The organism is Pseudomonas vancouverensis (assembly GCF_004348895.1).
Lineage (GTDB): Bacteria > Pseudomonadota > Gammaproteobacteria > Pseudomonadales > Pseudomonadaceae > Aquipseudomonas > Aquipseudomonas vancouverensis.
In genome coordinates this window covers 228,473-284,330 of record NZ_RRZK01000028.1, presented here as the reverse complement: position 1 = coordinate 284,330, position 55,858 = coordinate 228,473, and the positions used below count along the sequence as shown (strand labels likewise).

Sequence of the window (55,858 nt, the reverse complement as noted above, 5' to 3'; positions counted from 1 at the left end):
GCCGGGTCATGAGCCAACCCTGTTCTATTTTTATGCGAGTACAGACAAGTTTCTAATCAGCGTCGGAGACATGGACAATAAACAGCGCGTTGCATTGGACAGCGATGGATACCTTTGCATCAGCGACCGGGCTGAAAGTTTTACCCTGAGGACACTGGATCAGCAGTTGCTAAGCAGAAGTCCATCCAAAGGAGGGGTGGTGATCAATGCGTATGCAAAGTCTTCCGCGGCGGTCATTCAATTTGATGGGGATGACGCATTTGACGATCAGGATACACTTTATAACTTTCTGATTGCTGCAATGAAATTAGAGCGAGTAGATTCAAATCGTGATGTTTACTATAAGGTCCCGACGGGAACCGGTACCTGGAAAAAACACCCTGCCGATAAAGCCTTTACAGCCAAGCCGGTGCCTATCGTGTTGAACGTCCAATAATCATTGGACGTCTTTGCCAAGAAACGTATCTGATAAGAACATTATTTGCAGGCAATACAGCTCGGCTCTTGCCCGAGCTGTATTGGTTGTACTACACCTTATCCGGGTCGCCTCCCGCCGTCACGACCTGAACACTCATTCTCGGTGTGGCCAGATCCAGCCCAAGCTCGTCCATGTATCGCTTGAGCGACAGGTTGAACGCCCGGGAAACCTCCCATTGCTTGATCGGCGCCGTCTTGAACCGGGCGCGCAGAATGGCGTTGCCGGATTCGAAGCTTTCCACGCCCTGAAACTCCAGGGGCGACCAGATGTTGCGTCGCTGCAACGGGTCGGTGCGCATTTTCTGGCCGACCTCGCGCATCATCTTGATCGCGTTGTCGATCTCCATGTTGGCCGGTATTGCCACACGGAAGATCGCATAGCCGAACTCCCGGGAGTAGTTCTTGATGCTTTTGATTTCGCTGAACGGGATGGTGTGCACGATCCCGTCGATGTCGCGCAGGCGCACGGTGCGGATCGTCAGGCCTTCGACGGTGCCCAGGTGGCCGCCGACGTCCACGTAGTCGTCGATGGCCAGTGAGTCCTCGATGATGATGAACAACCCGGTGATCAGGTCGGCGACCAGCGACTGCGCACCAAAACCGATGGCCAGACCGATGACACCGGCACCGGCCAGCAACGGTGTGACGTTCATGCCCATGTTCGCCAGGGCGACAATCAGGGCAATGATGAAGATCGCCACGAACAGCACGTTGCGGATCAGCGGCATCATCGTCTGTGCCCGCGCATTGGCCGGGCCTTTGCGTGAGCGCGTGAGGGCCAGGTGCACGGCGGTGTCGCTGAGAATCCAGACCAGCCAGGCAAACAGCAAGGTGCCGGCCAGGCCGAACACCTTCATGGTGACCTCGTGGCCATCACCTTCGGTAATCCGTATCAGCGACATGCCCCAGACCCGCAGGCCGAGTTCGATGAAGGCCAGCCAGACCAGCAGATGCGCGATGGTGTAGCAAAAGTTCTTCAGACGCTCCGAATACAGGGCGTGGCGCTTGATGCCGCGCTGGGGCCTGAGGGCGTGGCGGCGAACCAGGCCGTTGATGACCATGCACAGCACCAGCAACACCGTACAGATCAGCGATTGGCGCAATGCCGTGCTGGTGTCGCCGGCCGAGATGAATGTGGCGAACAGCGAGATGCCGACCAGCACCAGGGCGGGGACGAACCAAAAGGTGCCGAGGATCGACAGCGTGTCATTGAATGCGCGCCGGGTCAGGCGCCGGGACAGTGGCTGGTTGCGGATCAGGTGGGCAATCGGCCGGCGGAAACGCAGGATGAACAGCCCGGTGGACAAGGCTGCCAGCACATTGGCGACGGTCGCGGCGGTGTGGGCCAGGTGGCTGCCGAGACTGCTGACCAGTTGCGGGTCGCTCAAGGCTTCGCCGAAGGCGGCGAAGCTGCCGATCAGCCACAGTGGCCGGAAGGCCTGGTGCCGCAGGATGTACAGGGCACGGTGTCGGTGCGGACCGTCGAGCAGGGAGAAGGCGATCACGCAGATCGCCGAGAAACAGGTGCCGACCACCAGCGCATAGGCCAGTACCATGGCCAGGCTTTTGCCCAGGGATGAGGGCAGGGCGTAGCTCATGTAGACGGTGATGACCAAGGCAATCAGCCAGGGACCGAGTTTGCGCAAGGCAAAGCGCAGCATGTCCAGCGCCCTTGGGTGTTGCGGCAACTCCTCGGTCAGGCCGAAACGCATGCGTACCCGATGGCTGAGCCAGATCAGCGCGGCGGCCAGCAGGCTCCAGACCGCCAGGATCATGGCGAAGGCAAACAGCATCGGCAGCCATTCATTGGCCGGCAGCGCCAGTGCGACCAGCTCGTCACCGGCCTGATCGAGCTCGCTGGACCAACGGGTGAGCGGGCTGTCGTCGCCGGAAAGTTTTTGTTCGATATTGGCCAGGGTCCCGCCAATCAGGCTCAAGACACCTTCTTCGGGGGCCGGCTGGGCTTTTTTTGTCACATCACGCAGTTTTTTCAGGTCCGCCAGCAGTTTGCTGCGTTGCTGGTCGTTCTCCAGTGACTTGATCACTTCGTCCAGGGATTGCCCCAGCGGTTCCTGTGCTTCGGGCTGGGCCTTGGCCTGGTTATTGAGCAGCCCGGGCAAACCTACGGCCTGGGCAGGCGCCATCGGCAGCAGCATCATCAGGCAGACAAGGAAAAAACACGGCAGGGCAAAAAGTCGAGCGAACACTAGGCGGTCAACCTCGCAGGGAGCGGATCGACCGAGTGTACGAGCCCGTCAAAGTCAATGCGAGTCGGCAGAGCGGATTTATTCGTTGAGTTTGGCGAGGATCTTGATCACCACGGTCGCAAGAATCGTCAACATGCCGATCCACATGGTGAACACGCCGGCATTCTTGTCGCGAAAATTGAAGCCGATCGCCAGCAGGATCATCCCGGCAAGAATCGGGATCAGCATGGCTTGGAAGGTAGACATCGAGATCATGGGACGGCCTTGTCGTAAGGATACTTTAAGTCTAGGAGGCTTTAGCGGCCCGCGCAGTGATGTGTATCAAGAATGAAGCAGTAAAACCATGAAACTTGCATTGTCTGAGCAGGCGCGCTCCCACAGGCAGGTGTTGAGCCCTGTAGGAGCGAGCTGGCTCGCGATGATCTGCAGGTTTACGGCAATTCGCGGCAGGCGTAGAACGCGCTGAGCACCTTGACCAGGTGTGCCAGGTCATGACTGCCACACAGTTCGCGGATCGAGTGCATGGCGAAGGTCGGCAGGCCGATGTCCACGGTGCGCACGCCCAGGTGACTGGCGGTGATCGGGCCGATGGTCGAACCGCAACCCATGTCGCTGCGCACCACGAAACTTTGCACCGGCACCTCCTCGGCCATGCACAGGTGACGGAAGAAACCCGCGGTTTCGCTGTTGGTGGCATAGCGCTGGTTGCTGTTGACCTTGATCACTGGGCCAGCGTTGAGTTTCGGGCCATGGTTGGCGTCATGCTTGTCGGCGTAGTTGGGGTGCACGCCGTGGGCATTGTCCGCCGAGACCAGCAGGGATTTCTGGATGGTGCGGACGAACTCGTCACCTTCGGGCAGCAGGCGGCGCAGGGTCTGTTCGAGCATCGGGCCATCGGCGCCGCAGGCCGAGCAGGAACCGACTTCCTCGTGGTCGTTGCACACCAGCACGCAGGTTTCGTCGGTGTCGGCGGTCAGCAAGGCTTGCAGGCCGGCGTAGCAGGACAGCAGGTTGTCCAGGCGTGCACCGGCGATGAAGTCACCGTGCAAGCCGATGACCGCCGCGCTCTGGGTGTCGTAGAAGCTCAGCTCGTAGTCGAGCACGACGTCGGCATTGAGGCCGTGTTCGCGGGCGAGCTGGTCGGTGAGCACGGCGCGGAAGTCCACGCGCTCGTCACCGGCAAACTGCGCGAGGATCGGCGGCAGTTCGGTTTGGGCGTTGATGGCCCAACCCATGTTGGCTTCGCGGTTGAGGTGAATGGCCAGGTTGGGAATGATCGCGACCGGTGCCTTGAAGTCGATAAGCTGGCTTTCGACCTTGCCGTCACGACGGAAGGTGACGCGACCGGCCAGGGACAGGTCGCGGTCGAACCACGGCGCCAGCAGCGCGCCGCCATACACCTCGACGCCCAGTTGCCAGAAGCCCTGGCGTTGCAGCTCAGGCTGTGGCTTTACCCGCAGGCACGGGCTGTCGGTGTGGGCGCCGACCAGGCGAATGCCGCCATGCAGTGGCGAATGACGGCCCATCTTGATGGCGACAATCGAAGAGTCGTTACGGGTGACGTAGTAGCGACCGTTGGTTTCGGTGTTCCACGGCTCGCGTTCGTCGAGACGCTGATAACCCGCCGCTTCCAGGCGTTGAACGAGACTGGCGGTGGCATGAAACGGGGTAGGGGAGGCCTTGAGGAAGTCGATCAGGCCTTGGTTCAACTCTTCGCGCATAACATAGCTCCAGACAGCAATGGCGCCAGTTTAACGTATTGGTCGGGGAATTGGCGGTGGGCGGTCAGTTGCTGTCGAACGCGAATGACTGTGGCGAGGGAGCTTGCTCCCGTTGGAGTGCGAAGCGCTCCCAGGCGATGTATCAGGTGCACCGCGTGCGCAGGTGTTGCGGCTGCTGCGCAACCGAACGGGAGCAAGCTCCCTCGCCACAAAAGCTGTTCAAATCCTGTTGATTAGAACGGCGCCGGACACTCGAAGCGCAGGCGTTCACCTGTCTGCGGATGGGTGAAGCTGAGCATGCTCGCGTGCAGGCACAGTCTCGGCCATGCCGCCAGCGCCTGTTCATGGGCATAGAGCCCGTCACCGAGTAACGGATGCCCAATCGACAGCATGTGCACGCGCAACTGGTGTGAGCGGCCTGTGATCGGGGTCAACTCGACGCGGCACCAGTCGCCGCAACGCTCCAGGACTTTCCAGAAGGTCAGGGCGTGCTTGCCGAATTCATGGTCGACCACGTGCCGAGGCTTGGTCGGCGGATCGTAGCGCAACGGCAGGTCGATGCTGCCGCTGTCCAGTTCCGGCTGACCCCAGCACAGGGCGGTGTAGGCTTTTTCCGTTTCGCGGTCGTGAAACTGCCGAGACAGTTCGCGATGGCTGTCCGGGTCGCGGGCCAGCAGGATGATGCCGGAGGTTTCCCAGTCCAGGCGGTGGACAATGCGGGCTTCCGGGTAGCCGTTTTCCTGCAGGCGAGTGATCAGGCAGTCCTTGTTGTCGTCGGCCCGGCCGGGGACGGAGAGCAACAGGGTCGGTTTGTTCACCACCAGTACGGCGGCATCCTGGTGGAGGATGTGGATATTGGACAACGGCATTAAAACAGCCTCGTAACAAACGCCAACGGCGGCTCAGGTCCTTCGCCGCCCCTGGTGGGAGCGAGCTTGCTCGCGATGGTCCATCAGTCGACATCAAGGTGACTGACACACCATCGCGAGCAAGCTCGCTCCCACATCAAGGCCAGAAGGATCTGAGCCGCCGTGGCTCCTGCCGGATCGACTCAGCGATCTGGCAGGGTGATATTGAGTTCCAGAATCGAGCAGCTGCCCTGGCTTTCCAGTGCGACATGCACGTCATCGGACCCGATATTGACGTACTTGCGGATCACCTCGACCAGTTCCTTCTGCAAGGCCGGCAGATAATCCGGGGTGCTGCGTTGGCCGCGTTCGTGCGCCACGATGATCTGTAGACGCTCTTTCGCTACCGACGCGGTGCTTTGCTTTTTGTTGGCACGAAAGAAGTCAAAAAGGTTCATTGCTTAGTTGCCTCCAAACAGGCGCTCGAAGAATCCCTTCTTCTGTACATCGAGGAACCGATGGTCCACGGTCTTGCCCAGCAGGCGATCTACGGTGTCGCTGTAGGCCTGGCCGGCATCGCTCTGGTCGTCGAGAATCACCGGCACGCCCTGGTTGGATGCCTTGAGCACCGCCTGGGATTCCGGGATCACGCCGAGCAGCGCTACCGAGAGGATTTCCTTGACGTCTTCTACGCCGAGCATTTCACCTTTGCTGACACGCTCCGGGTGGTAGCGGGTGATCAGCAGATGTTCCTTGATCGGGTCTTCGCCACGTTCGGCGCGACGGGACTTGCTGGCCAGCAGGCCGAGCATTCGGTCCGAGTCACGTACCGAGGAGACTTCCGGGTTGGTCACGACGATCGCTTCGTCAGCGAAGTACATGGCCAGGTGGGCGCCTTTCTCGATGCCCGCCGGGGAATCGCAGACCACGAACTCAAACTGTTCCTTGAGCTCCATCAGGACTTTTTCCACGCCTTCGACGGTCAACGCGTCTTTGTCGCGGGTCTGGCTGGCGGCCAGTACATAGAGGTTTTCCAGGCGCTTGTCTTTGATCAGGGCCTGTTGCAGGTTGGCTTCGCCGTTGACCACGTTGACGAAGTCATACACCACGCGGCGCTCGCAACCCATGATCAGGTCGAGGTTACGCAAGCCCACGTCGAAGTCGACGATAACTGTCTTGTGACCACGCAGAGCGAGGCCGGTACCGATAGCGGCGCTGGTGGTGGTCTTACCCACACCACCCTTGCCGGATGTAACCACGAGAATCTTGGCCAAGGTGTTTCACCCCTAAGGAAAAAGGACTTTTAGCCCCTGAAAAACATCTCTTGAAAACTACTGCAGTCGGACAGCCTTGGCTGGAATTCGGTTTCTGGCGGCGTTTACCCCCGGTAAACACTGCTTTTGCCTGTTTCCTACTTCGTTTGAGCCGTTTTCGCTACGTTTTAGAGATGCTTGGAAAATGCGGCAGTATCCGTTAAAGCCGAATGATGTTCAACACGTCGCCTGACAGGCTGACCTGCACGCCCGAACCCCATAACGGGTCGCGGCGCAGATCTTCGGAAACCTTGTAATGACCGGCGATGGAGATCAGTTCAGCGCTCATCTGCTGGCAGAAAATCCGTGCCTTGGTATCGCCCTTGACGCCGGCCAGCACACGACCACGCATGGGGCCGTATACATGGATGTTGCCATCGGCGAGAAGTTCCGCCCCCGGGCTGACCGATGAGATCACCACCAGATCGCTGCCCTGGGCATAGATCTGTTGTCCGCCACGCACAGGCGAGGTGATGATTTTCGTCGGTTTGATGGTCGGCTCGGGTGGCTTTTCCGGTTTTTTCTTCGGTTCGCCTTCGCTCAGGTCCAGTGGACGCTCACGAGCGCCCGATGGCGGCAGCACCGGCAGATCGACGGCAATGGCCGCAGCGATGTCTTCGATTCGGCTGGCACGGATCGCCAGGGTGCGCAGGCCATGCTGACGGCAGACGCGCATCAGGCCTGGCAGGTCAACTGCGCCCTCGTTGGCCGGGAGTTTGTCCAGAGCCAGTACCAGCGGCGCGTTGCTGAAAAAGTTGGGCGCCTGGGCGACCTTGGCGGCCAGTTGCCGATCGAGGCTTTCGAGGTCGTTACGGGCCAGCTCCAGCACCGTAATGGCCAGCATGCTGCCCTTCAACTGGAACACGGGATCTTGGTCTAGCAGTTCGGTTTGGCTCATGGTCGGCGTACAACGACTTGTCACTAAAAGTGCCGAGACTTATAACGAGAACGCCCGCAGGCCGCAAGCCGGGTCGAACGATGTAGAATGCGCGGCCATTGTCATTCCGGAAGCTTTAATGGACCGCCCGCGTTTTCAAAAAGCATTTTTATCGCCACGTTTCTGGCCGCTGTGGTGCGGCCTGGGGCTGTTGTGGCTGATCGTCCAGTTGCCGTACCCGGCGTTGCTGTGGATCGGACGTGTCCTGGGTGCCGGCATGTACCGGGTGGCCGGCGAGCGGCGGCGCATTGCCAAACGCAATCTGGAGCTGTGTTTCCCGGAAAAGACGCCGGCCGAGCGCAAGCGTCTGCTCAAGGAGAACTTTGCCTCCACCGGGATTGCCTTCTTCGAGATGGCGATGAGTTGGTGGTGGTCGCGCAAGCGCCTCGCCAGCCTGGCCCATGTCGAAGGGCTGGAGCATTTGCAGAAGGCCCAGCGCGAAGGCAAAGGCGTGATCCTGATGGCGTTGCACTTCACCACGCTGGAAATCGGCGCGGCGTTGCTCGGCCAGCAGCACACCATTGACGGCATGTACCGCGAGCACAAGAACCCGCTGTTCGACTACATCCAGCGCCAGGGGCGCGAGCGGCATAATCTCGATTCGCTGGCGGTGGAGCGCGAGGACGTGCGCGGGATGCTCAAGTTGCTGCGTGCCGGCCGGGCGATCTGGTATGCACCGGACCAGGACTACGGCGCCAAGCAAAGCATTTTCGTGCCGCTGTTCGGCATCCAGGCGGCGACCGTGACCGCCACCAGCAAGTTTGCACGGCTGGGCAAGGCGCTGGTGGTGCCGTTCACCCAGGAGCGCCTGGCGGACGGCAGCGGCTATCGACTGGTGATTCATGCACCGCTCGACGGTTTTCCCGGGGAAACCGACGAAGAGGACTGCATCCGCATCAATCAGTGGATCGAAAGTGCGCTGCGTGAGTGCCCCGAGCAGTACCTGTGGGCCCATCGCCGCTTCAAGAGCCGGCCACCGGGTGAACCCAAGCTGTACAAAAAACGCGGTTGAACGATCGAACCCTATAAGCACCATGGAGTGTTGCGATGAGCCCAGCTGAACCGGTTACAGGCTTGATTCTTTCCGGCGGCGGGGCTCGGGCGGCGTATCAGGTCGGTGTGCTGGCGGCGATTGCCGAGTTGCTGCCACCCGGTGCGAGCAATCCTTTTCCGGTGATCGTCGGCACCTCCGCCGGGGCCATCAACGCTGTCAGCCTGGCCAGTGGCGCCATGGACTTTCGCAGTGCCATCGAACGCCTGACGACCTTCTGGCAAGGTTTTCGCAGCCATCTGGTATTGCGCAGCGACTGGCCGGGCGTGATACGCCAGGCCAGCCGTTTTGTCAGCCACAGCCTGCTGGGCCTGGGCAGCCACCTGCCTGTAGCGTTGCTCAATAGCTCGCCGCTGCGCGATCTGCTCCACGACAAACTGTCCATGCACGGCATCGAGGAAGCCATCGCGCAACGGCAATTGCATGCCGTGGCGGTGACGGCGTTCGGTTATGAATCCGGACAGGCGGTCACTTTCTATCAAGGTGGCGGCAAGATCGACGCCTGGTTGCGTCACCGACGCATCGGCGTTCCCACCCGGTTGTCCGTTGATCACCTGCTCGCCAGTTCGGCCATCCCGCTGCTCTTCGCGCCGGTGAAAATCGGCGAGGAGTATTTTGGTGACGGCGCGGTACGTCAATCGGCCCCCATCAGCCCGGCGTTGCACCTGGGCGCCAGTCGTGTGCTTGTGGTCGGAGTCAGCGGCAACCCCAGGGGTGTCGACCCGCAGCAACCACTGCAGCGTGCCTACACCGGTCAACAGCCGACCCTGGCGCAGATTGGCGGGCACATGCTCAACAGTACCTTCATCGACAGCCTGGAAAGCGACATCGAACTGTTGCAGCGCCTGAACCAGTTCAGTCACTTGATGCCCGACGGTACGCCGATTCGCGAACTGGGCGTGGCACCGGTGGAGGTATTGGTGATTTCGCCGAGTCAGCCGATCGATGAGATTGCCGCGCGGCATCGTCAGGAACTGCCAGCGGCGTTGCGTCTGTTTCTGCGTGGGCCGGGTGCGACCAAGACCAGCGGGGCAGGGGTGCTCAGCTATCTGTTGTTCGAGGCGGGTTATTGCAGTGAATTGATCGAGCTGGGCCGGCGTGATGCGCTGGCCAAGGGGCGCGAGCTTTGCCGGTTTCTGGGGATTGCCGAGGCGGCAGTTCCGGCCTGAAATTTGTGTTGCGGCCATCGCCAGCAGGCGGCTCCCACACAAAACCGGTGTGGGAGCGAGCCTGCTGGCGATGGCGCCCGTGAGGACGCCGCCGAATCAGAAGTGGAACTTCACCAGGAAGCTGGTCACGTTCTGGTTGGTGGTGAACGCGCCGGAATCTTCGATCCCGTACTTGTTTTTCCAGTAGTCGTACTCGACACCGACGTACAGCTGTTTGGCACCGAAATTCAACGCCTTGCCCAGGTCGTATTTGACCTGTGGGTTGAAGTGCAAGTTGGCGTGGTATTCGCCTTTGCTGTTGACGTCGTTGTCCATGACCCAGTCCATGTAACCGTCGATCAGGACGCTCGAATCGCCGACCGGGATGGTGTAGGACCACACTGGGGTGACCTGCCAGACGTTGTCGCCCGGACGGCTGCCTTCGGTGTGACGGTTGTAGAAGTTCAACTGGAAGTAGTCGAAACCAGGGATCGCCAGGTCGAAGCCAGGACCGATCAGGTAGGACTCGGTATCACCCTCGCCGAACTCGTACGTCATCGCCAGCAGCACGTCCTTGATCGGACCGAATTCGATCTTCTGATCGAGCACCTTGCCCAGGGAAATACGCGGCTGGAACTCGCCGTAGTAGGTGTTCGGACCGTTGTTGAAGTCCTTGTCACCGTTGTAGAAGATCTTGTCGACGAAGAAGAAGTTATCGCCGTACTTCCAGGCATCGGCGTGCTCGAAGGTCACGGTTTGCTGAATGTGCGGATTGACCTTGAAGTCTTTGCCGTAGAGGTAGGTCAGGCTGTTGTTCTGCCATTGCAGAAGATCGCCGGCCATGGCCTGGCCTCCGGCCAGCATTGATCCGGCCAGCATCAGGCTAGTGCACGTACGTTTCATTCGGTTGCTCCCAAACTGTAAGTGGTTCCACGTTATTTTTTTAGGCTCGGCGCTCTGGTGTGGCGCCTGTTTTTGCAGCGGTAAAAAATCATCCATTCGGTCAGCTTTGGTGCTGATAGCAAAAGCTGAGCCAAGGCTTTCGAAAAGCAAAAAAACTCCCGTTCGGCGGCTCTGGAGCCGTCGATTGAGAGGTGTTTTGGATTGCCTTGTGACTGACCAGTGCCTGGATAAGTTGGCCGGCTGGTCAGGTTTTACATCCGGGCTTTTTTTTAAACCGGATTCGGGCGGCCGCGGAGAATACTGACTCCCAGGCCAGGTCTCAAGTGCTCCGCAACGGCGCACCGACGACAGGTGTGGGGCACGGTTGCGGGCAATCATCAGAAATGCACCTTCACCAGCAGGCTGGCGGTGTTTTCATCGGTATTGAAGCGCGGGCTGTCTTCGATGCCGTATTTGTCTTTCCAGTAGCTGTATTCGGCGCCGACATACACCTGCTTCTCGCGCCAGCCCATGGCTTTGCCCAGGTCGTACTTGATCTGCGGGTTGACGTGGACGTTGGCGTGATAGGTGCCCCGGGCGTTCTGGTCGTTGTCGACGACCCAGTCGATGTAACCGTCGATCAGCAGGTTGGAGTTGCCCAGCGGCAGGGTGTAGGACCAGCCCGGGGTGATCTGCCAGACGCCATCCCCCGGGCGCGGGCCTTCGGTTTCGCGACGATAGAAGTTCAGGGTGACGTAGTTGAAACCCGGCACTGCCAGGTCGAAGCCGGGGCCGATCAGGTAGGCCTTGGTGTCGTCTTCGCCATTTTCGTAGGTCATGGCGAGCAGCACGTCCTTGATCGGGCCGAATTCGAAGCGACGGTCGAGGATTTTGCCGAAGGACAGGCGCGGGCTGAATTCGCCGTAATAGGCGTGAGCGCCTTTGTTGCGGTCTTGTTCGCCGTTGTACCAGGTGCTGTCGATGAACAGGAAGTTGTCGCCGTACTTCCAGCGATCGGCGTGTTCAAAGGTGAGCGTCTGCTGGATCGCCGGGTTGACTGAATAGTTCTTGCCGTACAGGTAGCTCAGGCTGTTGGTCTGCCACAGCAGTAAATCGCCGGCCATGGCTTGACTGGCGGCCAGCAGGCCGCCGCTCAACAACAGGTTGCTGGGTGTCCGAATCATCTGTTGCTCCCTTTTGTTTTTATTTTTGAGGCGCAAGTCGTCCCGATCCTGTGGGCGCGGGCAAGCCCGTTCCCGCAGGTTCTGGGGTAACGCTGTTAGTGCGAGTGCGCCTGACAGTCGTTGATGGCCGCGCGTTCGGCACCGCCAAGGATGTTGAACAGCAGGTTGAGGACCAGCGCGCTGATAGTGGCCATGGCAATGCCGCTGTGGGTGATCGGGCTCATCCATACCGGCAGGTGGGCGAAAAACTCCGGTCGTACCACCGGGATCAGGCCCATGCCGATGCTCACCGCCACCAGCAGCTGGTTGCGGCGGTCACCGATGTCGGCTTCCTGCAGGATCTTGATGCCGGTGGCTGCGACCATGCCGAACATCGCGATGGCGGCGCCGCCGAGTACGGCCGGTGGAATCGATGCCACGAGGAACGCGGCCTTGGGCAGCATGCTCAAGACGATCAGCAGCCCGCCGGCGACGATGGTCACCGAGCGGCAGCGCACGCCGGTCATTTGCACAAGGCCAATGTTCTGGGCGAAAGAGGAGTGGGTGAAGGTGTTGAAGAAGCCGGCGAAGAACGACGCGGCGGCATCACACAGCAAGCCGCGGCGCAGCATTCGCGGGCAGACGTCCTGGCCGGTGATTTTGCCCAGGGCGATGAACATGCCGGTGGACTCGACGAAAATGATCACCACCACCAGGCACATCGACAGGATCGGCGCGAGTTCGAACTTCGGCATGCCGAAGTGCAGCGGGGTGACGAATTGCAGCCACGGCGCGCTGTCCATGCCGCTGAGGTCGACCATGCCGATCACGCCGCAGAGCACGTAGCCCAGGCACATGCCGATGAGCACGGAAATGTTGACCCAGAAACCGCGCATGAAGCGATGCACGAGCAAGATGGTGCCCAGCACCAATGCGGCGATGCTCAGGTAGATCGGTGAGCCGAACTGCACGGCAGCAGCACCGCCGCCGGCCCAGTTCACGGCCACGGGGAACAGCGACAGACCGATCGAGGTGATGACCGTGCCGGTCACCAGCGGTGGGAAGAAGCGCACGACTTTGGACATGAACGGGGCAATGATCATGCCGAAGAAACCGGCGGCGATGGTGGCGCCGAAGATCCCTTGCAGGCCGATGCCAGGCATGCCGGCCATGGCGACCATGCTGCCGACAGCGGCGAAACTGGCGCCCATCATCACCGGCATCCGGATGCCCACCGGGCCGATGCCGAGTGACTGGACGATGGTGGCGATGCCGGCCACGAGCAGGTCGGCGTTGATCAGAAAGGCGATTTCTTCACGACTCAGGCCAGCGGCCTGTCCGATGATCAGCGGCACCGCGATGGCTCCACCGTACATCAGCAAAACATGTTGCAGACCGACCAGGATCAGTTGCAAGAGGGGCAAACGCTGAATGGCGGGTGCGTCGGGGATGCGCGCTTCGGATAGCTCGGACATGCAACACCTCGGATCTTTTTTATTCTTGTGATTTTGTACATCAGGCTGACCTGTGGCGAGGGAGCTTGTTGGATCGCCGCACCGTCCCGTTGGGGCGCGAAGCGGCCCCGCTCTTTGTTCAAAAGAACCGGGAGCGCTACGCACTCCAGCGGGAGCAAGCTCCCTCGCCACAAAAGCCCGCTAGACACGGGCTTTTGTGTTGCTCAGTTGGTCTGGGCTCCCTGAACAATCCAGGCACCGATCAGGTCACGTTCCTGCTGGGTCATCTGCGTGATGTTGCCCAGTGGCATGATCTGGCTGGTGACGGCCTGCGCCTGAATGCGCGGTGCGTTCTGGCGAATCTGCTCGGGGGTATCGAACATCACGCCGGCCGGGGCTGCGCTGAACAGCGGGCTGGTCGGTTTGGCCGAGTGGCACACCGCGCAACGCTCCTGGATCACGCTGTGCACCTTGTCGAAACCAGGACCTGCGTTGGACGCCTGGGCCGGTGCTTCTGCAGGTTTGGCTTCGGCCGGTTTGGCGCCACCACCCAATGCGGTTTCAGGCAAAGGCTGGTACTCGATCTTCGCCGGTGCCTTGGCCACGTCCGGGGTGGTCATCGGCGCCGGGCCGGTGACGTACGCCAGGCTGATCATGCCCACCGCTGCCACGGGCAGGGTCCAGGCAAACTTGTGGCTGTCATGACGGGTGTTGAAGTAGTGACGCACCAACACCGCCAGTACCGCGATCCCGGCCAGGATCAACCAGTTGTACTGGCTGCCGTAGGTGCTCGGGAAGTGGTTGCTGATCATGATGAACAGCACCGGCAAGGTGAAGTAGTTGTTGTGACGCGAACGCAGCAGGCCTTTGGCCGGCAGCGCCGGGTCCGGCGTGCGGTTCTCGGCGATCGCCGCGACCAGTGCGCGTTGCGCCGGCATGATGATGCGGAACACGTTGCCGACCATGATGGTGCCGATGATCGCGCCGACGTGCAGGTACGCACCACGACCGCTGAACACCTTGCTGAAGCCATAGGCCGCGCCGATGATCAGGACGAACAGGATGCCGCCGAGCAGGGCAGGGCGTTTGCCCAGGGCCGAGTCGCACAGGAAGGAGTAGATGAACCAGCCCAGGAACAGCGAGCCGATACCGATGGCCACGCCTTCAGGGCCGCTCAGGGTGCTGCCCGGAGCCAGCAGGTAGAGCGTCGGGTTGGAGTAGAACACCACGCACAGCAGCGCGATACCCGACATCCAGGTGAAGTAGGCTTCCCATTTGAACCAGTGCAGGTTGTCCGGCATGGTCGGTGGTGCCAGTTTGTATTTCTCCAGGTGGTAGATGCCGCCACCATGGATTGCCCACAAATCACCGGCCAGACCGCTTTTCGGGTTGACCCGATTGAGGTTGTTTTCCAGCCAGACGAAGTAGAACGACGCACCGATCCAGGCCACGCCAGTAATCATGTGAACCCAGCGCACGCTCAGGTTCAGCCATTCCAACAGATGTGCTTCCACAGTCTTTACCTCTCGCCTGTCACTCTGTTGTCGAGTGATCAGACCTTCTCTTATTGGTGGGGGGCGAGGATCAAACGCTCATCCTCTTTGAAAAAATGCTCATCGCAGTTATTGCCTGTGCCACTGCGATCAACCACCAGGAAGTCATCCCGCTTTTCGATCGTCAGCACCGGGTGGTGCCAGACGCCGCGATGGTAATTGATGCCCTGCCTGCCGTTGGTGACGAAGGCGCGGACCAAGCCTGATACAGGTTCATCGCCAAGTGGCGCGACCACGATCAGAAAGGGGTTGCCGAGCAGCGGAATGAAAGCCTGGCTGCCCAGCGGATGGCGTTCCAGCATGCTGACGGTCAGCGGCATGTCCTGCGCGTCGGCGCGGAAGATGCTGATGATCGCGTTGTCCTCTGGTTGGGCGGTTTCAACCGTCGCCAGTTTGTGGAAGCGCATGGTCGAACCGTTGTTGATCATGAAGTGATCGCTGCCGTCGGTTTCGATCACGTCACCGAAAGGGGCGAAGGCTTCTTTGGTCAGCGGTTCAATCGTTAATGTGCGCATGCTGTTCTTCTTATCCAAAATTCTGTGTTGTTGGTTGTGGCGAGGGAGCAAGCTCCCTCGCCACAGGTTCAGCGCTTATTTAGCGACCTTGCCAAACAGGCGCAGGCGGCTCACACCACCGTCCGGGAACACGTTCAGGCGGATGTGGGTGATCGGACCCAGGGCCTTGATCTGCTCGGCGAAGGTGTGTTCGGCGTGCATTTCCAGTTTCTGGCTCGGCAGCAGTTCGCGCCAGAACAGCGACTGGGTTTCGATCTGGCTGTCGGTACCGCCCTTCACGAAAGCGCCCTGGATCGAGCAGCTGTCCGGGTAGTTGCCTTTGAAGTGCAGGGTGTCGACGACGATTTTCTCGATCTCGCCCGGGTGGCCCAGCGCGACGATGACCCAGTCGTTGCCAGGGGTACGACGGCGTGCGGTTTCCCAGCCGTCGCCCATGTTGATGCCACGGCCCGGGTTGAGGATGTTGCTCATGCGACCGAAGTGTTCGTCGGAGCAGGCGAGGGCACGGCCACCATTGAGGGCTGCAGCCAGGTCGACCTGCTCGTTGTCACCCACAGCGGACCAGTCACGGAACGGCACGCCGTACACGCGCAGACGGGCCACGCCGCCATCCGGGTAGATGTTGAAACGCAGGTGGCTGAAGGCCTGGTCGTTGTTGATTTCGTGGTAGTGGTGGCTGTTGCCTTGCAGCTCGACGGCGGACAGTACTTCAACCCACTGGGTGTTTTCGTTCGGCTCGCCTTCAGCCAGGTAGCAGGCTTCCAGGGAGGCCGACGGCGGGAAGTTACCGGTGAAGAATGAAGTGTCGATGTCCACGCCCTTGATCGAACCCGGTACACCCAGGCGGATCACGGCGCTGTCGAAGCCTTCGAAGCGCTTGCGGCGCGATTCCCAGCCGTCCATCCACTTGCCGTTGTCATCGAACACGCCCTCCTTCCACACGGCCGGGGTCGGCTGGAACAGACGATTGGCGTCTGCGAACCAGTCATCGGTGACCGAGATGATTTTGGTGCCCAGGCGGGCATCGGCCAGGTTGACGAACTTCTCGAAAGGTACGGCGTAAGCTTTCATTCTTCTTGTCTGCCTTTAAATAAGTGGCTTGGGATGCTTGCAAGGCCTGGGCCGTTTCGGCGTTCTTGAAACGGCTGCGGCCAGGCTTGCTATAGGGTCAGTAATCGGAACAGGGCGATCTTGTTGATCTCCGCCAGCGCGCACTTGAACTCGGTATCGACCGGGTTGTGGATGCGCGTTTCGAACGCTGCGAGGATCTGATGCCGGTTGCTGCCTTTTACCGCCATGATGAAGGGAAACTTGAACTTGGCCTTGTAGGCGTCGTTCAGCTCGGTGAAGCGCTGGAACTCTTCGGCCGTGCATTGGTGAATACCGGCGCCAGCCTGTTCATTGGTACTGGCTTCGGTCAACTCGCCCTGGACGGCGGCTTTGCCGGCCAGGTCCGGGTGAGCGTTGATCAGTGCCAGCTGACTGGCGTGATCGGCGCTCAACAGGATGTCGCTCATGCGCTGGTGCAGGGTTTCGATCTGGTCGATCGACGCGTCCTGGCCCAGGTCGAAGGCCTTTTCGGCCACCCATGGCGAATGTTCGTAGATGTCGGCGAAGGCTTTGACGAAGGCGTCGCGGCTCAGGGTCGACGGTTTGACGGTTTGAAAGGTGCTCATTTGGCAGCCCCTGTGTACGGGTGGGTTTGCTGCCAGTGGCGCGCGATGTCGACGCGGCGGCTGAACCACACCTGTTCATGACTTTTAGCGTATTCGATAAAGCGCTTGAGCGAAGCCAGACGCGCCGGACGGCCGATCAGACGGCAGTGCAGGCCGATCGAGAGCATCTTCGGTGCTTCGGCGCCTTCGGCGTAGAGCACGTCGAACGCATCCTTGAGGTATTCGAAGAAGTCGTCGCCCTTGTTGAAACCCTGGACCTGGGTGAAGCGCATGTCGTTGGTGTCCAGGGTGTACGGGATCACCAGGTGCGGTTTACCGGTCGGGTTGTTCGGTTCCCAGTAGGGCAGGTCGTCGTCGTAGGTGTCGCAGTCGTAGAGGAAACCGCCTTCCTCCATTACCAGGCGACGGGTGTTCGGGCCGGTGCGGCCGGTGTACCAGCCCAGCGGGCGTTCGCCGGTGATTTCGGTGAGGATGCGGATCGCTTCGAGCATGTGCTCGCGTTCCTGGGCTTCGTCCATGTACTGGTAGTCGATCCAGCGGTAGCCGTGGCTGCAGATCTCGTGGCCGGCATCGACCATCGCGCGGATCACGTCCGGGTGACGCTGGGCGGCCATGGCCACGGCGAAGATGGTCAGCGGAATGTCGAATTCCTTGAACAATTTCAGAATCCGCCATACGCCGGCACGGCTGCCATACTCGTAGAGCGATTCCATGCTCATGTTGCGCTCGCCTTGCAGTGGCTGCGCGGAAACCATTTCCGAGAGGAAGGCTTCGGATTCTTTGTCGCCGTGCAGAATGTTGCGCTCGCCACCTTCTTCGTAATTGAGTACGAACGACAGGGCAATGCGGGCGTTGCCCGGCCAGTGTGGGTGCGGAGGGTTACTGCCGTAACCGACCAGGTCGCGTGGGTAGTCAGCGCTCACTGCAGTCTTCCTTCTTGTGTTCGGTGATGATGTTGGTGCGACGTGCCTGAACTTTGAATGACTGGCTGGCGTCACTGCGATGGGCTGATTGTATACAACTTTATATTCACTTTGTAAGCCTGAATTTTCGCATTTTTCACCGACCGTCTTCTTTTACTGCGATTAACGCGCGCCTGCAAGAAAACTGTCCGATTGGTCAGCTATTCGACGAAAGGTTCATGGATTGCAAGGGGTTGGCGCCAGATCAACGACAAATTCAGGGAGGGCGTGTCTGCAGCGAAAAATGTCGTTTTTATTGTGTACAATATTTATTAAAAATGTCTTAATCAGTCGCTCGCCGCAGCTTTTCGTGCTCCGAATCGCTACGGTCTCCTTTTCAACTGACTTCGGGAGGCGCGAAGTCTGACTGCCCTTGGCGGCCAGGCGCGCAGAATCAATGGGACGTTTGACTACACACGTTTTGGACGCAGCACACGGTTGCCCGGGCAGCTCGATCAAGGTCGAGTTGTACCGCGTTGAAGGTTCGCAGCTGGAATTGGTCACCACTGCCGTCACCAACAGCGATGGCCGTGTCGATGCACCGCTGCTGCAAGGCGATGACTACCGCACCGGGGTCTATCAGGTTCAGTTCCATGCCGGCGATTACTACCGCGCCCGTGGTGTGAAGCTGCCGGAGCCGGCGTTTCTGGATGTGGTGGTGCTGCGTTTCGGCATCTCCGCCGAGCAGGATCACTACCATGTGCCACTGTTGATCTCGCCGTACAGCTATTCCACCTACCGCGGCAGCTGATCCCCCAAGCAGCTGCCTCACCTTGGGAGCGACTGCGCATATAGCTTCTTTGGTCTTTCGCCCGCTCACACTGCGGGCTTTTTTTCGTCTGTGGAAATGTGCTGCCTGGTCTGGCGCCGTCGCCAGATTTGCGGCGTTCACAAATCCCCTGTGGGGGCGAGCTTGCTCGCGATGGACGTCAACGATGACGCGTGCGTTCTGGATCAACGCGGCGCGCCGAAAATCATCGTCGGATCACCGCCCGGAACAAGCTCGTTTCTACAGCTGTTAGCGGCTCAGCAGCGACGCAGCACCCGCACCGCTGAACAATCCCGCACTGATCCGGTTGAACCAGCTCTGTCCCTTGCCACTGCGCAGATACCGCGCCGCGCCATGGGCGCCCAGGCCGTAAGCCAGCTTGCACAGCAGATCAAGCACCGTCCAGGTGGCGATCATCACCAGCAACTGCGGCAGGAACGCCTGCTCGGCGCTGAGGAACTGCGGCAGGAACGCGGCGAAGAACAGGATGTCCTTCGGGTTACTCGCCCCCAGCATGAACGCGCGCCCGAACAGTGCACGAAAACGTGGCACAGGCGCCGCCTGAGGCACTTCAGCACCCTGGGACGGCAGGCGCGATTGTTGCCAGCTCTGCCAGGCGAGGTAGAACAGGTACAGCGCACCGAGAATCTTCAAAGCGCTGAACAATTGCTCCGAGGCCAGCAGCAACGCGCCCAGGCCCAGCGCCGAAGCACTGAGCAGGCAGATCGACGCCGACACACCGCCGAGAAACGCCGGGTAGGAGCGGCGCAAACCGTAATTCAGACTGTTGCTGATCATCAGCAAAGACAGTGGCCCCGGGATCAGGATCACAATCAGCGCAGCGCCGCTGAACAGCAGCCAGGTTTCCAGACTCATCACTTTCCTCCATTTGCACAAAAGCCTCACCCGACGGGGTGAGGCTGTTTCGAAGCGTTTACCGCGTGTTTACAGGAAGATGAACTTGGCGATGAAGATCGCGCAGAGCACCCACAGGCTCACGGAAATTTCCTTGTACTTGCCGGTACCGGCCTTCAGCGCCACATAGGTGATGAAGCCCAGGGCGATACCGTCGGCGACCGAGAAGGTCAGTGGCATCATGATCGCGGTGACGATCGCCGGGATGCTGTCGGTCGCTTCATCCCATTCGATGTGAGCCATGCCGCCCATCATCAGCATGGCCACATAGATCAGTGCGCCAGCGGTGGCATAAGCCGGGATCATACCGGCCAGCGGTGCGAAGAACATGGCAGCAACGAACAGCACGCCAACAGTCACTGCAGTCAGGCCGGTACGACCACCAGCGGCAACGCCGGCGGCACTTTCCACGTAGCTGGTCACTGGAGGCACACCGACCACCGCGCCGAACACGCTGGAAGCGCTGTCGGCTTTCATCGCGCGGGAGAGGTTTTCGATGCGGCCGTCAGCACCCACCAGGTTGGCGCGCTGGGCAACGCCCATCAGCGTGCCGGCGGTGTCGAACATGTGCACGAAGAGGAACGCCAGCACCACGCTGATCATGCTGACGTTGAACACGCCAGCGACGTTCATCGCCATGAAGGTCGGCGCCAGGCTCGGCGGTGCCGACATGATGCCCTCGTAGTGGACCAGGCCCAGGCCCCAACCGGCGAGGGTCACGGTGATGATGCTGATGAGGATCGCGCCGAACACCTTGTGGTAGCTGAGGATGGCAATCATCAGGAAGCAGATGGCGGCGAGCAGTGGGCCAGGCTCGCGCAGGGAGCCGAGCTTGATCAGCGTTGCCGGGCTATCAACGACGATGCCCGCGGTTTTCAGGCCGATCAGCCCGAGGAACAGACCCACACCGGCGCCCATGGCGAAGCGCAGGCTGACCGGGATGCTGTTGAGCAACCATTCGCGAATCCGCGAGAAGGTCAGGATCATGAACAACACACCGGAGACAAACACCGCACCCAGCGCGGTTTCCCAGTTGTAGCCCATGGTGCCGACCACGGTGTAGGTGAAGAAGGCATTCAGCCCCATGCCCGGTGCCAGGCCGACCGGCCAGTTGGCGTACAGGCCCATCAGCAGGCAGCCGAGCGCCGCTGCGATGCAGGTGGCGACGAAGGCCGCACCGTGATCGATCCCGGCGTCGGCCATGATGTTGGGGTTGACGAAGATGATGTAAGCCATGGTGATGAAGGTCGTCAGACCGGCAATAAGCTCGGTCTTCACCGTGGTGCCATGCAAGCTGAGTTTAAACAGACGTTCCAGCAAGCCACTGCGTAAGGGTGGCGACAGTTCCAGCGTCGATGCTTCGGATTTGCGGCTTTCCACAGCGAGTACTCCTCAAGAGTTTTATTGTTATTTCCAGGACCGGACCCATGAGGGTGGCAGCAGTCCTTTGAGGCACTTGCGAATTTGTTGACCGCTTGGTCAGGAACTCGCACGAGGTGGATTATGCTTTTGTATACAAAGAAAGCAAATAATGTTTTTGGTTTTGTTGACGATTTTTTTGGCGAAGGGGATATATCGTCCGTTCGGACGTCTTCGCAAGCAGGCTTGACCGCGTTGCCTCGGTGGGCGCGAACCTGCTCGCGAAGGGATTTTGAGCGTTCAGATTTTTTGCTGGTTTTCGCCTAGCGCCAGGTTCACCGCCAACCAGCCATTCACCGCCGTCTCCCCAGCCTCGGCAAACACCCGCTCGAGTAATTTCACCTGTTCACGCCGCAACGCCTGCTCAAACCGCGCGCCTTCGGCTGTCAACTCGAGCAGGCGCTTACGCTTGTCCGTCTCGGACGCCACGCTTTCGACCAGATGCATTTCCAGCAATTGCCGCAACGGTATGTTCAGCGCCTGCTTGCTGACGCCGAGCAAGGCCAGCAGCTCCTTGACACTGAGGTGCGGATAACGGGCGATGAAAAACACGATGCGCTGATGCACCCGGCTCAAGCCCCGGCGCTCGAGCATTTCGTCAGCCTTGGCGGTAAATGCCTGGTAGCCGAAGAAAAACGCCTCCATGGCCTGTTGCTGTGAAGTCGGGTTTTTAAGGTCAAGCATGTTGACGTATCCGTTCGGGGTGTCGTAATTTCGGTCAACAAGTTTGACTCATTTCCCTCTGGCCTCGCTACCGGTGATCCCCATGGCTTTTTCCGAACGTGTCTCGCGCCTTAAAAGTTCTCTGATCCGTGAAATCCTTGCCGCCGCCCAGCGTCCGCAGATGATGTCGTTTGCCGGCGGCTTGCCGGCCGAAGCCATGTTGCCCAAGGTCGACTGGGCCGAGATGCCGGTGTCCATCGGTCAGTACGGCATGAGTGAAGGCGAGCCGGCACTGCGTGAGGCGCTGGCGGCCGAGGCGCGGGCATTGGGTGTGCCGTGCGAGGCGAGTCAGGTGCTGGTGGTCAGCGGCTCACAGCAGACCCTCGATCTGGCGGCCAAGCTGTACATCGACAAGGGCACGCCGATCCTGCTTGAAGCGCCAACCTATCTGGCCGCATTGCAGATCTTCCAGTTGTTCGGCGCCGATTGCCTGACTGTACCGCTGGAGGCCGACGGTCCGAACCTGGCGCAATTACGTGGGCAACTGGAGCAACAGCGCCCGGCGTTCGTTTACCTGATTCCAACGTTCCAGAACCCGTCAGCGGTGCGCTACAGCGAAGCCAAACGCGATGCGGTCGCGGCATTGCTCGATGAATTTGGCGTGACCCTGATCGAAGACGAGCCATACCGCGAGCTGACGTTCGACGGCGGCAGTGCAACGCCGATTGTCAGCCGTTTGCGCAAGGCCAGCTGGATCTACACCGGCACCGTGTCGAAAACCTTGCTGCCCGGGTTGCGCGTGGGTTACCTGATCGCCAGTCCGGACCTGTTCCCGCACTTGCTCAAGCTCAAGCAGTCGGCGGACCTGCACACCAATCGTGTGGGCCAGTGGCAGGCGCTGCAATGGATCGGCAGTGAAAAGTACCAGCAGCATCGCGGTGCATTGCGCGATTTCTATCGGGGACGTCGAGATGCGTTTCAGGCGGCGTTGCAAAGGCATTTTGCCGATCTGGCGGATTGGAACGTTCCGCAGGGAGGTTTGTTTTTCTGGCTGAAGCTCAAGCAGCCTCAGGACACTCGCCAACTGCTCGATGCGGCCTTGGCCAATGACGTGGCGTTCATGCCGGGCGAGCCGTTCTTTCCTGAGCCGGACAACAATCTTGGGTACCTGCGGCTGAATTTCAGCCATATCGACCCGGCGCGCCTGGATGAAGGGCTCAAGCGATTGGCGACGGTGGTGCGCGCAGCCCAGACCGCAGAAGCGGCCTGAAAACAAATAAACCGGCGCAAGGGCCGGTTTATTTTTGTCCGGGATTTGTAGTGTTGATGCTGGCCTCGTCGCCAGCCTTCACACCACAAGCAAATCAAACCGCAGCGAAACGCTTGTCCAGGTAATCAATGATCACCTTGGATTCATACATCCAGGTGGTCTGGCCATTCTCTTCAATGCGCAGGCACGGCACCTTGATCTTGCCACCTTGCTCCAGCAACGTCTGGCGATCCTGTTCGTTGTTTTTCGCATCCTTCAGCGCCACCGGTACGTTCAAGCGGCGCAGGGTGCGACGGGTTTTCACGCAGAACGGGCAGGCGTGGAATTGATACAGGGTCAGACCCTTGGCGGCGGATTCGACCTGGGCCTGGGCAGCGGCGGGGCGCTTTTTCTTGCCCGGGCGGGTAATGAAGTCGATGAAGATGATCAGTTGGCCAAGGCCGACACGAAGCGCTTTTACGAACACGTTGAAAGCCTCACGGTGCAAAAGGGAAAGGGCGCGCAGCTTACCTGATTTTTCGCGGACGAAAAAAAACCGGCGATGAATGCCGGTTTTCTTCGTGCAACGAATTACTTGATGAGGCTGAGGAATTCGCTGCGGGTGGCGGCGTTCTCACGGAACTCACCGAGCATCACCGAAGTGATCATCGACGAGTTCTGCTTTTCCACACCGCGCATCATCATGCACATGTGCTTGGCCTCGATCACCACGGCAACGCCCAGGGCGCCGGTGACCTGCTGGACCGCGTCGGCGATCTGGCGGCTGAGGTTTTCCTGGATCTGCAGGCGACGGGCGTACATGTCGACGATACGCGCCACTTTCGACAGGCCCAGCACTTTGCCGCTTGGGATGTAGGCGACGTGGGCCTTGCCGATGAACGGCAGCAGGTGGTGTTCGCACAACGAGTACAACTCGATGTCCTTGACCAGCACCATTTCGCTGTTGTCAGAGCTGAACAGGGCACCGTTGGTGACCTCTTCCAGCGTCTGTTCATAACCACGGCAGAGGTACTGCATGGCTTTGGCGGCACGCTTTGGCGTGTCGAGCAGGCCCTCGCGGGAAACGTCCTCGCCCAATTGGCCAAGGATCGCGGTGTAATTCTGTTCCAGGGACATGAAACTACCTGTGGGATTTTTCGCAAAGGGCAAGGGTACGGTGGCGGACACGACGCTGCAAGCGTGACGCAACAGCTTTACTCGTCACGGCCTTCCATCATGGTGCGTTTGAGCATCACATAAACCGCCCCGGCGCCGCCATGTTTCGCCTGGCAGGAGGTGAAGCCAAGGACCTGCGGATGCTGGCGCAGCCAGGTGTTGACGTGGCTTTTGATCATCGGGCGTTTGCCGTCCAGGCGCACAGCCTTGCCGTGGGTGACGCGCACGCAACGGATTTCGAATTTGGTGGCTTCAGCGAGGAACGCCCACAGGGTTTCCCGGGCCTTTTCCACGTTCATGCCGTGCAGGTCGAGGCTGCCTTCGAACGGGATCTGGCCGATCTTCAGCTTGCGCATCTGGCTTTCCTGAACACCGTCGCGCGCCCACATCAGCTCGTCTTCCGGGCCGACATCGATCACGAACTGATCGGACAGACCATCAACGGTGGTGGCATCGGTGCGCACGGTAGCGGCCTGGCGCAGCTTGGCGATCTGCGCGCGGTCAGCCTTGGGTTTGCCGGTGTCGGCGCGATCGTGCTTGATCGGCTTGACGCCTTGGATCGCGCTTTTGAACAGGGAAAAATCGTCGTCTTGCATGTCAGCCTCCGCGAAGGGCGGCCAGTTTACCCAACTTGACACAAATGGGCGCGCAACAAAGCGCGAGGCAAGGGACTCAGTCGTGTTTTTTCATCAGGTGCGGGGACATCGCCAGTGCCCGGGACTGACGCGAACGGCGACGGCAGCGGCGCCACAGCCAGATGCCGAGGTACAGCACGAACAGGCCGATGCCGAGAATCACCGCCGCACCGCCGCGATTGGTGTTCAGTTCGCCAAGGGCGGGTGCGTGGCCCAGCAAGCTGGCGGCACCGGCCATGGCGAGCAACACGCCACACATCGCCAGCAGCGCAGCGAATGCTGCGCCTATTCGAAAACGCCAGTTGCTTTGGCCTTTGGGCCGCAGGCGGCGAGCGTCAAAACCATCGGATAACTTCATTCCGACCTTCCTCAATGGGTATCGGCCCTTCGACCGGAAGTTGACCGGGATGTTCCTGAGGCTATGACATTTACGGGGAATGAGAGGCTTTTGCGGATGAGCGGCGGTCTAGACCGCTCATTGAGCGTCGATCAGATCAGTTCGCGGGTCAGCGCGAGGGTGGCGAAGTTGTCCGCCATGATCGCCATTTCAGTCTGTTGCACGTGCTCGGCGCTGAGTACGCCGCCCTTGTAAGGCAGGTCGCGGGTGGCGCAGGCGTCTTCCACCAGGGTGCAGCGGAAACCCAGGTTTTTCGCGGCGCGCACGGTGGTGCTGACGCTGGAGTGGCTCATGAAACCGCAGACGATCAGGTCGAGGGCGCCGAGGTCTTCCAGGCGCTTGGCCAGTTCGGTGCCGTGGAACGCGCTCGGCAACAGTTTGCCGATGATGGTTTCGTCGGCCAGAGGCTCAAGGCCCGGGATGAACTCACCACGCTCACCTTGCGGATCGAACAGGCCACCAACGGTGCCGAGGTGACGTACGTGCACGATCGGCCGGCCGGCGGCACGGGCAGCAGTGAGCACTTGTTTGATGTTCGCGACAGCGTCGTCCATGCCGCTCAGGGCCAGCGGGCCGCTGAGGTATTCTTTCTGGGCATCGATGATGACCAGCGTCGCATGGCTCAGATTGGCTGCTGCATAACCGCGGCCGCTGAGTTGAAACATCGTTTTTGGAACGGACATTCTGGGGCTCCTTGGAGTGGGGCTTTTGCGCCATTGTCCTCTGGCTGAGCGGTTCTGTGAATCGCTACGATCGCAGGGGCCGTCGTTGCTGGCCTGTAGCCTTGTCAAGTATCGCGTTTTGTTCAATGGCCAGGTAAAAAAACGGAACGCTCCTACATACGGCCCGGTCGTTTTCCTGCGTCGTCGTGGCGTCGATTGACTGGTAGAATCGCCCGTCGATTTTTCTGGAGTTTGCCGTCGTGATCACTTCCCGCCTTCGTACCCTGCGTGACCATATCCGTTGGGCCGTCAGCCGCTTTCATGGGGAGGATCTGTTTTTCGGCCATGGCACCGACAACGCCTGGGACGAAGCCCGGCAACTGGTGCTGGGGGCGCTGCACTTACCATGGGAAATTGCCGACAGCTACCTCGACTGCGCGTTGGAAGACGACGAGTTGGTCAACCTGCAGCGGTTGCTCAAGCGTCGTATCGATGAGCGCGTGCCCACCGCTTACCTGCTGGGTGAAGCCTGGTTCTGTGGCATGTCGTTCATCGTCGACGAGCGTGTGCTGATCCCGCGCTCGCCCATCGGCGAGCTGATCGAAAACCGTTTCACGCCGTGGCTGGCCAACGAACCCGCGCGAATCCTCGACCTGTGCACCGGCTCCGGCTGCATCGGTATCGCCTGTGCCTACGAGTTCCAGAATGCCGAAGTGGTGCTGGCGGACCTGTCGTTCGAAGCGCTGGAAGTGGCCAACCAGAACATCGAACGCCATGGCGTCGACGAGCGCGTGTACACGGTGCAGGGCGATGGTTTTGACGGTTTGCCCGGGCAGCGTTTCGACCTGATCGTGTCGAACCCGCCTTACGTCGATGCCGAAGATTTTGCCGACATGCCGGACGAGTACCAGCACGAACCGGAACTGGGCCTGGCTTGCGGTGATGACGGGCTGAACCTGGTACGGCGCATGTTGGCCGAAGCCGCGGATCACCTGACCGAGAAAGGTTTGCTGATTGTCGAGGTGGGTAACAGCCAGGTTCACGTCGAGGCGTTGTACCCGGAAGTCGATTTCGCCTGGCTGGACTTCGAGCGTGGCGGCCACGGTGTGTTCATGCTCAGTGCCCAGCAGTGCCGTGAGCATCAGGCGTTGTTCGCTTCCCGCGTCTGACCCTAATCGCTTGGGGGAGGGAGCTTCTTGTGGCGAGGGAGCTTCTTGCTCCCGCTCGGCTGCGCAGCAGCCGCAAAGTCTTTGGGACCGCTGCGCAGTCCAGCGGGAGCAAGCTCCCTCGCCACAAAGATCACCTGCGCGTTTATCGGTGCGTGGCAATCCAGATCAACAATCCCGCCTGAAACACCGCAAACGCCACCAGGCAGGTAATGGTGAAACGCAAACCGGCGTCTTCACGTTTGTACTTGCTGACTTTCTCTTCGTGTTTCTTGAGTTTGACTTCCTGCTCGGCGAGGTTCTGTTCGGCCTGCTGAAGCATCTGCGCCGCCTCGAGAATTTCCACGACCTGCAATTTCTCGGTGTTCCAGTCGCCCAACAGATCGCCGACCTTCACTTCCTTGACGCTGCCTTTCAAATGCTGGGCGTCGGCATACACCACGTCAAAACCGTGCACGCGTAAAAAATGATCTCGGCGCAGGCGGGTGTCTTCGTTAAGCGCGTCCTTGTTGTTCAGGTCGCTGCCTTCGACCGTGTAGGTCGGCCAGCGCTTTTTCGCCCAGTTGATGCCCTGAGCGGCCATGAAGCGGCCAATACCACGGTTCATCGGCTCAATCTGCAAGCCGCTGTCCGGGCCGAAATGCACGCGTTTTTCAACGTGATCGACCCACACATCCAGATGGTTTTGTTCCTTGCGCACGCGTTGGGCGGGCAGGGTGATGCTCATGCGCATCAGGCTGCGCTGCTTGTCATTACGCTCGGCGTAACCGAATTCGACAAAGCGCAGGGGCCGGCCACCGGTGTTGCGGTCCGTCTGCAAGGGCGCCAGGCGGAGCATCTTGTGGTGCTCGACGCTGACGTCCGCCCAAGGCAGCTCGACCGCTGGCGGTGCGTCTTTTTCAGCGGTGGTGTCGGGTGTGGTCTGGGTATCAGTCATAGCGGCGAGTCCTGTCCAAGCTCTGCTTGTCGCCAGCCGATACGCTGGCGACAAAGGCTTATCGGCCGGTTTTCCCAGGACTGGAGGGTTGTTCGCGTTTAACTGGCGCGAATTTCGTCGATAAATCCGAGGATTCGCGTGCCCAGTTCCGCCGCCAGCGGCAATTGCGGGTCTTTATAGGAGGCCAATTGGCGCTTGATGTCGTTCGGCACGATGCGCAGGACGTGGTTCATGCCCTCGATCAGCGCCAGTTCGGCGTCCGGTTTGGCGGCCTTGAGCAGGCGGGCGTCATTCACGCCGACCTGAATGTCGTTGCTGCCCTGAATGATAAGCGCCGGCATTTTCAGCCTGGCGAACGCTGCGGCCGGGTCCTGGCGGAACAGAGAAATCAGGTAGGGCTGCACGCTCGGGCGGAAGATCGCTTGCAGCGCGGGTGGCACGTCATCGTCGGTTTTCCCGGCCTTGAGGCTGTCGAGCAATTGATCGCTGCGCGGGATCAAGGCCGACGGCATGCGATTGTTCAGTTGTTCGCGGATGACCTGATCCACCGGTCGGGCGCTGCCGGACACCGAAATGACCGCCGCCGCGTCGAGGGTAGGTGCGGCGAGGCTGGCGATCAGTGCGCCTTCACTGTGACCGAGCACAATCAGCTTGCCGAAGCGCGGATCGGCCTTGAGCTTTTGCCCCCAGGCCTCGGCGTCGGCGACATAGGCTTCCAGCGTCAGGTTGCGTTCATCCGGGGTCGCCGCCAGGCTGGCCGCCACGCCGCGCTTGTCATAGCGCACGCTGGCGATGTTGTGTTTGGCCAGCACCCAGGCCAGGCGCTTGAGGCTGTCGTTGCGTCCGCCATCGGGGTTATTGCCGTCACGGTCGGTAGGGCCGGACCCGGAAATGATCAGGACAACGGGCACGGGGGCGTCGGACTTGGGCAACAGCAACGAGCCGAAAAGCTCGCCGGTGCCGGTGTCCAGGGTCATCGGGCGTTGCAAAACGGTCGCCTGGGCGAAGCCGGAAATCAAGGTAAGGCTCAAGGCTAGAACTCGCAGCATCATCACGCCATCATTAACAGGATGCCGGTTGGACTCACCAACACCCATAAGGTTCGAGGATGAACTACTTCGGTAGCCTGCGTATACTGGCGCGCATTATGTATTTGGGTTCGATTTCACGGAGCGTCCTGCATGTCCGGCAATACCTACGGCAAGCTGTTCACTGTCACCACCGCGGGCGAAAGCCATGGGCCGGCGTTGGTCGCCATTGTCGATGGCTGCCCGCCGGGCCTGGAGATTTCCCTGGAGGATCTGCAGCGTGACCTGGACCGCCGCAAGCCCGGCACCAGCCGCCATACCACCCAGCGCCAGGAAGCCGACGAGGTCGAAATCCTCTCCGGCGTGTTCGAAGGCCGCACCACCGGCTGCGCCATCGGCCTGTTGATTCGCAACACCGACCAGAAGTCCAAGGACTACTCGGCGATCAAGGACCTGTTCCGCCCGGCCCACGCCGACTACACCTATCACCACAAATACGGTGAGCGTGACTACCGTGGCGGCGGTCGCAGTTCGGCCCGCGAAACCGCGATGCGTGTCGCGGCCGGGGCCATCGCGAAAAAATACCTGGCCAGCCAGGGCATCGTCATTCGTGGCTACATGAGCCAGCTCGGCCCGATTGAAATTCCGTTCAAGACCTGGGATTCGGTGGAGCAGAACGCGTTCTTCAGCCCCGACCCGGACAAAGTGCCGGAACTGGAAGCCTACATGGACCAGTTGCGCCGTGACCAGGATTCGGTCGGCGCGAAAATCACCGTGGTTGCCGAAGGCGTGATGCCCGGCCTGGGCGAGCCGATTTTCGATCGCCTGGACGCCGAATTGGCCCATGCGCTGATGAGCATCAATGCGGTCAAGGGTGTGGAAATCGGCGCCGGTTTCGCCTGCGTCGCCCAGCGCGGTACCGAGCATCGCGATGAAATGACCCCGCAAGGTTTCCTCAGCAATAACGCTGGCGGCATCCTCGGTGGCATTTCTTCCGGTCAGCCGATTGTCGCGCACCTGGCGCTCAAGCCGACGTCGAGCATCACCACCCCGGGCCGTTCCATCGACATCCACGGCAACCCGGTGGACGTGATCACCAAGGGCCGTCACGACCCGTGCGTGGGCATCCGCGCCACGCCTATCGCCGAAGCGATGATGGCGATTGTGTTGATGGATCACCTGCTGCGCCACCGTGGTCAGAACGCCGATGTGCGCGTGAGCACCCCGGTGCTGGGTCAGCTTTAATGGTTGACCTGCCAGTCGCTGCAGTCTGATGGCTGCGGCGGCGCTGCCGTACTGGCGGCTCTCCAGTTTCTATCTGTTCTATTTCGCCTTGCTCGGTTCGACAGCGCCGTTCCTGGCGCTGTACTTCAATCACCTGGGTTTCAGCCCGGCGCGGATTGGCGAGCTGGTGGCGATCCCGATGCTGATGCGCTGCGTGGCGCCGAACATCTGGGGCTGGCTGGGTGATTACAGCGGCCGGCGGTTGGCCATCGTGCGCTTTGGCGCCGTCTGCACCCTGCTGACCTTTTCACTGATTTTCGTCAGCAAGACCTACGCCTGGCTGGCGATGGTCATGGCCTTGCACGCGTTCTTCTGGCACGCGGTGTTGCCGCAGTTCGAGGTCATCACCCTGGCGCACCTGCAGGGCCAGACTTCGCGCTACAGCCAGATTCGCCTGTGGGGCTCCATCGGTTTCATCATTACGGTGGTTGCACTCGGCCGTCTGTTCGAGTGGCTAAGCCTCGATATCTATCCGGCGGCGCTGGTGCTGATCATGGCCGGTATCGTGCTGAGCAGCCTGTGGGTGCCGAATGCGCAACCGCCGTCGGGCAATCGGGTGGCGGGCGAGGGGTTCCTCAAGCAATTGCGCAGCCCCGGTGTACTGGCGTTTTACGGCTGTGTGGCGCTGATGCAGATGAGCCACGGGCCGTATTACACCTTTTTGACGTTGCACCTTGAGCGATTGGGCTACAGCCGCGGCGTGATCGGCATGCTCTGGGCCGTCGGCGTGGTCGCCGAGGTCCTGATGTTCCTGGCCATGAGCCGGATCCTCGCGCGTTTTTCGTTGCGCCGGGTGTTGATGGCCAGCTTCCTGTTGGCGGCGTTGCGATGGCTGTTGCTTGGCTCGTTCGCCGAGTTTCTCTGGGTGCTGTTGTTTGCCCAGGTGCTGCACGCGGCGACCTTCGGCAGCTTTCACGCTGCTGCCATCCAGTTCGTGCAACGTAGTTTCGGCGCCCGCCAGCAGGGCCAGGGCCAGGCGCTATATGCCGCGTTGGCCGGTACCGGTGGTGCGTTGGGTGCGCTGTATGCCGGTTACAGCTGGAACGCCCTCGGCGCCGCATTGACCTTTAGTATTGCCAGCCTCGCGGCCGTCGCGGCGGCGGTTATCATTGCCACATGTATGCAAGAGGACAGGCCATGAGCCTTACCCGTGAACAACTCGCCCAGGAAATCGTCGACGCCGGACGTTTTCTGTATGGCCGTGGCTGGTCGCCAGCCACCAGCAGCAACTATTCAACCCGACTGTCGCCTACGGAGGCGTTGCTGACTGTCTCCGGCAAACACAAGGGCCAACTGGGCCTGGACGACGTGCTGGCCACCGACCTGTCCGGCAACAGCCTGGAGCCAGGCAAGAAACCGTCCGCCGAAACGCTGTTACACACTCAGCTGTACAGCTGGCGTGGGGACATCGGCGCGGTGCTGCACACCCATTCGGTGAACGCCACGGTGCTGTCGCGCCTGACGCCACAGGACCATATCGACTTCGAAGACTACGAGTTGCAGAAAGCCTTCACCGGCGTGTCGACCCACGAGTCGCGGGTGCGGGTGCCGATTTTCGACAACGACCAGGACATTGCGCGCCTGGCCGCCAAGGTGCAGCCTTGGTTGGACGCGCACCCTGACTGCGTCGGCTACCTGATTCGCGGTCATGGTCTCTACACCTGGGGCGCGCGCATGAGCGATGCCCTGCGGCAGATCGAAGCCTTTGAATTCTTGTTCGAGTGCGAGCTGAAGACCCGCTCGCTCCTGAACCATCAAGCATGAACCGTTAAGGAGTTGCCCTGATGAGCAGCCTGTCCGTCTATCACGTCTCCAGCCCCGAGATTCCCAACAAGGTGCTGACCCATTTCGAAGACATCGCCTCGACCCTGGCCGAGCAGGGCGTGCGTTTCGACCGCTGGCAAGCCGCAACGAAGCTGCAACCGGGCGCCACCCAGGAAGAAGTGATCAACGCTTACCAGGCACAAATCGACCAACTGATGACCGAGCGTGGCTACATCACGGTCGACGTGATCAGCCTCAACAGCGATCACCCGCAAAAAGCCGAATTGCGCGCCAAGTTCCTCAATGAACACCGTCACGGTGAAGACGAAGTACGATTTTTCGTTGCCGGTCGTGGCTTGTTTACCCTGCACATCGACGATTACGTCTACGCGGTGCTGTGCGAGAAGAACGATCTGATTTCGGTGCCCGCCGGCACCAAGCACTGGTTCGACATGGGCGAACATCCGCATTTCATCGCCATTCGCCTGTTCAATAATCCGGAAGGCTGGGTGGCGAATTTCACCGGTGAAGACATTGCCGACCAATTCCCGCGTCTCGAGGACTGATTCGATGCCGATCAAAGCGATTCTCACCGACATCGAAGGCACCACCAGCGCGGTGAGTTTTGTGTTCGACGTGCTGTTCCCTTATGCGGCCAAACACCTGCCGGACTTCGTGCGCGAAAATGCCCAACGCGTCGACGTGGCCGCACAACTGGCCGCCGTGCGTCGTGACAGCAACGAGCCAGACGCCGATGTTGAGCGCGCGATCGCGATTTTACTCGGCTGGATTGCCGAAGATCGCAAGGCGACGCCGTTGAAAGCCTTGCAAGGCATGGTCTGGGAGCAGGGTTATCAGGCCGGACAGCTGAAAGGTCATGTTTACCCGGATGCCGTTGAGGCCCTCAAGCGCTGGCATCAGGACGGTTATCAGCTGTTTGTGTATTCCTCGGGCTCGGTTCAGGCGCAGAAACTGATTTTCGGCTGCTCGGAGGCCGGGGATCTCACGCCCTTGTTTAGCGGTTACTTCGACACTACATCGGGCCCCAAGCGCGAGGCGCAGTCCTACGCCAACATCACTCAGGCGATCAAGTTTGAAGCGGCGCAGATCCTGTTCCTGTCAGACATCGTCGAAGAGCTGGACGCAGCGCGTACAGCAGGGATGGCCACCTGCGGGCTGGCCCGTGAAGGCGGGGAACTGGTAGGGCATGTCACCGTGGACAGTTTTGCGCGGATAGATCCGTCGAGTTTTTAAATCGCACTGCAAAACCTGTGGGAGCGAGCATGCTCGCGATAGCGAAGTGTCAGTCAACGCAACGTTGAACGACGGATCTCTATCGCGAGCAAGCTCGCTCCCACAGTTTGTTGGTGGTTACAGCGAATGATAGGTCGGCAGGGCAAACCGTTGCTGGCTTTGCAGCATGGAGATCTGTGGCAGTTCGCTGGCCTGTTCGGCAAGGTCACGGCGAATCGCACTGATGACCCACGACAGCTGGTCGCCGTTGTGCAATTGCTGATAGGAAATCGAGCGTTTGAACACCTTGCCTTCGCCGCCGCGCAGGGTCAGCAAAATACCGCCGTCCGGACGGGCCTGGGTAACCACGTCGAAGTTGGAGAACAGGGACGAAAATTTTTCCTGGATCAGGCTCATGTCGATCAGCTCCGTAAGCTTATGAATGGCAAGCATGCGAAGTAGAGTGCAGTGATTGTGCCAGCACGACGTTTTATAAAAACATGATAAAAATCAGATAGTTATATTTTTTGGTAATTTCGCCGCTCGTGCATTCTGCATGAATGGCCATCGTGCATCCTGCATTTTGCGAGGTCGCTCGGCACTTCAAGGGAACCATTGCGCGTGCCTGCACTCACCTTTGGCGACATGCCACTACTGTGTAGCAGGCGGGATACAAAACATTTCAAAAACCGCGTGTACAGCTCAAGAACCCTTGTCGTATTTTCGGCTTCAGTCATCGCAGCCCGACAATAAGAAGATCGAACGGGAGCACCATGAGCCGCACGTCGAACGACACGATCACCTGGGGCATGATGCTCCGCAAGCTGCCGTCCATCGCCAAGGCCATCCCGCGGGTGGTGAAAGGCATGAAGCTCGCCAATGTCACGGATCCAAGCCAAACCTGTGGTTTGGGCTGGAGTTTCGAACAAGCCACCCTGCGCAATCCCGATGGCCCGGCGTTGTTGCAAGGCGAGGTGTCGCTGAGCTACATCGAAGTCAATCAGTGGGCCAACCGTATTGCCCATTACCTGAGTGGCCAAGGCATTGGCAAAGGTGATGTAGTCGGCGTGTTCATCGAAAACCGCCCGGAATTGCTGGTGACCATCCTTGCGGTCGCCAAGGTCGGCGCCATCAGCGCGCTGCTCAATACGTCCCAGACCCGTGACACCCTGGTGCACAGCCTTAACCTGGTGGCGCCCGCGGCAATCATTGTCGGTGAAGAACTGGTCCCGGCCTTTCTGGCCGTGCGCGAGCAGGTCTCGATCAAGGCAACGCGCACCTGGTTTGTGGCCGATCAGGACACTTCGCGGCAACCGGGCATTGCGCCTGAGGGCTTCATCAACCTGATGTCCGCCAGCGTCGACGAGTCCACCGACAATCCGCCGAGCAGCCAGCAGATCCATTTCGACGACCCGTGCTTCTATATCTACACCTCCGGCACGACCGGGTTGCCCAAGGCCGGCGTGTTCAAGCACGGCCGGTGGATGCGCAGCTCGGCCAGCTTCGGCATGGTCGCTCTGGACATGCGCCCCAGCGACATCGTCTATTGCACCTTGCCGCTGTACCACGCCACCGGGCTGTGCGTGTGCTGGGGTTCGGCAATCATCGGCGCCTCCGGCTTCGCCATCCGCCGCAAGTTCAGCGCCAGCCAGTTCTGGAACGATGTACGCAAGTACCGGGCGACGACCATCGGTTACGTCGGAGAGCTGTGCCGGTATCTGGTCGACCAGCCGCCCAGCGCCGACGACAGCCGGCACGAGGTAAAGAAGATGATCGGCAACGGCCTGCGGCCTGGCGCCTGGAACGAGTTCAAGACCCGGTTCGCGGTCAACCACATCTGCGAGTTGTACGCCGCCAGCGACGGCAATATTGGTTTCACCAACATCCTCAATTTCGACAACACCATCGGTTTCTCGCTGATGTCCTGGGAACTGGTGGCTTACGACCACGACAGCGGCGAGCCGCTGCGTGACGACAAGGGCTGGATGCTCAAGGTCGCCAAGGGCGAGAAGGGTTTGTTGCTGGCCAGAATCGACGACAAGGCACCGCTGGATGGTTACACCGATCCACAGAAAACCGCCAAGGTGGTGCTGCACGACGTGTTTGAACGGAGCGATTGCTACTTCAACACCGGTGATCTGTTGCGCAACATCGGCTTCGGCCATGCGCAGTTTGTCGATCGCCTCGGCGACACTTATCGCTGGAAGGGCGAAAACGTTTCAACCACCGAAGTCGAGAACATCCTGCTGCGTCACCCGCAGATTTCCGAAGCTGTGGCCTACGGGGTGGAAATCCACAACACCAATGGCCGTGCCGGCATGGCTGCAATCACCCCAGCCGAATCTCTGGCGACCCTGGACTTCAGTGAGTTGCTGGCGTTCGCTCGCCAGCAAATGCCGGCGTATGCCGTGCCGCTGTTCCTGCGGGTGAAGGTGAAAATGGAAACGACCGGTACCTTCAAATATCAGAAAAACCGGCTCAAGAGTGAAGCCTTTGACCCTGGCAAGACCGGCGACGACCCGATCTACGCCTGGCTGCCGGGCACTCACACCTACGTACAGGTCACTGAGCAACTGCTCAGCGATATTCACGCGGGCAAATACCGTTATTGAATGTGGCTATGGCCCGACACGAGAAAAAACAAGTGACAGTGTCGGGACGGCTCGGGAAACTGTCGGCTTTACGAATGACAGAAAACGGAGTGCCCAATGTCAGACAAAAGCCGCCAGATGACCCCCGAAGAAGCCGCCGAGTTTGCCGAACAGGTATTCAACAAGGCTCGGGAGGGCGATGCGGCAATGATGGCCGCGCTGCTGACCAAAGGCCTGCCGCCCAACCTGCGTAATCACAAGGGCGACACCTTGCTGATGCTCGCCGCGTACCACGGTCACGTGGACACCGTGAAGGTGTTGCTCGAACACAAGGCCGACCCGGAGATTCGCAACGACAACGGCCAGAGTCCGATTGCCGGTGCCGCGTTCAAAGGCGATCTGGCTGTGGTTGCAGCGTTGGTCGAAGGTGGGGCGCAGGTCGAGGGCTCGTCGTTTGACGGCCGTACCGCGCTGATGATGGCGGCGATGTTCAACCGCGTGGCCATTGTCGATTATCTGGTCAGCAAGGGCGCCGACCCGAAAGCCAAGGATGCCAATGGCATCACGGCGCTGGAGGCGGCGAAAACCATGGGGGCTGCCGACACCATCGCGCAATTGGAGAAACTGCTGGGCTAAACCCGCCCGGACGCATTCCTCTGTGGCGAGGGAGCTTGCTCCCGTTCGGCTGCGAAGCAGTTGTGAATCTGTGACCTTGTTTGGGGGCGCTTCGCACCCCAACGGGAGCGAGCTCCCTCGCCACTAAGTCCGAAGTCCCGCTTAATGCGGTATTATTCGCGCCCTCAAATTTCCCTCGCTACAGGATTCGCCCCATGAAAGCCGCACTCGTCGAACTCATCAGCAAAATCAGCTCCGGGTGCATGGGCGAAGACGAAATCCTCAAGGTCGCGGATGAGGCAGCTCAAGCCTACGCCGACCCGGAGGCTTTTCTGACAGCCAATCCGGATATCAACTACGACGACAGCTTCCCGATCCCGCTGGGGGAGTGGGTGGTGGTCGGCAGTCTGCCGGACACCGTGCTGTTCCAGGCTGACACCTACATGGACCTGTTCGCGCAGATCGTCGCGTCCTTCGGCCCGGGTGTGGACTTCAATCTCAAGCCCAAGCAACTGGCGAAAACCGAGGCCCTGACTGCGCTCAACCGCATTCAGGTGCAGATGAGCAGCCTGAACAAGGAAAACGGCGGCTACACACTGATGAACGTCAGCCAGCTGCTGGACGACGAACTGCAAGTGGTGCTGGTCTATGGCAACGACGTGCCACGGGTGCTGGAATTGTGTGCAGACGTCGGCATTGCTGCCGCGCCATCGCTTGAAGCCCTGAAAGTGGCAATCCACGTCTGACGGCCAAGCCTGTCAATTAAAACGGAACCCTGGCGACGACCGTCTATCCTAAGAGGCACACCACTCTTCGGGAGCGTCACCATGGGTTCCACCTTCAACAGCCTTGTTGCCTTGATCATCTTTGTCCTGGACATCTGGGCGATCATCAACGTCGTCAAAAGCAGCGCCGAGACCGGGATGAAAATCCTCTGGGTCCTGCTGATCGCGCTGTTGCCGGTGCTGGGGCTGATCATCTGGGCCATCGCCGGGCCGCGGGGCAATGTGCGGGTCTGAGGGCGTTCTCGGGCGCAATGCATCCCACCGGTGGGAGCGAGCTTGCTCGCGATAGCGGTCTGTCAGCCCCAATGTGTCAAATGTGCTGGCGCTTTCGCGAACAAGCTCGTCAGCACATTCGACCTGTCATGTTCCGCAACGTAGAATGCGCGCCTTTCCTGGTCGATCGAGCCGCTCGATTGGCCGTCATGGGCGGGTAACCGTCCGTTGCCACCCGCATTCATCGGAGCACTTCCCATGAGCAATATCCCTGCCAGCGATTACCTGGAAACCCTCTACGAAGGCTACGGCCAGCGTTTTCGCATGGAAAAACTGCTGCACGAAGTGCGCACCGAACACCAGCACCTGGTGATCTTCGAAAACCCGCGCATGGGCCGGGTCATGGCACTGGACGGCGTGATCCAGACCACCGAAGCCGACGAGTTCATCTACCACGAAATGCTGACCCATGTACCGATCCTCGCCCACGGCACCGCCAAGCGCGTGCTGATCATCGGCGGTGGCGACGGCGGCATGCTGCGTGAAGTGGCCAAGCACCGCAGTGTCGAGCACATCACCATGGTCGAAATCGACGGCACCGTGGTCGACATGTGCAAGGAATTCCTGCCGAACCACTCCAAGGGTGCGTTCGATGATCCACGCCTTAACCTGGTGATCGACGACGGCATGCGTTTCGTCGCCACCACCACGGAAAAATTCGATGTGATCATTTCCGACTCCACCGACCCGATCGGGCCGGGCGAGGTGCTGTTCTCGGAAAACTTCTACCAGGCCTGCCACCGTTGCCTGAACGAAGGCGGCATCCTGGTCACCCAGAACGGCACGCCTTTCATGCAGATCGAAGAAGTGAAAACCACCGCCGGTCGCCTGCGCAGCCTGTTCCCGGACTGGCACTTCTACCAGGCTGCGGTGCCGACCTACATCGGCGGCGCAATGACCTTCGCCTGGGGTGCGACCAATACCGCTTATCGCAAGTTGTCCCGCGAAACCCTGCAACAGCGCTTCAGCGGCAGCGGCATCGTCACTCGCTACTACAATCCAGAAATCCACATCGGCGCGTTCGCCTTGCCGCAGTACGTATTGCAGGCAGTGGGCAAGCCGAGCAACGACTGACGCAAAACCTGTGGGAGCGAGCAAGCTCGCTCCCACATGGGTTTGGGGTGAAGGAACAAGGGTGTTTTGATCCACCGGAACAATTAGCCAGCTAACAAGGTCCAGATAGGTGTGAGCCCACCCATGGGCTTTAACGAGGAGGCACTGATGCAAAAGTGGAAAGTCACTTTCGTTGATGATCACGGTGTAACCAAAGCAGAAGACTTTGAGTGCGATGAGTGCCCGGACAAGGATCGCGCTGCCGAGCTGATCAAATCCCGTCTGTTTCCCGTTGCCGCCAAACTGGATCTGAACGATCTGGAAGGGCGTACTCGTAATGCGAGCGTCAAAGAGCTCAAGACGCAGTACAGCATTCAAATCCTCGGCGTCACGCCAATCTGAACCCAACCTGTCACATTAAGATTCAGACCTTGGCAGAGGCTCTATCTTGGGGCTACTCTGCAAGCGAGATCAGCGAATGGATCGCTAAGGTCTGATCTTGTCAGCTCCATGCTTGTTTCCCGCCGGCACTTAGGTTGTCGTCGCTCGCGCTGTTCGGTTGCGGGTGAGGGAGTACGGAAAGTCTATCCATCGTTTGAGGAGGACGTTTCATGAGCACAGCCTATCAAGAAGACATCAGCAGCAGCGTGCTGCGCCGTATGAAAGAACGCGGTTTTGACTTTTCACGGTTCCATCCCATCGAGTTCTACGCCATTTTCCCGGACGAGGAGCGGGCACGCAGGGCGGCAAGGCATTTCCGCCGTGGTGAGTCCCTGAATGCGCAGGTCAGTGTGCGCGACGACGGCGCCTGGGCGCTGGAGTTGAGCAAGGTGATGTATGCCACCTACGACGATATCGGTGACTTCGAACAGGGTTTCGAAGCGGTGGTCGAACCACTGGGCGGCATCCTCGAAGGCTGGGGCGTGAAGCAGGAGGTACGAGGACGACTCGCATAATCCTATGATCAGTAACACAGCACATGAACGGCTGACCTTCGGGTTGGCCGTTTTCGTTTCAGGGCATTTCTCAAAGCAAAAAAAAGCCGCCTGAGCAGGCGGCTAAAAGGGAAGTTCGATGAGCTTTTCAGCGTATGGCGCAATTATCCCCATCGTCCGACGGGCAGTGAAATCATCTCTGACTATGCTGGTGATAGGCATTCACAACGCCTTGCAATGAAGCGGGGGCGATCAGGTTGGGGCGTTTGCCGCACAGGATTGGTGCGGCGCCCACGTATGGAATATCCAACCGATTGAAATCAAAGCGATTCTGCCGCTGGCACGGGCCTTGCGATGGTCCGGATGTCCGAGTGACAAGGAGTACGGCATGATCCGCACCTTTTTTGATGAAATGTACGATGCCGACGGCCAGGTCCGTCCGCATTATCGGGAGTTTGCCCGTTGGCTGGCCGAGACGCCTGACGAGCTGTTGGCCCAACGGCGACGGGAGGCCGATCTGCTGTTTCATCGCGCCGGAATCACCTTCACGCTCTATGGCGACGAGCAGGGCACCGAGCGCCTGATTCCTTTCGATACCATCCCGCGCAGCATCCCCGCCAGCGAATGGCGGGTGGTCGAGCGTGGCTGCATCCAGCGGGTCAAGGCGTTGAACATGTTCCTCGCCGACCTGTACCACGAGCAACGCATCATCAAGGCCGGGATCATTCCCGCCGAGCAGGTGCTGGCCAACGAGCAGTACCAGTTGGCGATGCAGGGGCTGGATCTGCACCGTGATATCTATTCACACATTTCCGGCGTCGATCTGGTGCGCGATGGCGACGGCACCTACTACGTGCTGGAAGACAACCTGCGCACACCGAGCGGCGTCAGCTACATGCTCGAAGACCGCAAGATGATGATGCGTCTGTTCCCCGAGTTGTTCGCGGCGCAACGTATTGCACCCATCGACCATTATCCGAACCTGTTGCTCGACACCCTGAAGAGTTCCAGTCCGATCGATAACCCCAGCGTGGTGGTGCTGACGCCGGGACGCTTCAACAGTGCGTTTTTCGAGCATGCATTTCTGGCTCGGGAAATGGGTGTGGAGCTGGTGGAGGGCGCCGACCTGTTCGTGCGCGACGACAAGGTCTACATGCGTACCACCGACGGGCCGAAAGCGGTCGATGTGATTTACCGTCGCCTGGACGACGCCTTCCTCGATCCGCTGGCCTTCAACCCCGAATCGATGCTCGGCGTGCCGGGGCTGTTGTCGTCCTACCGCTCCGGCAATGTGGTGCTGGCCAATGCCATTGGCACCGGGGTCGCCGATGACAAATCGGTGTACCCGTTCGTGACTGACATGATCCGCTTTTACCTGGATGAAGAGCCGATCCTGAAAAACGTACCCACCTGGCAGTGTCGTAAACCAGCTGAGTTGTCCCATGTGCTGGCCAATCTTCCCGAACTGGTGGTCAAGGAAACCCAGGGCTCCGGCGGTTACGGCATGCTGGTGGGACCGGCGGCGACGGCGGCGGAGATCGAAGCCTTTCGTGCACGCATCATTGCCAAGCCTCACGCCTATATCGCGCAACCGACCTTGTCGCTGTCGACCTGCCCGACCTTTGTTGAAAACGGCATCGCGCCGCGCCACATCGACTTGCGTCCGTTTGTGTTGTCGGGCCGCGAAACCCGGGTGGTGCCGGGTGGGTTGACCCGTGTTGCCCTGCGCGAAGGTTCCCTGGTGGTCAATTCATCCCAGGGCGGCGGTACCAAGGACACCTGGGTGGTCGAGGATTAAAGGAAGTTTGCCATGCTGAGTAGAACTGCCTCGGATTTGTACTGGATGTCTCGTTACCTGGAGCGGGCGGAAAACCTCGCGCGGATGCTCGACATCAGTTATTCGCTGTCGCTGATGCCGCAGGACGGTCGCGGTGACGGTCTGCATGAACTGGCCATGCCGCTGTTGATCACCGGCACCCTCGACGACTACCTGGAGCGCCATGGCGAACTGCACGCCGAACGGCTGCTGCATTTTTTCGCCCTGGACGCGGCCAACCCGGCCAGCATCTACAGCTGTCTGGGCGCTGCGCGGGCCAGTGCCCATGCGGTGCGTGGGCGAATCACCGCCGACATGTGGGAAAACATCAACGCCACCTGGCTGGAAATTCGCGAGATTGCCAGCCAGGGCTTGAGCCGCTACGGCATGAGCCGCTTTTGCGAGTGGATCAAAGAGCGCTCGCACCTGTTCCGTGGTGCGTCCTACGGCACCATCATGCGCAACGACGCGTTTCGCTTCATTCGTCTGGGGACCTTTATCGAACGGGCCGACAACACCCTGCGCCTGCTCGATGCCCGCTACGAAATGGCCGGCGATCAGGCCGAGGCGGTCAGCGATGGCACGGCGCACGCCTACTACCAGTGGAGCGCCTTGTTGCGGGCCTTGTCGTCGTTCGAGGCCTACACCGAAATCTATCGCGATGCTCCTGGCGCCCGACACGTCGCCGAGCTGCTGTTGTTGCGCGCCGACGTGCCGCGCTCCTTGCGCGCTTGCACCGAAGAAATCGACCAGATCCTCGCCCAGTTGCCTGGCGCCAACGGCCGTCCCGCGCAACGCCTGGCGGCGGAAATGGACGCACGCCTGCGCTACACCGGCATCAACGAAATTCTCGAAGAAGGCCTGCACGCCTGGCTGACCGAGTTCATCCCGCTGGTGCGCCAGTTGGGTAACGCCATACACAGTTCCTACCTGGAGGCGGCATGAGACTTTCCATCAGTCATGAGACCACCTATCACTACGAAGACAAGGTGCGCGCCAGCATCCAGTACCTGCGCCTGACGCCCCACGACAGTGAGCGTCAACACGTGCTCAGTTGGCAGCTCGAGCTGCCGCGTCCGGTGCGTGCGCAGCTCGATCCGTTCGGCAATATCCTGCACGTATTGACCATGGACGAGCCCCACGAGGCGATCATCATCGGCGCCCGTGGCCTGGTCGATATCGACGAGCAGCGCGAAGCCGAACACGAGAGCCAGTCGGCGCTGCCGTTTTTGCGATTCACCCGGTTGACCGAAGCGGATGCCGGGTTACGCGCATTTGCCGAGAAAGCCTGCAAAAAGCGCCGGGATCGCACGGCTCTGATCGATCTGATGCACGGTCTCAACCAGTACATGACCTACACGCCGGGCTCGACGGAAGTGGATACCAGCGCCGCTCAGGCCTTCGCCGGGCGCGCCGGGGTGTGTCAGGACCATGCCCATGCATTCCTCGCTTGCACCCGAAGTCTGGGCATTCCGGCGCGTTATGTGTCGGGGTATCTGTACAGCGAAAACAGTGAGCACCTGGCCAGTCACGCCTGGGCCGAAGCCTGGCTGGATGACGCCTGGTACAGCTTTGACGTGACCAATGAGCTGGCCCGCCCGGAGCGCCATCTGAAGCTGGCGGTGGGCCTGGATTACCTGGATGCCTGCCCGGTTCGCGGCATGCGTCGAGGCGGCGGTTGTGAACAGATGCACGCCAAGGTGCTGGTGTCGCCGACGCCGGCACCGGTGATTTCCGTGCAGCAGCAATAACCCGTAACCCTGTAGGAGCGAGCCTGCTCGCGATAGCGGTCTTGCCTTCAGTGCTGAAGGGCCTGACAGATTGCTATCGCGAGCAAGCTCGCTCCCATGGGGAAATGGGTCAGGGCTTAACCTTGCGCCCTGCCATGTGTTTTAGATACCCCAACAGCATGTCCAGGTCTTCATCCGGCAATACCTCCGTAGAAAAACCCGGCATCTTAGCCTGCGGCCACTGACGTAAACTCTGCGGATCGCGTATGTAGCGTTTGAGGAAGTCCATGCCGAAGTACTCGGTCGGGCTAAAGGGAATGTTCAGGTCTGGCCCGAACTGCGCATCCCCGGCGCCGTTGAGCCGATGACACGCCAGGCAATTGCGTTGAAACAAGGCAAAACCTTTGTTCAACGGGTCATCGGCTTTCAATGCCGGATCCGGCAACAGGGCAGGGAAGCGCTCGGCCACGGGCGCCAGGCGCTTGATGCTCGCCACCTGGAACGGCCATTGCTCCGGACTGATGTTGCCGGCCTGCGGGTCGGTCCAGACCAGGTAAAACGGCCCGGCTCCCGGTTTGCCTTCAGCCAGGCCGGGCCAAGGCTTGGCGGGGTCTTCGATGGCCAGCCAGGCGCGCGCACCCTGGGTATTGAGCAGCGGCGCTGCCGACATTTCAGCGGCAAAGCCATCCAGCGCCACCGCTTGCAGATGATCCTCAGGCTTGATGCCTGACAGCAAGGCCGCCAGCGGCACCGCGCGGTAGTGCATCTCGCGTTTGTAGGACACATCGTCAGGGATGGTGATGGTCTGCACCTGTGGGTGTGCAAGCAATTGCTCGGTTTGCCAGGTGCGACTGTTCGCGCCCAGCTCCAGCGTGAGTTGTGCGGCGTAGAGAGGCGTGCCGAGCAGCATGGCCCCGAGCAGAATAAGCAGTTTCAAAAGATCGCCATCCGTGTTGTGCAGGTGCCAGGAAGGTTGGCACAGCCACGCTGGCTCGGGTAGCGAGCCAGTCACAATTTGACAGTGGCGATAATAAAGTCTGGCGCTTAAATCAGCCGATCACCTTGGTCAGGTTCGGCAAAATCAACAACAGCGTGGTGGCGAAAAGGATGAGCCCGGCTTGACGAACTTTCGGTTGTTTGAACATGGCTTGACCGCCTTTATTGTTATTTCCTGATGCCTGCCTCAGCAGCTCCATGACGGCAGAGCGTTTCACTTCCTGTTACGACGAATGCCTCGGCAAAACCCGACGGCAACTTCATACTCTTTCACCTTAGAGCCCGCGCCGCGCTTGGTTTAGATCCATTTCATATGGTGTTGAACAAATTTGTGCTTAAAAAGGCATGAGGCCTATTGCCAGCTTCTTCGCGCCCCTTTTGCTAGACAGCTCGGTGTCCTGAAACGGTTAATCCGGTAGCCGACTACCGTCCGTCTGAGCGTGACCGTCAACGCCTGTGAGCGCTGCGGTCATTGAATCCGGCGACCCCCGGATCAAGAGTGGAGACTCTGTTTTTTACCCACCTGCATTGCGGTTCGAGGACGTCATGACCCAAGCTTTGATTTTCGACGCATTACGCACGCCCCGTGGCAAAGGCAAGGCCGATGGCGCCTTGCACAGCGTCAAACCGGTCAATCTGGTCGCCGGTTTGCTCAGCGCACTGCAACAGCGAACCGATCTGGACACCAGCCAGGTGGACGATGTGGTGCTCGGTTGTGTAACACCGATCGGCGACCAAGGCTCCGACATTGCCAAGACGGCGGCCATGGTCGCTGATTGGGACATCAGTGTGGCCGGTGTGCAGATCAACCGTTTCTGCGCCTCGGGGCTGGAGGCGGTGAACCTGGGCGCGATGAAAGTGCGTTCCGGTTTCGAAGACCTGGTGGTGGTCGGCGGCGTCGAGTCGATGTCGCGGGTGCCGATGGGCAGCGATGGCGGCGCCTGGGCGCTGGACCCTGAAACCAATATGCACAGCCAATTCACCCCGCAAGGTGTCGGTGCCGATTTGATTGCCACGCTCGAAGGTTTCAGTCGCGCCGACGTCGATGCCTTTGCGCTGCACTCGCAGCAAAAAGCCGCACGGGCGCGGGCGGATGGCTCATTCAACAAGTCGCTGGTGCCGGTACAGGACCAGAACGGCATCATCCTGCTCGATCATGATGAGTTCATTCGCGCCGAATCAACCCTGGAAGGGCTGGGCAAGCTCAAGCCTAGTTTCGAAATGATCGGCCAAATGGGTTTCGACGCCACTGCGCTGCGGGTCTACAGCCATGTCGAGCGGATCAACCATGTGCATACCCCCGGCAATAGTTCGGGGATCGTCGACGGCGCGGCGTTGATGCTGATAGGTTCCGAGGCCAAGGGCCGGGCGCTGGGTTTGCAGCCACGGGCACGCATTGTCGCCACGGCCGTCACCAGCACCGATCCGACCATCATGCTCACCGGCCCCGCGCCGGCCACGCGCAAGGCGCTGGCCAAGGCGGGGTTGCGGGTTGAAGACATCGACCTGTTCGAGGTCAACGAAGCGTTCGCCTCAGTGGTGTTGAAGTTCATCAAGGACATGGCCGTCGATCCGGCCAGGGTCAATGTCAACGGTGGTTCGATTGCCATGGGCCATCCGCTGGGCGCCACCGGCTGCGCCATTCTCGGCACTCTGCTTGATGAGCTGGAGGCGCGACACCTGCGCTACGGCCTCGCGACCCTGTGTGTCGGCGGCGGCATGGGCATTGCCACCATCATCGAACGTCTCTGAGCCCCGATTTCAAGGAAACATCGTCATGACTGAAGCCATTCGTTACGAAAAGGGCCAGGACGGAATCGTCGTCCTGACCATCGACCTGCCGGGCCAGAGCGCCAACACCATGAACGCGGGGTACCGCGAGGCCATGGCCAGCTGCGTGGCCCGACTGGTCGCCGACAAGGACGCCATCGCCGGTGTGATCATCACCTCGGCGAAGAAAACCTTTTTCGCCGGCGGCGACCTCAATGAACTGATCAAGGTCGGTAAACCCGAAGCCAAGGCCTTCTACGACATGGTGCTGAGCCTCAAAGGCCAGCTTCGCACCCTCGAAACCCTTGGCAAGCCAGTGGTTGCCGCCATCAACGGTGCAGCATTGGGCGGTGGCTGGGAGATTTGCCTGGCCTGTCATCACCGGGTGGCGCTGGACAATTCCGCGGTGCAACTCGGTCTGCCGGAAGTGACCCTCGGCCTGTTGCCGGGTGGCGGCGGGGTGGTGCGCATGGTGCGCATGCTCGGCATCGAAAAGGCCCTGCCATACCTGCTTGAAGGCAAGAAGGTGCGCCCACAGCAAGCCTTGCAGGCCGGCTTGATCGATGAGCTGGCTGCCGATCACGATGAGATGCTGGCCAAGGCACGGGCGTGGATTGCGGCCAATCCGACGGCCGTCCAGCGCTGGGACGTCAAGGGTTATCAAATCCCGGGTGGCACTCCATCGAGCCCGAAAGTCGCGCAGATGCTGGCGATCGCGCCTTCCATCCTGCGCAGCAAGACCCAGGGCACATTGCCAGCGCCGGAGAAAATCCTCTGTGCCGCCGTCGAGGGCGCGCAGGTGGATTTCGACACCGCGCACCTGATCGAGACCCGCTACTTCACCGAGCTGACCACCGGCCAGATCTCGAAAAACCTGATCGGCACCTTTTGGTTCCAGCTCAATGAAATCAATGCCGGTGGTTCCCGTCCGCAGGGTTTCGCGCCTTATGTCACCCGTAAGGTCGGCGTGCTCGGCGCCGGGATGATGGGCGCGGGCATCGCCTTTGTCAGCGCATCGGCCGGTATCGATGTGGTGCTCAAGGACATCAATCTCGCGGCTGCCGAGAAGGGCAAGGCGCACTCGGCGGCGCTACTGGACAAGAAGGTAGCCCGGGGGCAAATGACCGCCCAGCAACGCGAAGCGGTGCTGGGCCGCATTCAGACCAGCGAAAATGATGCAGACCTGGCCGGCTGCGACCTGATCATCGAAGCGGTGTTCGAGGACCGAGAATTGAAGGCCCGGGTGTCGCTGGCGGCGCAGCAGGTCGTCGGTGCCGACGCGGTGATTGCCTCCAACACGTCGACCCTGCCGATCAGCGGCCTGGCGACCGCCGTGCCCGATCAAAGCAGGTTCATCGGCCTGCATTTCTTCAGCCCGGTGGAGAAAATGCCCCTGGTGGAAATCATCAAGGGCGCCAACACCAGTGACGAAACACTCGCCCGAGGTTTCGATTTTGTCCTGCAAATCAAGAAAACCCCGATTGTGGTCAACGACAGCCGTGGGTTCTTCACCTCGCGGGTGTTTGGCACGTTCACCAATGAAGGCATTGCCATGCTCGGCGAAGGCGTCAGCGCGGCGCTGATCGAGACCGAAGCGCGCAAGGCCGGCATGCCGGTCGGTCCGCTGGCCATTTCCGACGAAGTGTCGCTCAGTCTCATGAGCCATATCCGCCTGCAAACCGCCAAGGACCTGCAAGCGGAAGGCAAGCCCCTTAAGGAGCATCCGGCTTTTGCCGTGATCGACCTGCTGCTCAACGAATACAAGCGCCCGGGCAAGGCCGCAGGCGGTGGTTTCTACGAGTACCCGACCGGTGGCCAGAAACACCTGTGGCCCGGGTTGAAAAGCCGATTCGAGCAGGCCGACGGGCAGATTTCAGCGAACGATGTGCGTGATCGGCTGTTGTTTGTGCAAGCTCTGGAAACCGTACGTTGTGTGGAAGAGGGCGTGCTGACCTCGACGGCGGATGCCAACGTCGGCTCGATCTTCGGCATCGGGTTCGCCGCCTGGACCGGTGGCGCGTTACAGTTCATCAATCAGTACGGTGTGGCGGATTTTGTCGCCCGCGCCCAGTACCTAGAAAGACAATACGGCGAGCGCTTCGCCCCGCCGGCACTGTTGCTGGAAAAAGCGGCAAAAGGGCAGTTGTTCTAAGGGCGTTATGACGCATTTCAGGGCTTGCCTTGTCACGGTGTTTCGAGGCAGGCTCTGGGGTGTTCATTATTCCCATCACGTGTCAGGTATTTTTTATGTCGTTACGCATCTGCATTCTGGAAACCGACCACCTGCGTCCGGAATTGGTTGACCAATATCAGGGCTACGGGCAGATGTTCAAACACCTGTTTTCGCAGCAACCGATTGCCGCCGATTTCACAGTATTCAACGTGGTGGAAGGGCATTACCCAAGTGACGATCAACAATTTGATGCCTATCTGGTCACCGGCAGCAAAGCGGACTCCTTCGGTACTGACCCGTGGATTGAAACACTCAAGACTTACCTGCTGACCCGCTACGAGCGCGGCGACAAGCTGCTGGGCGTATGCTTCGGCCATCAGTTGCTGGCGTTGTTGCTGGGCGGCAAGAGCGAGCGCGCCACCCAGGGTTGGGGTGTCGGCACGCACAAGTACAAGATGGCCGCCAAGGCGCCGTGGATGAGCCCGGTGCGTGAGGAGCTGACCCTGTTGATCAGCCACCAGGATCAGGTTACCTCGCTGCCGGAAAACGCAACCGTGATCGCCTCCAGCGATTTCTGCCCGTTCGCCGCGTACCACATCAACGATCAGGTGCTGTGCTTCCAGGGCCACCCGGAGTTCATTCACGATTATTCGCGAGCGCTACTGGACATTCGCCAGCAGGCCTTGGGTGAGCCGGTCTACTCCAAGGGCATCGCCAGCCTTGAGCAGGAACACCACGGCGCAACTGTCGCCGAGTGGATGATGCGCTTCGTCGCGCACAAGCCGGAAACCGCATAATCCCTGTAGGAGCGAGCTTGCTCGCGATGGTCGTGAACGATAATGCGCGAAACCTGACAGCCCGCACTGCTCTCAGGTTTCTCGTCGGAACGCCGCCCGGAGCAAGCTCGCGCCTATAACCATCCCGACTTCTTGAAGCTCGCCCACAACCCCACGCACCCCACGGTAATGAACCCCAGCACGGCGAAATAGCCGTAGTGCCAGCTCAACTCCGGCATGTTCTGGAAGTTCATCCCGTAGATGCCCGCCACCGCCGTTGGGAATGCCAGAATCGCCGCCCAAGCGGCAAACTTGCGTTGCACCACACTCTGCCGTGAGGCCTCCAGCAATACCCCGACTTCAATGGTCTGGCTGGCTATGTCCGCCAGGGTCGTCAGGTCTTCCATTTGCCGGGTCACGTGGATCTGCACGTCGCGAAAGTACGGACGCATGTTTTTGTCGATGAACGGGAAGCTGAGTTTTTGCAATTCTTCGCCAATCTCGACCATCGGGGCCACGTACCGGCGCAAGCGCAGAACGTCACGGCGCAGGCCGTGGAGTTTCTGGATATCGAAATCGTTCAGCACCCCGCACAGCACATTGCGCTCCAGCTCATCGATCTCGGCATGGATGGCTTCGCCCATCGGCTGGTAGTTTTCGATGACGAAGTCGAGCAGGGCATAGAGGACGAAGTCTTCTCCGTGCTCGAGCAACAGCGGGCGCGCCTCACAACGTTGGCGGACATGGGCGTAGGACGCCGAATGGCCATTGCGCGCAGTGATGATGTAGCCGTTGCCGGCAAAGATATGGGTCTCGATGAATTCGAGCTTGCCCTCGTTGCGAATCGGCGAATAGGTGACGATGAACAGCGCGTCGCCAAAGGTTTCCAGCTTCGGTCGGCTGTGTTTTTCCAGGGCGTCTTCGATGGCCAGTTCGTGCAGGTTGAACTGGCGTTGCAGGTTGGCCAGCTCTTGTGCGTTGGGCTCTTCAAGGCCGATCCAGACGAAGTGCCCCGGCTTCTGGGCCCAGGCCGCGCCTTCGTCGAGGGTGATATTGGTGACTTTCTTACCGGCGCTATAAACCGCAGCAGCGACAACTCTACCCATGATGATGGTTCACTTCTTATTGGCAGCTTTCAAATGGCAATGCTTGCAATCGCAGGCAAGGATCAGCTTAGCCTCGCCGTTGCTTGAGAGTCAGTTAAATCTGCAGAGTTCGCTGGTAACGTTTCGCAGGCAAAAGAAAACCCGCACATGGCGGGTTTTCTGTCAGGCGGCTTGCAGTTGCCGGTCCATGGACTCGATGCATGCGCGCATCTGCTCCTGGCATTGGGCAATCAGCATGGGCATGTCATCCAGGCTGAGCCCGGCGGTAGGAATCGCCGGCAGGGAGCGGATCAGGATCTTGCCGCTGCGCCAGCGGTTCAGGCGCATGTGCTTGACGTAGCTGCTGACACACACCGGCACGATAGGTACACCGGCGGCGATGGCCATCTGGAAGGCGCCTTTCTTGAATGGCAGCAGCTCTTCACCGAGGTTGCGCGTGCCTTCAGGGAAGACCCAGATCGAGGTGTCCTTGTTTTGCAGAGTGTCGGTGGTGGTCAGCATCGACTGGCGCGCCCTCTGCGCATTGCCACGATCGATCAGCACGTTGCCGGCCAACCAGAACAACTGACCGAACAGCGGCACCCATTTCAGGCTCTTTTTGCCAATGCACACGGTGCGGCGGGGCACTACGTTGCCGAACACGAACAGGTCATAGTTGGACTGGTGATTGGCGATGATCACGCAGCTGTCGGGCTTGTCCATCAGTGGTCCGACATCGGCTTTGACCCGCAGACGCAAAATGCACATCGCCGGCCATGCATAGAGGCGGGCGCACAACCGACTATTGTCCGGGTTGAAAGGGCGGCACAGGCCGAGCATCACACCCAACACGCCCGCCACAATAAAGTGCAAGCCCATCAATAACATACGAAACGCAAACAGCATTACAGGGCCCACCGGGACAAAAGGTGGCGCAGTGTACGGATGTGCACTGTTTTCGGCAATTGCCGCTATAGAGGTGGGAGATAGCCGATGTTTGTGCGTATGTTTCCGACTTGTCGGTCAGCGGCGATCTAGAGCGGTTGTTGGTGTTTTACCTGATCCTGTACGAAAAGCCCGACACGACGGTCGGGCTTTCGATGTTGCAGGTTTGAGCGTCAGCCCAGGTGTTGCTGATCGAGAATGATCGCGTTGTCCAGTGCATCCAGCAGAGCCTTGCGCACTTTCAGCTTGGTGTTCTTGTGCGCGGTCATGTTGATCTTCTTCAACTGACGGGCTGCAGCCAACGCGGTGCCTTGCAGTTCTTCGGCAGAGACCACGACATCGAGGAAACCCGCCTCGACGGCACCTTTGGGCGTAAACATCTCGCCGTTCACCACCGAGCGCTGCAGGGCAACCTTGCTCAAGCGATCACGGGCGATCTCGATACCGGCGTGGTGCATGGTCATGCCGATCTGCACTTCGTTCAGGCCGATGCTGAACGCGCCGTCGACACCAATGCGGTAGTCGGCCGACAGCAGCAGGAAGGCGCCCTTGGCCACCGCATGGCCAGGGCAGGCGACGATCACCGGGAAGGGGTGCGACAACAGGCGACGGGCCAGTGTCGAGCCGGAGGTGACCAGTGCCACCGCTTCTTTCGGGCCGCTGGTCATCACCTTCAGGTCGTAGCCGCCGGACAGAATGCCCGGCTGACCGGTGATCATCACCACCGCGCGATCGGCCACGGCCTGATCCAGCGCAGCGTTGAACGCGGCAATCACGTCCGGGGAGATGGCATTGACCTTGCCATTGCTCAAGGTCAGGGTCGCGATGCCGTCTTCGAGATGGTAGGAAATCAACTCGCTCATGACGCTATTCCTTTCAATAAAGTTGGGCAGACGTTACCCACGGAGGCGGGTCAGGTAAAGCGCCGTGACTGACCCGCCAGTCACCCTTTGCGCGTCCGTCATACTCAGTCTGCCCCATGGGCTGTGCGTTCTCTTCTATATAGAGCCTACGACTAAGCCGGAGATTGGCCGGTTTGCCATGGCCCGGGACGGGCAGAAATGCTGAATCACGTTAAGCGCATGAAAATTCTGAAAAAAATGTTTGCCATCGGAAAAGCTTTCGACTACATTAGCGCGCCTCGACAGACAGAACATGTTTGAAGAGATACGGTGAAGTGTCCGAGTGGCTTAAGGAGCACGCCTGGAAAGTGTGTATACAGGAAACTGTATCGAGAGTTCGAATCTCTCCTTCACCGCCAAATTCGATGTAGACAAAACCCCTGGTTTCGAAAGAAGCCAGGGGTTTTGTCATTTCAGGGCTGTGCTTTTTATCACCCGGCTTGTTCAGTCGGTGGCGCAACAGAAAACTGGCGCCGGAAGAGTGGCAATCTGCCAAGTCGTGATACATTAACGCCTTGTGTGCCTCTCGGCTTAAAGCTCTGCAGTTGATCCCACCTCGGGAATCCAATTCGACTTTATTCTGATCTGCCTCACAACATGGACGTGGACGCGCTAAAGGGAGAAGCGCAAGGGCAGTGTCATTGATTTCTCCATTTTTAGTGCGTTTACCTGGCCTCGACCTGGCTTGCCTGGGACTGCTTGGAAGGTGCACTTGTTGCTATGCAAAATGTTTATCTGATCAGTGACGTCAATAACGGCGGGAAAACCTATCTTGAGTATTTGCTGCCGGCGCTCAATGCGTTGCGCGACGATTACCACTGCATAGTCCTGCAGACGCCTACGACCGGTGTCAGCCAGCAGGAAGCGCAGAGCATCCTGAAGTGTCCGGTTGAAGAGGTGGAACTGAGTTTTTTCCAGACGCTGAAGTCGGAAATTGTCATCGCCAACGATGCCTATGTTGCACGGCTGCTGGATGACTCGAACTTTTGCATCTTCATTGCCCATGGCAACGTCGGCATGCCACTTCGCGACAAGTATTATTGTGCCGAGCTGATGTCGTACTGGGACGCCATTGTGTCTTCGTCCCGCTCGCTCTTTGATCTGATTGGCACCGGCCTCAAGCTCTACAGGCAAGACAAGCAATCAGGGCGCCTGACCTCGATGTTCGAGACGTCACGCTCGGACCTCAGAAAGACCAGTCTGGTATCGCTCTTGCCGGTCAAGGTTCCTGAGAACTTCAGTGCTCCACCCGATTTCCAGCGTACCCCCGGAGAATACGTCGTAGGCCTTCTGCCGACGCAAATGGGGATTTGTGAAAGTGGCGCCTCACTGTTTGAAAACATCGCCGATGTGATCAATTCGGTGAAATCGCAGATTCCTCATGCGCGGTTCATTCTGCGACCTTACATGACGGATTTTGAAAGTCCGTATGTTCAGGAAATCTGCGAACAACTGGCGCCGTACGACTGGATCACCCTCGATACCACTGGGCAAAGCAGCAAGGCCTTCTACCGTCAGTGCGACACGGTGATCACCGATGCCTCGAGTGGTGGCGTGTCCTTCATGCTCAATACGTGCCGGCTGCCTGTCTATTACGTCCCCAATGCCAATGACGGTCATCCCATTGTCACTGCCTGGCTAGATCAAATGGGTGGCCTGCTGCCCATCGCCAATAACGGTGAAGTCCTCAAAGCCATCATCGGCGAAATCGAGTCGCTTCCGCCCCAAGCGCACTTCCTGATGTACCAGGACTTTTGTGAAAAGGAATACTCCGGATTGCAGCATCCGGATCAGGTCTTCCTCGAGTTGGTACAACAGCAACATCAATCCCGTTATCGCTACGGTGTGGTCGGTCCTGCCGGGGATGTGAACACGGGTTTGATCAACGCTGCGGCTACTGCACATGAGTAAGCCTGTGAGCAACGCCGTTGGCATGGGGCAAGTCGTGTGGATTACCGGGCTCTCGGGTGCCGGTAAATCCACATTGTCCCGGGCGTTTGTCGAGCGGCTGCGAAGCGCCGGGTATTCCACCGTGTTGCTCGATGGCGACGAACTGCGCGAGGTGTTTGGCGCCACCACGGCCAACACACAGAACCATGGACGCGAGGGACGCCTGGCGCTGGCCATGCAGTATGCGCATCTGTGCAGGGTCATTGCCGCGCAAGGGCACACCGTGGTGATCGCTACCATTTCCCTGTTCCATGAAGTTCATGCCTGGAACCGTGCCCATTTGCCTCGCTACTTCGAGGTCTACCTGAAAGTCCCCGTGCAGGAACTGCGTCGTCGTGACCCCAAGGGCATCTACCAACGCTTCGATGCCGGGGAATTGAACAATGTGGCCGGGCTCGATTTACCGATTGATGAACCCATTGCCCCTGACTGGGCGGTGGCGTTTGACCCTGAACGCTCTGTCCAGGCATTGACTGAAGAACTGCTGGAACAATTTTATAAAAGGAATTGAGTATGAAAACCGAATGGGATTACACCACGCTGGCTGACGCTTACTTGAAGCGTCCCGATTATGCCGACGCTGCCATCGACGCGATGCTTTCGATTGCCGGCGCCGAGAAGGCTGACCGGTTTTGCGATGTCGGTGCCGGTGTTGCGCACCTGACCCTGATGCTGGCTGCCCGTGGTCTGGATGTCGTGGCCGTGGAGCCCAATGATGCGATGCGCGGTAATGGCATCAAGCGCACCGCCGAGCTGGCCAATGTCAGCTGGTATGAAGGCACCGGTGAAGCGACCGGCCAGGCTGCCGGCGTTTTCGACATGGTCACCTTCGGCAGCTCCTTCAATGTCTGCGACCGCCATCAGGCGCTGACAGAAACTGCACGCATTCTCAAGCCTCGCGGCTGGTTTGCCTGTATGTGGAACCATCGCAATCTGGAGGATCCGATCCAGGCCCGCATCGAAGCCATCATCATGGAGCGAGTGCAGGGTTACGGCTACGGTACCCGTCGTGAAGATCAGACCGCGGTCATCGATACCAGCGGGTTGTTCGGGCCGGTGGTGCATCTCGATTCGCGGGTCATGCACGAACAGACCATCGCCGAATGCCTTGAGGCCTGGCGTTCTCACGCCACCCTGGAGCGCCAGGCGGGTGCCCGGTTCCACGAAGTCATCAGCGCCATTGAAGACTACTTGCAAAGCCTCGGTACGGCCTCGATCCAGATCCCGTACTCGACCAATATCTGGGTTGCTCAGTTGAGATAATGCCGATGTCGCTGCATTTCTCGACCAAGGCCGGCACATTGGTCAGTCTTAAAGAGCGACTGCGGTCGGCTCGCATTGCCCCATTGCTGTCATTCACGGTGGGGGACTGGAAACTGGGCGGCAACGCCTGTCTGCGCGATATCCAGGGACAACTCGGTGTTGGTCCCTGGATCGTTCGCTCTAGTTGCCTGCGCGAGGACGGCGAGCAAAGCTCAGGCGCCGGCGCGTTTCTGTCGATTGCCGATGTCGACGAAGCGGGATTGATCGCGGCTGTCGAGGACGTCATTGCCAGCTATGGCATGCACAATCCGGCGGACGAAGTGCTGATCCAGCCGATGCTCGGCAACGTGGTTCGATCCGGCGTGGCTTTTTCCCATGACCCCAATACCTGCGCGCCCTACAGGGTGGTGAATTGGGCGGAAGGGCGTGACACGGCGTCGGTCACCAGCGGCATGGGCGGACGTTTGTGGCAGCAGGCGGCGCACAGCGAGGTGTCGCCACCGCCGGCTATCGCGCCGATGATCGTGCTGCTTGAAGAACTGCTGGGGTTGTTTGGCGATACCCCGATCGATTGCGAGTTTGCCGTGACGGATGCAGTGGAGGGCGAAACCCTGTGGTTGTTGCAGGCTCGGCCGTTGATCCTGCCGGTTCGCCCGGAGTCGGATGCAGCGCAAGCTACAGTGCTGCAAAGCATCGAGCGCCAGGTCGTGCGCGGCATGGGCGCGCATCCGTTCCTCCGTGGGCAACGCACCGTTTACGGAGTGATGCCGGACTGGAACCCGGCAGAGATCATCGGCATTCGCCCCAAGCCGCTGGCCCTCTCGCTGTACCGCGATCTGGTGACGGATTCCATCTGGGCCTACCAACGCCACAACTATGGCTATCGCAACCTGCGCAGCTTCCCGCTGATGCCGCACTTCATGGGCTTGCCCTATATCGACGTGCGTCTGTCGTTCAACTCGTTCATCCCGGCAGACCTGGACGAAGGTCTGGCCG

The 55,858-nt window shown here is 59.8% G+C and carries 59 protein-coding genes and 1 tRNA gene (2 of these 60 cut by a window edge); 29 read left to right on the top strand and 31 right to left on the bottom strand.

Translation table 11 applies throughout. The features are described from left to right. Positions 1-436: the 3' portion of a hypothetical protein gene (locus tag EIY72_RS20390; protein WP_093217141.1), read on the top strand. Its footprint begins 104 nt before the window's first position; the window shows 436 of its 540 coding nt (coding positions 105-540); the start codon falls outside the window, past its left edge; its stop codon occupies positions 434-436. Between the two features lie 91 nt (positions 437-527). On the opposite strand, the gene EIY72_RS20385 is transcribed toward EIY72_RS20390, so the two are convergent. From EIY72_RS20385 to minC, 7 genes are all read right to left on the bottom strand, one after another. Continuing rightward, a complete protein-coding gene (locus EIY72_RS20385; RefSeq protein WP_093217146.1) occupies positions 528-2,684 on the bottom strand; it encodes a mechanosensitive ion channel family protein in 2,157 nt (718 codons plus the stop codon). Between the two features lie 78 nt (positions 2,685-2,762). Continuing rightward, a complete protein-coding gene (locus tag EIY72_RS29980; RefSeq protein ID WP_162276431.1) occupies positions 2,763-2,930 on the bottom strand; it encodes a hypothetical protein in 168 nt (55 codons plus the stop codon). A gap of 185 nt (positions 2,931-3,115) precedes the next feature. Further along, positions 3,116-4,405, bottom strand: a complete 1,290-nt coding sequence (locus EIY72_RS20380; RefSeq protein WP_093217149.1) for a M18 family aminopeptidase — start codon at positions 4,403-4,405, stop codon at positions 3,116-3,118. A 233-nt stretch (positions 4,406-4,638) separates the two neighbouring features. Further along, positions 4,639-5,274 (bottom strand): RluA family pseudouridine synthase, encoded by a 636-nt coding sequence (locus tag EIY72_RS20375; protein ID WP_093217154.1) that lies wholly within the window; start codon positions 5,272-5,274, stop codon positions 4,639-4,641. A 182-nt stretch (positions 5,275-5,456) separates the two neighbouring features. Beyond that, positions 5,457-5,711, bottom strand: a complete 255-nt coding sequence (gene minE, locus EIY72_RS20370; RefSeq protein ID WP_007974947.1) for a cell division topological specificity factor MinE — start codon at positions 5,709-5,711, stop codon at positions 5,457-5,459. Between the two features lie 3 nt (positions 5,712-5,714). Then, positions 5,715-6,527, bottom strand: a complete 813-nt coding sequence (gene minD / locus EIY72_RS20365) for a septum site-determining protein MinD (RefSeq protein ID WP_093217159.1) — start codon at positions 6,525-6,527, stop codon at positions 5,715-5,717. Positions 6,528-6,726: 199 nt separating this feature from the next. After that, complete coding sequence (minC, locus tag EIY72_RS20360) at positions 6,727-7,464, bottom strand: septum site-determining protein MinC (RefSeq protein WP_093217164.1); 738 nt, start codon at positions 7,462-7,464, stop codon at positions 6,727-6,729. Positions 7,465-7,582: 118 nt separating this feature from the next. Here minC and EIY72_RS20355 point away from each other — a divergent pair, with 118 nt between their 5' ends. Continuing rightward, a complete protein-coding gene (locus tag EIY72_RS20355) occupies positions 7,583-8,515 on the top strand; it encodes a lipid A biosynthesis lauroyl acyltransferase (protein WP_093217170.1) in 933 nt (310 codons plus the stop codon). A 35-nt stretch (positions 8,516-8,550) separates the two neighbouring features. Beyond that, positions 8,551-9,723, top strand: coding sequence for a patatin-like phospholipase family protein (locus EIY72_RS20350; protein WP_093217174.1), 1,173 nt, complete (start codon positions 8,551-8,553; stop codon positions 9,721-9,723). A 96-nt stretch (positions 9,724-9,819) separates the two neighbouring features. On the opposite strand, the gene EIY72_RS20345 is transcribed toward EIY72_RS20350, so the two are convergent. From EIY72_RS20345 to puuE, 8 genes are all read right to left on the bottom strand, one after another. Continuing rightward, positions 9,820-10,605, bottom strand: a complete 786-nt coding sequence (locus tag EIY72_RS20345) for an outer membrane protein OmpK (RefSeq protein ID WP_093217179.1) — start codon at positions 10,603-10,605, stop codon at positions 9,820-9,822. A gap of 377 nt (positions 10,606-10,982) precedes the next feature. Then, entirely contained in the window at positions 10,983-11,768 is a 786-nt protein-coding gene (locus tag EIY72_RS20340; protein ID WP_093217183.1) for an outer membrane protein OmpK, read from the bottom strand. A 95-nt stretch (positions 11,769-11,863) separates the two neighbouring features. Next, positions 11,864-13,222, bottom strand: coding sequence for a nucleobase:cation symporter-2 family protein (locus EIY72_RS20335; RefSeq protein WP_093217187.1), 1,359 nt, complete (start codon positions 13,220-13,222; stop codon positions 11,864-11,866). A 203-nt stretch (positions 13,223-13,425) separates the two neighbouring features. Next, on the bottom strand, positions 13,426-14,715 hold the full coding sequence (locus tag EIY72_RS20330; protein ID WP_093217192.1) for a urate hydroxylase PuuD: 1,290 nt from the start codon (positions 14,713-14,715) through the stop codon (positions 13,426-13,428). A gap of 50 nt (positions 14,716-14,765) precedes the next feature. Further along, on the bottom strand, positions 14,766-15,269 hold the full coding sequence (locus tag EIY72_RS20325; RefSeq protein WP_093217197.1) for an ureidoglycolate lyase: 504 nt from the start codon (positions 15,267-15,269) through the stop codon (positions 14,766-14,768). Between the two features lie 75 nt (positions 15,270-15,344). Then, complete coding sequence (gene alc / locus EIY72_RS20320; RefSeq protein ID WP_093217201.1) at positions 15,345-16,340, bottom strand: allantoicase; 996 nt, start codon at positions 16,338-16,340, stop codon at positions 15,345-15,347. A gap of 89 nt (positions 16,341-16,429) precedes the next feature. After that, positions 16,430-16,945, bottom strand: a complete 516-nt coding sequence (gene uraD / locus EIY72_RS20315; protein ID WP_093217205.1) for a 2-oxo-4-hydroxy-4-carboxy-5-ureidoimidazoline decarboxylase — start codon at positions 16,943-16,945, stop codon at positions 16,430-16,432. Next, positions 16,942-17,868 carry an allantoinase PuuE gene (gene puuE / locus EIY72_RS20310; protein ID WP_093217208.1) on the bottom strand — a complete coding sequence of 309 codons (927 nt, stop codon included), beginning with the start codon at positions 17,866-17,868 and terminating at the stop codon, positions 16,942-16,944. The genes uraD and puuE overlap by 4 nt, the downstream gene beginning before the upstream one ends. Positions 17,869-18,304: 436 nt before the next feature. Between puuE and uraH the strand changes: the two genes are divergently transcribed. Next, positions 18,305-18,658, top strand: coding sequence for a hydroxyisourate hydrolase (uraH, locus tag EIY72_RS20305; RefSeq protein ID WP_093217213.1), 354 nt, complete (start codon positions 18,305-18,307; stop codon positions 18,656-18,658). Between the two features lie 267 nt (positions 18,659-18,925). On the opposite strand, the gene EIY72_RS20300 is transcribed toward uraH, so the two are convergent. The 3 genes from EIY72_RS20300 to EIY72_RS20290 form a co-directional block, all read right to left on the bottom strand. Continuing rightward, on the bottom strand, positions 18,926-19,552 hold the full coding sequence (locus EIY72_RS20300; RefSeq protein WP_093217218.1) for a LysE family translocator: 627 nt from the start codon (positions 19,550-19,552) through the stop codon (positions 18,926-18,928). 69 nt (positions 19,553-19,621) lie between these two features. Continuing rightward, positions 19,622-20,971, bottom strand: a complete 1,350-nt coding sequence (locus EIY72_RS20295) for an NCS2 family permease (protein ID WP_093217223.1) — start codon at positions 20,969-20,971, stop codon at positions 19,622-19,624. A gap of 279 nt (positions 20,972-21,250) precedes the next feature. Beyond that, positions 21,251-21,694, bottom strand: coding sequence for a MarR family winged helix-turn-helix transcriptional regulator (locus EIY72_RS20290; RefSeq protein WP_093217227.1), 444 nt, complete (start codon positions 21,692-21,694; stop codon positions 21,251-21,253). A gap of 82 nt (positions 21,695-21,776) precedes the next feature. Here EIY72_RS20290 and EIY72_RS20285 point away from each other — a divergent pair, with 82 nt between their 5' ends. Then, a complete protein-coding gene (locus EIY72_RS20285; protein WP_093217231.1) occupies positions 21,777-22,943 on the top strand; it encodes an aminotransferase-like domain-containing protein in 1,167 nt (388 codons plus the stop codon). A gap of 94 nt (positions 22,944-23,037) precedes the next feature. Here EIY72_RS20285 and EIY72_RS20280 read toward each other — a convergent pair whose 3' ends face one another. From EIY72_RS20280 to EIY72_RS20260, 5 genes are all read right to left on the bottom strand, one after another. Beyond that, the gene (locus EIY72_RS20280) at positions 23,038-23,409 is read right to left on the bottom strand and encodes a glutathione S-transferase N-terminal domain-containing protein (RefSeq protein ID WP_093230358.1); all 372 of its coding nucleotides are present in this window, start codon (positions 23,407-23,409) and stop codon (positions 23,038-23,040) included. A gap of 104 nt (positions 23,410-23,513) precedes the next feature. Then, positions 23,514-24,059, bottom strand: coding sequence for a GTP cyclohydrolase I FolE (folE, locus tag EIY72_RS20275; protein ID WP_003204506.1), 546 nt, complete (start codon positions 24,057-24,059; stop codon positions 23,514-23,516). Between the two features lie 77 nt (positions 24,060-24,136). After that, positions 24,137-24,694: a Smr/MutS family protein gene (locus EIY72_RS20270; RefSeq protein WP_093217235.1), complete on the bottom strand. Its 558-nt coding sequence runs from the start codon at positions 24,692-24,694 to the stop codon at positions 24,137-24,139. Positions 24,695-24,770: 76 nt separating this feature from the next. Continuing rightward, the gene (locus tag EIY72_RS20265) at positions 24,771-25,091 is read right to left on the bottom strand and encodes a hypothetical protein (protein WP_093217240.1); all 321 of its coding nucleotides are present in this window, start codon (positions 25,089-25,091) and stop codon (positions 24,771-24,773) included. Between the two features lie 131 nt (positions 25,092-25,222). After that, the gene (locus EIY72_RS20260) at positions 25,223-25,813 is read right to left on the bottom strand and encodes a cysteine hydrolase family protein (RefSeq protein WP_093217245.1); all 591 of its coding nucleotides are present in this window, start codon (positions 25,811-25,813) and stop codon (positions 25,223-25,225) included. Positions 25,814-26,052: 239 nt separating this feature from the next. On the opposite strand from EIY72_RS20260, the gene prmB reads away from it, so the two are divergent. After that, positions 26,053-26,961 carry a 50S ribosomal protein L3 N(5)-glutamine methyltransferase gene (gene prmB / locus EIY72_RS20255; protein WP_093217250.1) on the top strand — a complete coding sequence of 303 codons (909 nt, stop codon included), beginning with the start codon at positions 26,053-26,055 and terminating at the stop codon, positions 26,959-26,961. Positions 26,962-27,103: 142 nt separating this feature from the next. Here prmB and EIY72_RS20250 read toward each other — a convergent pair whose 3' ends face one another. Beyond that, the gene (locus EIY72_RS20250) at positions 27,104-27,895 is read right to left on the bottom strand and encodes a hypothetical protein (RefSeq protein ID WP_093217260.1); all 792 of its coding nucleotides are present in this window, start codon (positions 27,893-27,895) and stop codon (positions 27,104-27,106) included. Between the two features lie 98 nt (positions 27,896-27,993). Then, positions 27,994-28,992, bottom strand: coding sequence for an alpha/beta hydrolase (locus EIY72_RS20245; protein ID WP_093217266.1), 999 nt, complete (start codon positions 28,990-28,992; stop codon positions 27,994-27,996). A gap of 84 nt (positions 28,993-29,076) precedes the next feature. Between EIY72_RS20245 and aroC the strand changes: the two genes are divergently transcribed. Genes aroC through mtnC form a run of 5 tightly spaced genes read left to right on the top strand, consistent with a single transcriptional unit; the run spans position 29,077 to position 33,225 of the window. Further along, on the top strand, positions 29,077-30,168 hold the full coding sequence (gene aroC / locus EIY72_RS20240; protein ID WP_093217271.1) for a chorismate synthase: 1,092 nt from the start codon (positions 29,077-29,079) through the stop codon (positions 30,166-30,168). A 28-nt stretch (positions 30,169-30,196) separates the two neighbouring features. Further along, on the top strand, positions 30,197-31,348 hold the full coding sequence (locus EIY72_RS20235; RefSeq protein ID WP_093217276.1) for an MFS transporter: 1,152 nt from the start codon (positions 30,197-30,199) through the stop codon (positions 31,346-31,348). Next, positions 31,345-31,971 carry a methylthioribulose 1-phosphate dehydratase gene (locus EIY72_RS20230; protein WP_093217281.1) on the top strand — a complete coding sequence of 209 codons (627 nt, stop codon included), beginning with the start codon at positions 31,345-31,347 and terminating at the stop codon, positions 31,969-31,971. The genes EIY72_RS20235 and EIY72_RS20230 overlap by 4 nt, the downstream gene beginning before the upstream one ends. A gap of 20 nt (positions 31,972-31,991) precedes the next feature. Next, complete coding sequence (locus EIY72_RS20225) at positions 31,992-32,537, top strand: 1,2-dihydroxy-3-keto-5-methylthiopentene dioxygenase (RefSeq protein WP_093217286.1); 546 nt, start codon at positions 31,992-31,994, stop codon at positions 32,535-32,537. A gap of 4 nt (positions 32,538-32,541) precedes the next feature. Beyond that, positions 32,542-33,225, top strand: coding sequence for an acireductone synthase (gene mtnC / locus EIY72_RS20220; RefSeq protein ID WP_093217291.1), 684 nt, complete (start codon positions 32,542-32,544; stop codon positions 33,223-33,225). A 117-nt stretch (positions 33,226-33,342) separates the two neighbouring features. Here mtnC and EIY72_RS20215 read toward each other — a convergent pair whose 3' ends face one another. Further along, positions 33,343-33,621, bottom strand: a complete 279-nt coding sequence (locus EIY72_RS20215) for a DUF3509 domain-containing protein (RefSeq protein ID WP_093217296.1) — start codon at positions 33,619-33,621, stop codon at positions 33,343-33,345. 356 nt (positions 33,622-33,977) lie between these two features. Between EIY72_RS20215 and EIY72_RS20210 the strand changes: the two genes are divergently transcribed. The 10 genes from EIY72_RS20210 to EIY72_RS20160 all read left to right on the top strand — a co-directional run bounded on the left by EIY72_RS20210 (position 33,978) and on the right by EIY72_RS20160 (position 43,023). After that, entirely contained in the window at positions 33,978-35,816 is a 1,839-nt protein-coding gene (locus EIY72_RS20210) for a long-chain-acyl-CoA synthetase (RefSeq protein WP_093217299.1), read from the top strand. Between the two features lie 96 nt (positions 35,817-35,912). Then, positions 35,913-36,431, top strand: a complete 519-nt coding sequence (locus tag EIY72_RS20205) for an ankyrin repeat domain-containing protein (RefSeq protein WP_093217303.1) — start codon at positions 35,913-35,915, stop codon at positions 36,429-36,431. A gap of 194 nt (positions 36,432-36,625) precedes the next feature. Beyond that, positions 36,626-37,156 (top strand): hypothetical protein, encoded by a 531-nt coding sequence (locus tag EIY72_RS20195; protein WP_132680165.1) that lies wholly within the window; start codon positions 36,626-36,628, stop codon positions 37,154-37,156. Positions 37,157-37,237: 81 nt separating this feature from the next. Continuing rightward, positions 37,238-37,429, top strand: a complete 192-nt coding sequence (locus EIY72_RS20190; protein ID WP_093217308.1) for a PLDc N-terminal domain-containing protein — start codon at positions 37,238-37,240, stop codon at positions 37,427-37,429. Positions 37,430-37,666: 237 nt separating this feature from the next. Continuing rightward, positions 37,667-38,542: a polyamine aminopropyltransferase gene (gene speE / locus EIY72_RS20185; RefSeq protein WP_093217313.1), complete on the top strand. Its 876-nt coding sequence runs from the start codon at positions 37,667-37,669 to the stop codon at positions 38,540-38,542. Between the two features lie 147 nt (positions 38,543-38,689). Next, positions 38,690-38,923: a hypothetical protein gene (locus EIY72_RS20180; RefSeq protein WP_093217318.1), complete on the top strand. Its 234-nt coding sequence runs from the start codon at positions 38,690-38,692 to the stop codon at positions 38,921-38,923. A 209-nt stretch (positions 38,924-39,132) separates the two neighbouring features. Then, positions 39,133-39,477 carry a ribonuclease E inhibitor RraB gene (locus EIY72_RS20175; protein ID WP_093217322.1) on the top strand — a complete coding sequence of 115 codons (345 nt, stop codon included), beginning with the start codon at positions 39,133-39,135 and terminating at the stop codon, positions 39,475-39,477. A 367-nt stretch (positions 39,478-39,844) separates the two neighbouring features. Beyond that, positions 39,845-41,254, top strand: a complete 1,410-nt coding sequence (locus EIY72_RS20170) for a circularly permuted type 2 ATP-grasp protein (RefSeq protein WP_093217325.1) — start codon at positions 39,845-39,847, stop codon at positions 41,252-41,254. Between the two features lie 12 nt (positions 41,255-41,266). Further along, positions 41,267-42,217 (top strand): alpha-E domain-containing protein, encoded by a 951-nt coding sequence (locus EIY72_RS20165; protein WP_093217330.1) that lies wholly within the window; start codon positions 41,267-41,269, stop codon positions 42,215-42,217. Next, the gene (locus EIY72_RS20160; protein WP_093217335.1) at positions 42,214-43,023 is read left to right on the top strand and encodes a transglutaminase family protein; all 810 of its coding nucleotides are present in this window, start codon (positions 42,214-42,216) and stop codon (positions 43,021-43,023) included. The genes EIY72_RS20165 and EIY72_RS20160 overlap by 4 nt, the downstream gene beginning before the upstream one ends. A gap of 109 nt (positions 43,024-43,132) precedes the next feature. Here the strand turns inward: EIY72_RS20160 and EIY72_RS20155 are convergent, their stop codons facing one another. Together EIY72_RS20155 and EIY72_RS29975 are read right to left on the bottom strand one after the other, a co-directional pair. Then, complete coding sequence (locus EIY72_RS20155; protein WP_093230361.1) at positions 43,133-43,912, bottom strand: c-type cytochrome; 780 nt, start codon at positions 43,910-43,912, stop codon at positions 43,133-43,135. Positions 43,913-44,051: 139 nt separating this feature from the next. Further along, positions 44,052-44,216, bottom strand: a complete 165-nt coding sequence (locus tag EIY72_RS29975) for a hypothetical protein (RefSeq protein WP_157720927.1) — start codon at positions 44,214-44,216, stop codon at positions 44,052-44,054. Between the two features lie 328 nt (positions 44,217-44,544). Between EIY72_RS29975 and EIY72_RS20150 the strand changes: the two genes are divergently transcribed. The 3 genes from EIY72_RS20150 to EIY72_RS20140 all read left to right on the top strand — a co-directional run bounded on the left by EIY72_RS20150 (position 44,545) and on the right by EIY72_RS20140 (position 48,738). Next, on the top strand, positions 44,545-45,750 hold the full coding sequence (locus tag EIY72_RS20150; RefSeq protein ID WP_093217339.1) for an acetyl-CoA C-acetyltransferase: 1,206 nt from the start codon (positions 44,545-44,547) through the stop codon (positions 45,748-45,750). 25 nt (positions 45,751-45,775) lie between these two features. Continuing rightward, positions 45,776-47,920, top strand: coding sequence for a 3-hydroxyacyl-CoA dehydrogenase NAD-binding domain-containing protein (locus EIY72_RS20145; protein ID WP_093217343.1), 2,145 nt, complete (start codon positions 45,776-45,778; stop codon positions 47,918-47,920). A gap of 95 nt (positions 47,921-48,015) precedes the next feature. Then, a complete protein-coding gene (locus tag EIY72_RS20140; RefSeq protein ID WP_093217348.1) occupies positions 48,016-48,738 on the top strand; it encodes an amidotransferase in 723 nt (240 codons plus the stop codon). A 113-nt stretch (positions 48,739-48,851) separates the two neighbouring features. Here EIY72_RS20140 and EIY72_RS20135 read toward each other — a convergent pair whose 3' ends face one another. The 3 genes from EIY72_RS20135 to EIY72_RS20125 form a co-directional block, all read right to left on the bottom strand. Further along, positions 48,852-49,823: a magnesium and cobalt transport protein CorA gene (locus EIY72_RS20135; RefSeq protein ID WP_093217353.1), complete on the bottom strand. Its 972-nt coding sequence runs from the start codon at positions 49,821-49,823 to the stop codon at positions 48,852-48,854. 162 nt (positions 49,824-49,985) lie between these two features. After that, the gene (locus EIY72_RS20130) at positions 49,986-50,708 is read right to left on the bottom strand and encodes a lysophospholipid acyltransferase family protein (protein ID WP_093217359.1); all 723 of its coding nucleotides are present in this window, start codon (positions 50,706-50,708) and stop codon (positions 49,986-49,988) included. Between the two features lie 212 nt (positions 50,709-50,920). Continuing rightward, positions 50,921-51,610, bottom strand: coding sequence for a crotonase/enoyl-CoA hydratase family protein (locus EIY72_RS20125; protein WP_093217364.1), 690 nt, complete (start codon positions 51,608-51,610; stop codon positions 50,921-50,923). Positions 51,611-51,918: 308 nt separating this feature from the next. Here EIY72_RS20125 and EIY72_RS20120 point away from each other — a divergent pair. The 5 genes from EIY72_RS20120 to EIY72_RS20100 form a co-directional block, all read left to right on the top strand. Continuing rightward, a tRNA-Ser gene (locus EIY72_RS20120) sits at positions 51,919-52,008 on the top strand. Positions 52,009-52,348: 340 nt separating this feature from the next. Continuing rightward, the gene (locus EIY72_RS20115) at positions 52,349-53,560 is read left to right on the top strand and encodes a hypothetical protein (RefSeq protein ID WP_231985532.1); all 1,212 of its coding nucleotides are present in this window, start codon (positions 52,349-52,351) and stop codon (positions 53,558-53,560) included. Between the two features lie 4 nt (positions 53,561-53,564). Then, the gene (locus EIY72_RS20110; RefSeq protein WP_231985533.1) at positions 53,565-54,110 is read left to right on the top strand and encodes an adenylyl-sulfate kinase; all 546 of its coding nucleotides are present in this window, start codon (positions 53,565-53,567) and stop codon (positions 54,108-54,110) included. A 2-nt stretch (positions 54,111-54,112) separates the two neighbouring features. Beyond that, positions 54,113-54,862: a class I SAM-dependent methyltransferase gene (locus EIY72_RS20105; RefSeq protein ID WP_093217374.1), complete on the top strand. Its 750-nt coding sequence runs from the start codon at positions 54,113-54,115 to the stop codon at positions 54,860-54,862. A gap of 5 nt (positions 54,863-54,867) precedes the next feature. Further along, positions 54,868-55,858, top strand: the 5' end (the start) of a protein-coding gene (locus EIY72_RS20100) for a PEP-utilizing enzyme (protein ID WP_093230366.1). It continues 1,325 nt past the right edge of the window; only the first 991 of its 2,316 coding nucleotides appear in the window; the start codon lies at positions 54,868-54,870; its stop codon lies off the right edge, out of view.

Excerpts from the sequence above, each read along its gene's own strand:
- EIY72_RS20140 (WP_093217348.1), top strand. The coding sequence starts at position 48,016 with ATGTCGTTACGCATCTGCATTCTGGAAACCGACCACCTGCGTCCGGAA.
- EIY72_RS20205 (WP_093217303.1), top strand. The coding sequence starts at position 35,913 with ATGTCAGACAAAAGCCGCCAGATGACCCCCGAAGAAGCCGCCGAGTTT.
- EIY72_RS20340 (WP_093217183.1), bottom strand. The coding sequence starts at position 11,768 with ATGATTCGGACACCCAGCAACCTGTTGTTGAGCGGCGGCCTGCTGGCC.
- EIY72_RS20250 (WP_093217260.1), bottom strand. The coding sequence starts at position 27,895 with ATGACTGATACCCAGACCACACCCGACACCACCGCTGAAAAAGACGCA.
- EIY72_RS20380 (WP_093217149.1), bottom strand. The coding sequence starts at position 4,405 with ATGCGCGAAGAGTTGAACCAAGGCCTGATCGACTTCCTCAAGGCCTCC.
- aroC (WP_093217271.1), top strand. The coding sequence starts at position 29,077 with ATGTCCGGCAATACCTACGGCAAGCTGTTCACTGTCACCACCGCGGGC.
- EIY72_RS20270 (WP_093217235.1), bottom strand. The coding sequence starts at position 24,694 with ATGCAAGACGACGATTTTTCCCTGTTCAAAAGCGCGATCCAAGGCGTC.
- EIY72_RS20125 (WP_093217364.1), bottom strand. The coding sequence starts at position 51,610 with ATGAGCGAGTTGATTTCCTACCATCTCGAAGACGGCATCGCGACCCTG.
- EIY72_RS20210 (WP_093217299.1), top strand. The coding sequence starts at position 33,978 with ATGAGCCGCACGTCGAACGACACGATCACCTGGGGCATGATGCTCCGC.
- EIY72_RS20350 (WP_093217174.1), top strand. The coding sequence starts at position 8,551 with ATGAGCCCAGCTGAACCGGTTACAGGCTTGATTCTTTCCGGCGGCGGG.
- EIY72_RS20160 (WP_093217335.1), top strand. The coding sequence starts at position 42,214 with ATGAGACTTTCCATCAGTCATGAGACCACCTATCACTACGAAGACAAG.
- EIY72_RS20195 (WP_132680165.1), top strand. The coding sequence starts at position 36,626 with ATGAAAGCCGCACTCGTCGAACTCATCAGCAAAATCAGCTCCGGGTGC.
- EIY72_RS20285 (WP_093217231.1), top strand. The coding sequence starts at position 21,777 with ATGGCTTTTTCCGAACGTGTCTCGCGCCTTAAAAGTTCTCTGATCCGT.
- minC (WP_093217164.1), bottom strand. The coding sequence starts at position 7,464 with ATGAGCCAAACCGAACTGCTAGACCAAGATCCCGTGTTCCAGTTGAAG.
- EIY72_RS20375 (WP_093217154.1), bottom strand. The coding sequence starts at position 5,274 with ATGCCGTTGTCCAATATCCACATCCTCCACCAGGATGCCGCCGTACTG.
- EIY72_RS20355 (WP_093217170.1), top strand. The coding sequence starts at position 7,583 with ATGGACCGCCCGCGTTTTCAAAAAGCATTTTTATCGCCACGTTTCTGG.
- EIY72_RS20325 (WP_093217197.1), bottom strand. The coding sequence starts at position 15,269 with ATGCGCACATTAACGATTGAACCGCTGACCAAAGAAGCCTTCGCCCCT.
- EIY72_RS20230 (WP_093217281.1), top strand. The coding sequence starts at position 31,345 with ATGAGCCTTACCCGTGAACAACTCGCCCAGGAAATCGTCGACGCCGGA.
- EIY72_RS20145 (WP_093217343.1), top strand. The coding sequence starts at position 45,776 with ATGACTGAAGCCATTCGTTACGAAAAGGGCCAGGACGGAATCGTCGTC.
- EIY72_RS20165 (WP_093217330.1), top strand. The coding sequence starts at position 41,267 with ATGCTGAGTAGAACTGCCTCGGATTTGTACTGGATGTCTCGTTACCTG.
- EIY72_RS20155 (WP_093230361.1), bottom strand. The coding sequence starts at position 43,912 with ATGCTGCTCGGCACGCCTCTCTACGCCGCACAACTCACGCTGGAGCTG.
- EIY72_RS20180 (WP_093217318.1), top strand. The coding sequence starts at position 38,690 with ATGCAAAAGTGGAAAGTCACTTTCGTTGATGATCACGGTGTAACCAAA.
- EIY72_RS20290 (WP_093217227.1), bottom strand. The coding sequence starts at position 21,694 with ATGCTTGACCTTAAAAACCCGACTTCACAGCAACAGGCCATGGAGGCG.
- uraH (WP_093217213.1), top strand. The coding sequence starts at position 18,305 with ATGGGACGTTTGACTACACACGTTTTGGACGCAGCACACGGTTGCCCG.
- EIY72_RS20150 (WP_093217339.1), top strand. The coding sequence starts at position 44,545 with ATGACCCAAGCTTTGATTTTCGACGCATTACGCACGCCCCGTGGCAAA.
- EIY72_RS20335 (WP_093217187.1), bottom strand. The coding sequence starts at position 13,222 with ATGTCCGAGCTATCCGAAGCGCGCATCCCCGACGCACCCGCCATTCAG.
- EIY72_RS20260 (WP_093217245.1), bottom strand. The coding sequence starts at position 25,813 with ATGTCCGTTCCAAAAACGATGTTTCAACTCAGCGGCCGCGGTTATGCA.
- EIY72_RS20235 (WP_093217276.1), top strand. The coding sequence starts at position 30,197 with ATGGCTGCGGCGGCGCTGCCGTACTGGCGGCTCTCCAGTTTCTATCTG.
- EIY72_RS20245 (WP_093217266.1), bottom strand. The coding sequence starts at position 28,992 with ATGGGTGTTGGTGAGTCCAACCGGCATCCTGTTAATGATGGCGTGATG.
- EIY72_RS20105 (WP_093217374.1), top strand. The coding sequence starts at position 54,113 with ATGAAAACCGAATGGGATTACACCACGCTGGCTGACGCTTACTTGAAG.
- minE (WP_007974947.1), bottom strand. The coding sequence starts at position 5,711 with ATGAACCTTTTTGACTTCTTTCGTGCCAACAAAAAGCAAAGCACCGCG.
- uraD (WP_093217205.1), bottom strand. The coding sequence starts at position 16,945 with ATGAGCACCTTTCAAACCGTCAAACCGTCGACCCTGAGCCGCGACGCC.
- folE (WP_003204506.1), bottom strand. The coding sequence starts at position 24,059 with ATGTCCCTGGAACAGAATTACACCGCGATCCTTGGCCAATTGGGCGAG.
- EIY72_RS20265 (WP_093217240.1), bottom strand. The coding sequence starts at position 25,091 with ATGAAGTTATCCGATGGTTTTGACGCTCGCCGCCTGCGGCCCAAAGGC.
- EIY72_RS20130 (WP_093217359.1), bottom strand. The coding sequence starts at position 50,708 with ATGCTGTTTGCGTTTCGTATGTTATTGATGGGCTTGCACTTTATTGTG.
- EIY72_RS29980 (WP_162276431.1), bottom strand. The coding sequence starts at position 2,930 with ATGTCTACCTTCCAAGCCATGCTGATCCCGATTCTTGCCGGGATGATC.
- EIY72_RS20215 (WP_093217296.1), bottom strand. The coding sequence starts at position 33,621 with ATGAGCCTGATCCAGGAAAAATTTTCGTCCCTGTTCTCCAACTTCGAC.
- EIY72_RS20225 (WP_093217286.1), top strand. The coding sequence starts at position 31,992 with ATGAGCAGCCTGTCCGTCTATCACGTCTCCAGCCCCGAGATTCCCAAC.
- EIY72_RS20170 (WP_093217325.1), top strand. The coding sequence starts at position 39,845 with ATGATCCGCACCTTTTTTGATGAAATGTACGATGCCGACGGCCAGGTC.
- mtnC (WP_093217291.1), top strand. The coding sequence starts at position 32,542 with ATGCCGATCAAAGCGATTCTCACCGACATCGAAGGCACCACCAGCGCG.
- EIY72_RS20175 (WP_093217322.1), top strand. The coding sequence starts at position 39,133 with ATGAGCACAGCCTATCAAGAAGACATCAGCAGCAGCGTGCTGCGCCGT.
- speE (WP_093217313.1), top strand. The coding sequence starts at position 37,667 with ATGAGCAATATCCCTGCCAGCGATTACCTGGAAACCCTCTACGAAGGC.
- EIY72_RS20300 (WP_093217218.1), bottom strand. The coding sequence starts at position 19,552 with ATGAGTCTGGAAACCTGGCTGCTGTTCAGCGGCGCTGCGCTGATTGTG.
- alc (WP_093217201.1), bottom strand. The coding sequence starts at position 16,340 with ATGAAAGCTTACGCCGTACCTTTCGAGAAGTTCGTCAACCTGGCCGAT.
- EIY72_RS20190 (WP_093217308.1), top strand. The coding sequence starts at position 37,238 with ATGGGTTCCACCTTCAACAGCCTTGTTGCCTTGATCATCTTTGTCCTG.
- EIY72_RS20135 (WP_093217353.1), bottom strand. The coding sequence starts at position 49,823 with ATGGGTAGAGTTGTCGCTGCTGCGGTTTATAGCGCCGGTAAGAAAGTC.
- EIY72_RS20345 (WP_093217179.1), bottom strand. The coding sequence starts at position 10,605 with ATGAAACGTACGTGCACTAGCCTGATGCTGGCCGGATCAATGCTGGCC.